Annotated in this window: 54 protein-coding genes and 1 pseudogene (1 of these 55 cut by a window edge); 26 read left to right on the top strand and 29 right to left on the bottom strand. The window is 59.0% G+C overall.

Annotation, left to right across the window (positions count from 1 at the left end; genetic code table 11):
• Positions 1 to 147, bottom strand: the 5' end (the start) of a protein-coding gene (locus SK54_RS20630; protein WP_032634092.1) for a hypothetical protein. 405 nt of this gene lie to the left of the window's left edge; 147 of the gene's 552 nt are visible here — the first part of the coding sequence; its start codon is at positions 145 to 147; its stop codon lies beyond the left edge, outside the window.
• A 186-nt stretch (positions 148 to 333) separates the two neighbouring features.
• Here SK54_RS20630 and fosA point away from each other — a divergent pair, with 186 nt between their 5' ends.
• Entirely contained in the window at positions 334 to 759 is a 426-nt protein-coding gene (fosA, locus tag SK54_RS20625) for a FosA/FosA2 family fosfomycin resistance glutathione transferase (RefSeq protein WP_048247864.1), read from the top strand.
• Here fosA and SK54_RS20620 read toward each other — a convergent pair.
• Positions 745 to 1752: a LacI family DNA-binding transcriptional regulator gene (locus SK54_RS20620; RefSeq protein WP_048247862.1), complete on the bottom strand. Its 1008-nt coding sequence runs from the start codon at positions 1750 to 1752 to the stop codon at positions 745 to 747. The two genes, fosA and SK54_RS20620, sit on opposite strands and share 15 nt — an antisense overlap.
• 185 nt (positions 1753 to 1937) lie before the next feature.
• Here SK54_RS20620 and SK54_RS20615 point away from each other — a divergent pair, with 185 nt between their 5' ends.
• Together SK54_RS20615 and SK54_RS20610 are read left to right on the top strand one after the other, a co-directional pair.
• On the top strand, positions 1938 to 3026 hold the full coding sequence (locus SK54_RS20615) for a cellulase family glycosylhydrolase (protein ID WP_048247860.1): 1089 nt from the start codon (positions 1938 to 1940) through the stop codon (positions 3024 to 3026).
• A gap of 45 nt (positions 3027 to 3071) precedes the next feature.
• Positions 3072 to 4466, top strand: a complete 1395-nt coding sequence (locus SK54_RS20610; protein WP_048247858.1) for an MFS transporter — start codon at positions 3072 to 3074, stop codon at positions 4464 to 4466.
• Between the two features lie 39 nt (positions 4467 to 4505).
• Here the strand turns inward: SK54_RS20610 and SK54_RS20605 are convergent, their stop codons facing one another.
• Genes SK54_RS20605 through SK54_RS20590 form a run of 4 tightly spaced genes read right to left on the bottom strand, consistent with a single transcriptional unit; the run spans position 4506 to position 9252 of the window.
• Positions 4506 to 5327, bottom strand: coding sequence for an alpha/beta fold hydrolase (locus SK54_RS20605; RefSeq protein WP_015572558.1), 822 nt, complete (start codon positions 5325 to 5327; stop codon positions 4506 to 4508).
• 30 nt (positions 5328 to 5357) lie between these two features.
• Positions 5358 to 6977 (bottom strand): MFS transporter, encoded by a 1620-nt coding sequence (locus SK54_RS20600; protein ID WP_023295859.1) that lies wholly within the window; start codon positions 6975 to 6977, stop codon positions 5358 to 5360.
• Positions 6974 to 7381: a DoxX family protein gene (locus SK54_RS20595; protein ID WP_048247855.1), complete on the bottom strand. Its 408-nt coding sequence runs from the start codon at positions 7379 to 7381 to the stop codon at positions 6974 to 6976. Before SK54_RS20595 ends, SK54_RS20600 begins: the two co-directional genes overlap by 4 nt.
• Positions 7381 to 9252 (bottom strand): amidohydrolase, encoded by a 1872-nt coding sequence (locus SK54_RS20590; RefSeq protein WP_047730971.1) that lies wholly within the window; start codon positions 9250 to 9252, stop codon positions 7381 to 7383. Before SK54_RS20590 ends, SK54_RS20595 begins: the two co-directional genes overlap by 1 nt.
• Positions 9253 to 9472: 220 nt before the next feature.
• Between SK54_RS20590 and SK54_RS20585 the strand changes: the two genes are divergently transcribed.
• The 5 genes from SK54_RS20585 (at position 9473) to SK54_RS20565 (ending at position 16698) form a co-directional block, all read left to right on the top strand.
• A complete protein-coding gene (locus SK54_RS20585) occupies positions 9473 to 10159 on the top strand; it encodes a hydrolase (protein WP_048247853.1) in 687 nt (228 codons plus the stop codon).
• A gap of 61 nt (positions 10160 to 10220) precedes the next feature.
• Positions 10221 to 10442: a DUF1427 family protein gene (locus tag SK54_RS20580; protein WP_022646923.1), complete on the top strand. Its 222-nt coding sequence runs from the start codon at positions 10221 to 10223 to the stop codon at positions 10440 to 10442.
• On the top strand, positions 10439 to 10699 hold the full coding sequence (locus SK54_RS20575) for a XapX domain-containing protein (protein WP_003863056.1): 261 nt from the start codon (positions 10439 to 10441) through the stop codon (positions 10697 to 10699). The genes SK54_RS20580 and SK54_RS20575 overlap by 4 nt, the downstream gene beginning before the upstream one ends.
• A gap of 23 nt (positions 10700 to 10722) precedes the next feature.
• Positions 10723 to 11103, top strand: a complete 381-nt coding sequence (locus SK54_RS20570) for a response regulator transcription factor (RefSeq protein ID WP_006810275.1) — start codon at positions 10723 to 10725, stop codon at positions 11101 to 11103.
• Positions 11104 to 11112: 9 nt separating this feature from the next.
• Positions 11113 to 16698 (top strand): trifunctional serine/threonine-protein kinase/ATP-binding protein/sensor histidine kinase, encoded by a 5586-nt coding sequence (locus tag SK54_RS20565; protein WP_048247851.1) that lies wholly within the window; start codon positions 11113 to 11115, stop codon positions 16696 to 16698.
• 3 nt (positions 16699 to 16701) lie between these two features.
• Here SK54_RS20565 and SK54_RS20560 read toward each other — a convergent pair whose 3' ends face one another.
• On the bottom strand, positions 16702 to 17319 hold the full coding sequence (locus SK54_RS20560; protein ID WP_048247849.1) for a response regulator transcription factor: 618 nt from the start codon (positions 17317 to 17319) through the stop codon (positions 16702 to 16704).
• Between the two features lie 179 nt (positions 17320 to 17498).
• Positions 17499 to 17885 (bottom strand): VOC family protein, encoded by a 387-nt coding sequence (locus SK54_RS20555; RefSeq protein WP_017383871.1) that lies wholly within the window; start codon positions 17883 to 17885, stop codon positions 17499 to 17501.
• An 85-nt stretch (positions 17886 to 17970) separates the two neighbouring features.
• On the opposite strand from SK54_RS20555, the pseudogene SK54_RS20550 reads away from it, so the two are divergent.
• A pseudogene (locus tag SK54_RS20550) lies at positions 17971 to 18576 on the top strand (ATP-dependent Clp protease proteolytic subunit); the annotation flags it as partial.
• Positions 18577 to 18710: 134 nt separating this feature from the next.
• A complete protein-coding gene (locus tag SK54_RS20545) occupies positions 18711 to 19832 on the top strand; it encodes a ribosomal protein uL16 3-hydroxylase (RefSeq protein ID WP_023303029.1) in 1122 nt (373 codons plus the stop codon).
• Positions 19833 to 19870: 38 nt separating this feature from the next.
• On the opposite strand, the gene SK54_RS20540 is transcribed toward SK54_RS20545, so the two are convergent.
• Complete coding sequence (locus SK54_RS20540; RefSeq protein ID WP_023295865.1) at positions 19871 to 20056, bottom strand: hypothetical protein; 186 nt, start codon at positions 20054 to 20056, stop codon at positions 19871 to 19873.
• A 219-nt stretch (positions 20057 to 20275) separates the two neighbouring features.
• Here SK54_RS20540 and SK54_RS20535 point away from each other — a divergent pair, with 219 nt between their 5' ends.
• The 3 genes from SK54_RS20535 to foxA all read left to right on the top strand — a co-directional run bounded on the left by SK54_RS20535 (position 20276) and on the right by foxA (position 23831).
• Positions 20276 to 20509, top strand: coding sequence for a DUF2171 domain-containing protein (locus SK54_RS20535; protein WP_048247847.1), 234 nt, complete (start codon positions 20276 to 20278; stop codon positions 20507 to 20509).
• 135 nt (positions 20510 to 20644) lie between these two features.
• Positions 20645 to 21601, top strand: a complete 957-nt coding sequence (locus SK54_RS20530) for a helix-turn-helix domain-containing protein (protein WP_048247845.1) — start codon at positions 20645 to 20647, stop codon at positions 21599 to 21601.
• Between the two features lie 121 nt (positions 21602 to 21722).
• Positions 21723 to 23831: a ferrioxamine B receptor FoxA gene (foxA, locus tag SK54_RS20525; RefSeq protein ID WP_103270103.1), complete on the top strand. Its 2109-nt coding sequence runs from the start codon at positions 21723 to 21725 to the stop codon at positions 23829 to 23831.
• A 76-nt stretch (positions 23832 to 23907) separates the two neighbouring features.
• On the opposite strand, the gene SK54_RS20520 is transcribed toward foxA, so the two are convergent.
• On the bottom strand, positions 23908 to 25323 hold the full coding sequence (locus SK54_RS20520) for an aminotransferase-like domain-containing protein (RefSeq protein WP_026080655.1): 1416 nt from the start codon (positions 25321 to 25323) through the stop codon (positions 23908 to 23910).
• 176 nt (positions 25324 to 25499) lie between these two features.
• On the opposite strand from SK54_RS20520, the gene SK54_RS20515 reads away from it, so the two are divergent.
• Positions 25500 to 25661 (top strand): DUF1127 domain-containing protein, encoded by a 162-nt coding sequence (locus SK54_RS20515; protein ID WP_003863073.1) that lies wholly within the window; start codon positions 25500 to 25502, stop codon positions 25659 to 25661.
• 85 nt (positions 25662 to 25746) lie between these two features.
• Here SK54_RS20515 and SK54_RS20510 read toward each other — a convergent pair whose 3' ends face one another.
• Complete coding sequence (locus SK54_RS20510) at positions 25747 to 27135, bottom strand: MocR-like pyridoxine biosynthesis transcription factor PdxR (RefSeq protein WP_017694575.1); 1389 nt, start codon at positions 27133 to 27135, stop codon at positions 25747 to 25749.
• Between the two features lie 102 nt (positions 27136 to 27237).
• Here SK54_RS20510 and SK54_RS20505 point away from each other — a divergent pair, with 102 nt between their 5' ends.
• From SK54_RS20505 to SK54_RS20480, 6 genes are all read left to right on the top strand, one after another.
• On the top strand, positions 27238 to 27717 hold the full coding sequence (locus tag SK54_RS20505) for a carboxymuconolactone decarboxylase family protein (protein WP_010427243.1): 480 nt from the start codon (positions 27238 to 27240) through the stop codon (positions 27715 to 27717).
• Between the two features lie 259 nt (positions 27718 to 27976).
• Positions 27977 to 28300 (top strand): antibiotic biosynthesis monooxygenase family protein, encoded by a 324-nt coding sequence (locus SK54_RS20500; RefSeq protein WP_017694574.1) that lies wholly within the window; start codon positions 27977 to 27979, stop codon positions 28298 to 28300.
• The gene (locus SK54_RS20495) at positions 28293 to 29012 is read left to right on the top strand and encodes an ArsR/SmtB family transcription factor (RefSeq protein WP_017694573.1); all 720 of its coding nucleotides are present in this window, start codon (positions 28293 to 28295) and stop codon (positions 29010 to 29012) included. The genes SK54_RS20500 and SK54_RS20495 overlap by 8 nt, the downstream gene beginning before the upstream one ends.
• A 149-nt stretch (positions 29013 to 29161) precedes the next feature.
• The gene (locus SK54_RS20490; protein ID WP_015572576.1) at positions 29162 to 29632 is read left to right on the top strand and encodes a MarR family winged helix-turn-helix transcriptional regulator; all 471 of its coding nucleotides are present in this window, start codon (positions 29162 to 29164) and stop codon (positions 29630 to 29632) included.
• A complete protein-coding gene (locus SK54_RS20485) occupies positions 29629 to 30696 on the top strand; it encodes an HlyD family secretion protein (protein ID WP_026094404.1) in 1068 nt (355 codons plus the stop codon). The genes SK54_RS20490 and SK54_RS20485 overlap by 4 nt, the downstream gene beginning before the upstream one ends.
• A complete protein-coding gene (locus tag SK54_RS20480) occupies positions 30686 to 31762 on the top strand; it encodes a DUF2955 domain-containing protein (RefSeq protein WP_015572578.1) in 1077 nt (358 codons plus the stop codon). Before SK54_RS20485 ends, SK54_RS20480 begins: the two co-directional genes overlap by 11 nt.
• Here the strand turns inward: SK54_RS20480 and SK54_RS20475 are convergent.
• The gene (locus SK54_RS20475) at positions 31759 to 33030 is read right to left on the bottom strand and encodes a DUF445 domain-containing protein (protein WP_017694571.1); all 1272 of its coding nucleotides are present in this window, start codon (positions 33028 to 33030) and stop codon (positions 31759 to 31761) included. The genes SK54_RS20480 and SK54_RS20475 overlap by 4 nt on opposite strands.
• Positions 33031 to 33204: 174 nt before the next feature.
• On the opposite strand from SK54_RS20475, the gene SK54_RS20470 reads away from it, so the two are divergent.
• Positions 33205 to 33492, top strand: a complete 288-nt coding sequence (locus SK54_RS20470) for a BrnT family toxin (RefSeq protein ID WP_015572580.1) — start codon at positions 33205 to 33207, stop codon at positions 33490 to 33492.
• Positions 33479 to 33781, top strand: coding sequence for a BrnA antitoxin family protein (locus SK54_RS20465; RefSeq protein WP_017694570.1), 303 nt, complete (start codon positions 33479 to 33481; stop codon positions 33779 to 33781). The genes SK54_RS20470 and SK54_RS20465 overlap by 14 nt, the downstream gene beginning before the upstream one ends.
• A gap of 28 nt (positions 33782 to 33809) precedes the next feature.
• On the opposite strand, the gene SK54_RS20460 is transcribed toward SK54_RS20465, so the two are convergent.
• A complete protein-coding gene (locus SK54_RS20460; RefSeq protein WP_017694569.1) occupies positions 33810 to 34448 on the bottom strand; it encodes a LysE family translocator in 639 nt (212 codons plus the stop codon).
• Between the two features lie 38 nt (positions 34449 to 34486).
• The gene (locus tag SK54_RS20455) at positions 34487 to 35239 is read right to left on the bottom strand and encodes an AraC family transcriptional regulator (protein ID WP_015572582.1); all 753 of its coding nucleotides are present in this window, start codon (positions 35237 to 35239) and stop codon (positions 34487 to 34489) included.
• 153 nt (positions 35240 to 35392) lie between these two features.
• On the opposite strand from SK54_RS20455, the gene SK54_RS20450 reads away from it, so the two are divergent.
• The gene (locus SK54_RS20450) at positions 35393 to 36763 is read left to right on the top strand and encodes an NAD-dependent succinate-semialdehyde dehydrogenase (RefSeq protein WP_017694568.1); all 1371 of its coding nucleotides are present in this window, start codon (positions 35393 to 35395) and stop codon (positions 36761 to 36763) included.
• A gap of 181 nt (positions 36764 to 36944) precedes the next feature.
• Here SK54_RS20450 and SK54_RS20445 read toward each other — a convergent pair whose 3' ends face one another.
• Positions 36945 to 37490 carry a YfaZ family outer membrane protein gene (locus tag SK54_RS20445; protein WP_006810254.1) on the bottom strand — a complete coding sequence of 182 codons (546 nt, stop codon included), beginning with the start codon at positions 37488 to 37490 and terminating at the stop codon, positions 36945 to 36947.
• Positions 37491 to 37901: 411 nt separating this feature from the next.
• On the opposite strand from SK54_RS20445, the gene SK54_RS20440 reads away from it, so the two are divergent.
• Positions 37902 to 39260, top strand: coding sequence for an esterase-like activity of phytase family protein (locus SK54_RS20440; protein WP_040117188.1), 1359 nt, complete (start codon positions 37902 to 37904; stop codon positions 39258 to 39260).
• A 55-nt stretch (positions 39261 to 39315) separates the two neighbouring features.
• Here SK54_RS20440 and yjiA read toward each other — a convergent pair whose 3' ends face one another.
• The 14 genes from yjiA to hpaG form a co-directional block, all read right to left on the bottom strand.
• Complete coding sequence (yjiA, locus tag SK54_RS20435) at positions 39316 to 40269, bottom strand: GTPase (protein WP_045341172.1); 954 nt, start codon at positions 40267 to 40269, stop codon at positions 39316 to 39318.
• A gap of 10 nt (positions 40270 to 40279) precedes the next feature.
• A complete protein-coding gene (locus tag SK54_RS20430) occupies positions 40280 to 40483 on the bottom strand; it encodes a YbdD/YjiX family protein (protein ID WP_003856610.1) in 204 nt (67 codons plus the stop codon).
• A 65-nt stretch (positions 40484 to 40548) separates the two neighbouring features.
• Positions 40549 to 42702, bottom strand: a complete 2154-nt coding sequence (locus tag SK54_RS20425; protein WP_003856608.1) for a carbon starvation CstA family protein — start codon at positions 42700 to 42702, stop codon at positions 40549 to 40551.
• Between the two features lie 219 nt (positions 42703 to 42921).
• A complete protein-coding gene (locus tag SK54_RS20420; RefSeq protein ID WP_015572587.1) occupies positions 42922 to 43179 on the bottom strand; it encodes an HTH domain-containing protein in 258 nt (85 codons plus the stop codon).
• A 120-nt stretch (positions 43180 to 43299) separates the two neighbouring features.
• Positions 43300 to 43809: a 4-hydroxyphenylacetate 3-monooxygenase reductase subunit gene (locus tag SK54_RS20415; protein WP_015572588.1), complete on the bottom strand. Its 510-nt coding sequence runs from the start codon at positions 43807 to 43809 to the stop codon at positions 43300 to 43302.
• Positions 43810 to 43826: 17 nt separating this feature from the next.
• A complete protein-coding gene (gene hpaB / locus SK54_RS20410) occupies positions 43827 to 45389 on the bottom strand; it encodes a 4-hydroxyphenylacetate 3-monooxygenase, oxygenase component (protein ID WP_023295873.1) in 1563 nt (520 codons plus the stop codon).
• Positions 45390 to 45584: 195 nt separating this feature from the next.
• On the bottom strand, positions 45585 to 46475 hold the full coding sequence (gene hpaA / locus SK54_RS20405; protein ID WP_017383853.1) for a 4-hydroxyphenylacetate catabolism regulatory protein HpaA: 891 nt from the start codon (positions 46473 to 46475) through the stop codon (positions 45585 to 45587).
• Positions 46447 to 47790, bottom strand: a complete 1344-nt coding sequence (gene hpaX, locus SK54_RS20400) for a 4-hydroxyphenylacetate permease (protein WP_039271790.1) — start codon at positions 47788 to 47790, stop codon at positions 46447 to 46449. The genes hpaA and hpaX overlap by 29 nt, the downstream gene beginning before the upstream one ends.
• A 21-nt stretch (positions 47791 to 47811) precedes the next feature.
• Entirely contained in the window at positions 47812 to 48606 is a 795-nt protein-coding gene (gene hpaI, locus SK54_RS20395) for a 4-hydroxy-2-oxoheptanedioate aldolase (RefSeq protein WP_039271788.1), read from the bottom strand.
• Positions 48607 to 48615: 9 nt separating this feature from the next.
• The gene (hpaH, locus tag SK54_RS20390) at positions 48616 to 49419 is read right to left on the bottom strand and encodes a 2-oxo-hept-4-ene-1,7-dioate hydratase (protein ID WP_017694562.1); all 804 of its coding nucleotides are present in this window, start codon (positions 49417 to 49419) and stop codon (positions 48616 to 48618) included.
• Positions 49420 to 49573: 154 nt separating this feature from the next.
• Positions 49574 to 49954 (bottom strand): 5-carboxymethyl-2-hydroxymuconate Delta-isomerase, encoded by a 381-nt coding sequence (locus SK54_RS20385; protein WP_015572594.1) that lies wholly within the window; start codon positions 49952 to 49954, stop codon positions 49574 to 49576.
• 9 nt (positions 49955 to 49963) lie between these two features.
• Complete coding sequence (gene hpaD, locus SK54_RS20380; RefSeq protein WP_024908288.1) at positions 49964 to 50815, bottom strand: 3,4-dihydroxyphenylacetate 2,3-dioxygenase; 852 nt, start codon at positions 50813 to 50815, stop codon at positions 49964 to 49966.
• A gap of 2 nt (positions 50816 to 50817) precedes the next feature.
• Positions 50818 to 52284 carry a 5-carboxymethyl-2-hydroxymuconate semialdehyde dehydrogenase gene (gene hpaE / locus SK54_RS20375; RefSeq protein WP_017383848.1) on the bottom strand — a complete coding sequence of 489 codons (1467 nt, stop codon included), beginning with the start codon at positions 52282 to 52284 and terminating at the stop codon, positions 50818 to 50820.
• Positions 52281 to 53558 carry a 4-hydroxyphenylacetate degradation bifunctional isomerase/decarboxylase gene (gene hpaG / locus SK54_RS20370; protein ID WP_015572597.1) on the bottom strand — a complete coding sequence of 426 codons (1278 nt, stop codon included), beginning with the start codon at positions 53556 to 53558 and terminating at the stop codon, positions 52281 to 52283. The genes hpaE and hpaG overlap by 4 nt, the downstream gene beginning before the upstream one ends.
• Before the next feature lie 268 nt (positions 53559 to 53826).
• Between hpaG and hpaR the strand changes: the two genes are divergently transcribed.
• Both hpaR and tsr read left to right on the top strand, forming a co-directional pair.
• Positions 53827 to 54267, top strand: coding sequence for a homoprotocatechuate degradation operon regulator HpaR (hpaR, locus tag SK54_RS20365; RefSeq protein WP_017383846.1), 441 nt, complete (start codon positions 53827 to 53829; stop codon positions 54265 to 54267).
• Between the two features lie 83 nt (positions 54268 to 54350).
• Positions 54351 to 56015 (top strand): methyl-accepting chemotaxis protein, encoded by a 1665-nt coding sequence (tsr, locus tag SK54_RS20360; protein ID WP_017383845.1) that lies wholly within the window; start codon positions 54351 to 54353, stop codon positions 56013 to 56015.
• Positions 56016 to 56154: the final 139 nt, after the last annotated feature.

Raw genomic sequence — 56154 nt, 5'->3', positions numbered from 1 at the left:
AAATGCTAAAAAAAGCCCACCCAACAAAAAAAGCCATGCGGTTTCAAGGCTGGTATACCGCGTTATACTACAACCGATAATTATTAAGAAAAAAGAAATTATGAATGTCTGAAGATTACTTAAACGGTATTTTATGATTTTTTTCATTTGGTTATATGTCCGAGGTATATGATAGCGAGTATCATATAACAAGATCCTCTGCATCTACTGCTGTCAATTATGGGGGGGGGCTAAATATGGAGTTCACTTAATGCAAATTACTCCGAAATGCTTTTGAAAAGGCTCTGTAGAGGTAAGATCAATTAACTAAATTTCAGTCATGCGGGGCACGTCATGCTGCAATCACTCAACCACCTGACCCTCGCGGTCAGCGACCTGCAAAAAAGCGTCACCTTCTGGCACGAGCTGCTGGGGTTGACGCTGCACGCCCGCTGGAATACCGGGGCCTATCTCACCTGCGGCGATCTGTGGGTCTGCCTGTCGTACGACGAGGCGCGCCAGTACGTGCCGCCGCAGGAGAGCGACTACACCCACTACGCGTTTACCGTGGCGGAAGAAGATTTTGAACCGTTCTCGCAAAGGCTCAAGCAGGCGGGCGTCACCGTCTGGAAGCAGAACAAAAGCGAGGGGGCATCGTTCTATTTTCTCGACCCGGACGGGCACAAGCTGGAGCTGCACGTCGGCAGCCTCGCCGCGCGGCTGGCGGCGTGTCGCGAGAAGCCCTACGCGGGCATGGTGTTTACCTCAGACGAGGCTTGAGGCGCGCACCTTCAGCCTGCCCGCCAGCGTCACGTGCGTGGCGGCATCTTCCTGATTGCACAGGTACTCCACCGCCAGCCGTCCCAGCTCGCTGTAGGGCAACTGGATGCTGGTCAGCGGCGGGGTGAGCTGCTCGGAAATCTTCTGGTCGTCGTAGCCCGCCAGCAGCATATCCTGCGGAATGCGCACGCCGTTCACCGCCAGCGCCTGGTAGCAGCCGATCGCCAGCCAGTCGCTGGCGCAGAAGATGGCGTCCGGGCGCTCGGCCAGTTCCAGTAGCGAAGCTGTCGCGGTAAAGGACTCGCTGAACTGCCAGTTGGTCTGGCGCACCAGACCGTCGTCGCACGCCAGTCCGGCCTGCTGTAATGCCGCCTGGTAGCCCGCCAGACGCTGGCGCGAGGCCTCCATCCAGCTCTCGCCGGTGATGTGGGCGATGCGCGTGGCGCCGCAGGCGATGAGGTGTTTAGTGACCTGGAAAGCGTTGGCGTAGTCGTCCGGAATAAACGACGGCAGCAGCGGCGAGCCGGGGTCGCGCTGGTTGAGCAGCACCAGCGGGATACGGGTGCAGTCCTGGAAGGCCGTCATATCGACGACGTTCGTGACCGGAGAGGCAAGGATAATCCCGATGCAGTTGCGCTTGTCCAGCTGGCGGATGATGTTCAGCGCCAGCTCGATGTCGTCGCCGTAGTCGTAGACGGTGAGCAGGGTCTCGTTGCGCCACGCCGCTTCCCGCGCCTGGCTGATGGCGTCGATAAACGGGTCGAAGCTCTGCATGGAGCTGACCAGCAGGGCGATCTCCTCCTGGTTGCGCGGGGCGTGAACGGCGGGGAGGCGGTCGTAGCCGAGCTCGGTGGCGACGCCAATCACCCGCTGGCGGGTGTCGTCGCTGAGCTTGATGTTGCGGGACTGGTTAAGCACCAGCGATACCGTCGCCTGCGACACCCCTGCCGCCCGCGCAATATCGTTCATCGTCACTTTTGTTTTTCGCTTCATCCGTCCTCTCCCTTTCGCGATTTCGCATCATACCCTAACCGCACGCTTTAGCGCCGTCGATCACGTTTCTCATCCATCGAAGCGTGAACTTTGTGAGAGGCGTCGCTTTTCTGAGCGCCACGATTTGCGCATTTATTCTGCGACTAATATTTATTAGCTAAATATTATCAGCAAGAGGATGCGTAATGAAAGAGCAGTGGAGCAGGGAGCAGGCACAGGCGTGGTATCAGCAGAAAGGCTGGCTGTGCGGGTTTAACTATCTGCCGTCGACGGCGGTGAACTGGACCGATATCTGGCAGGAAGAGACCTTCGATGCCGACACCATCGACCGCGAGCTGGGCTGGGCGGCGGACGCGGGCTATAACACCCTGCGCATCAACCTGCCGTTCATCGTCTGGGAGCACGACCGCGACGGGCTGATGGCGCGCATCGACCGCTTTTTGACGATTGCCGACGGTCACGGGTTCAGCACCATGCTGACCCTGATGGATGACTGCGGCTTCTCCGGCGACGAGCCGTACCTCGGCCCGCAAAAGCCGCCCGTACCGGGCAAGCACAACAGCCAGGCGGCAGCGAGCCCGGGACGCGATAAGGTGTGCGATCGCGACTGCTGGCCACAGATTGAGCGCTATATCCGCGACGTTGTGCGCCAGTTTCGCGAGGATAAGCGCGTATTGCTCTGGGATCTGTATAACGAGCCGGGCAACCGCGGCATTTTCGCGACCGGCACCGAAGAGGTGTTGTACGACGAGAAGCTGGAAACCTGCGCGCACGAGCTGATGAAGCAGGCGTTCCGCTGGGTGCGTGAGGAAGACCCGACCCAGCCGCTCACCGTCTGCGCGTGGCGCCTGCCCGCGGAAGAGGAGGGCGAGACGTTTTACCAGCACCCGCTGGACCAGACCGCGCTGGCGCTGTCAGATGTGGTGAGCTACCACGCCTACACCAATACCGGGCGCATGACGGCGATTATCCAGCAGCTTCAGGCGCTGGGCCGCCCAATCTTCTGCACCGAATGGCTGGCGCGTCACGTGGGCGGCACCATCGAAGAGCAGCTCCCGCTGATGTACATGGCGAAGGTCGCGCCGTATCAGTGGGGGCTGGTGCGCGGTAAAACCCAGACCTGGCTGCCGTGGCCGGTAGTGATGAAGGAGTCCACGGACTACTGCCGCCTGTGGTTCCACGACGTGTTTGAGGAGAACGGTATCCCGTTCTCACGCGTTGAAATCGCGCTGATGAAGAAGCTGCGCAAAATCGCCCCGAATCCGCAGGGCTGATAATAATGACCCGGCGCGCTGTCGCCGGGCAACCAGGTACGCACTATGGCAATGACAATGAAAATACCGTCTCGCGAGTTGTGGTCTTACTTTGGCTATGGTTTAGGTCAGTGTTTTAGCTTTGGTTTAGTGGGTTCGTTTATTAACTATTTTTACACCGACGTGCTGGGGATCTCGGCGCTGGCGGCAAGCACCATCTTCCTGATTGCCCGCGCGTGGGACGCGGTTCACGATCCGCTGTTTGCCAGCATTATGGACACCATTAACAGCCGGTTCGGCAAGTTTCGCCACTTTTTACTGATCGCCCCGCTGCTGATCACCGGGGTCACCCTGCTGGCGTTCTATAAAATCGAAGCGGACATGACCACCAAAATCCTCTACGCCGGGGTGACGTATATCCTGTGGGGGACGCTGTACGCCATCTCCGATATCCCGTTCTGGTCGATGTCATCGGTGATGACCAACGACTCCGGCCAGCGCACCCGCGCGGTGACGGCGGCGATGCTTGGAGTGAACGCCGGGATCGCCTGCGCCAACATCTTCTTCCCGAAGCTGGCGGCGTTCTTTGCCCAGTACAGCAACGATAAAGGCTACTTTATGGCGGCGCTGGTGATGATGCTGGTGGGCCTGCCGCTGATGCTCAACGGCTTTATGCAGATCAAAGAGCGCGTGCCGCCGAGCCCGGAAAAGGTGACGATGCGCGACACCTTCCACAACCTGCGCCAGAACAAGCCGCTGTTTATCGTCCTGCTGTCGTTTTTTTTCTGCGTGTTCCATAACGTGGCGGGCGGTCTCTATATCTACTTCTTTATCAACAATATGGGCGACGGCAGCCTGCAAATGGCAATTGGCGTGATGGGGATAGTGGCGGCGGTGCTGTGCCTGGTCGCCCCGCTGCTGACGCGCCGGATGCAGAAGCGGAAGCTGTTTATGATCCTCTGCGGGCTGGACGTGGCGGTGCGCGTGGTGATGTGGTTCACGGGCTATCAGCACACGGCGTTGCTGTTTATCCTGCTCGGCCTGAGCACGCTGTTCGTGATGATGACCAACATCCTCACCTCGTCGATGATTGCCGACACCATCGAGTATGCGGAGTATCACACCCACAAGCGCTGCGCGGCGATCACCTTCTCCGGGCAGACCTTTACCGGCAAGATGTCGGTGGCGGTGGGCGGCGGGCTCATCGGCGTGTTTCTGACGATGATCGACTATGTGCCGCAGGCGCAGTCACAGAGCGACAGCGTGCTGGCGGGGCTGTTCTTCGGCATTTGTTTGTTACCGGCGATAGGCTCGCTGATCCGAATGGGCTTTATGTCGCGCTTTAACTTTACCGAGGAGAAGCATGCGGAGATTTGTCGGCTGCTGGCGGAGCGGAATGCGTCTGCGAAAGCGCCGGGTGGCGGCTGCGCCTTACCCGGCCTACAGGACCAGCCCTTGTAGGCCTGATAAGCGAAGCGCCATCAGGCTTCGCGTAATGACTTACAGCGACTTCACAAACGCCAGCAGATCTTCGTTGAGCTGGTCCTGGTGGGTCAGCGCGAAGCCGTGCGGCGCGTTGTCGTACACTTTCAGCGTGGCGTTTTTGATCATCTCTGCCGCCAGCTTGCCGGTCGTTTCAAACGGCACGATCTGGTCGTTGCTGCCGTGGATCACCAGCGTCGGCACGTCGATTTTCGCCATATCCGGGCGGAAGTCGGTTTCGGCGAAGGCGGTTACGCAGTCGATGGTGCCCTTCAGGGACGCCAGCAGGGCGATGTTCAGCGTCTGCGTCAGGGCACCGGCAGAAACGGTCTGCCCGGCGTTGGTGCCGTAGAATGGGGTGGCGAAATCGCTGATGAACTGAGCGCGATCTTTACGCAGTCCGTCGCGAATCCCACTGAACACGCTCTGATCGACCCCTTCCGGGTAGCTTTCGGATTTGCCGAAAATGGGCGTTACCGCGCCCAGCAGGGCAAGACCGGCCACGCGCTCGCTGCCGTAGTTGTTGATGTAACGCGTCACGTCGCCGCCGCCCATGGAGAAGCCCACCAGCGTCACGTCGCGCAGATCCAGCGTGGTGATCAGGTCGTTAATGTCGGACGCAAAGGTATCGTAGTCATAGCCGTTCCACGGCTGATCCGAACGCCCAAACCCGCGACGGTCAAAGGCGATGGTGCGGTAGCCGCGCTCGGCCAGGAAGTTCAGCTGGCTGTCCCACATGTCCCCGTCCAGCGGCCAGCCGTGGCTGAAAAGAACCGGTTTGCCCGCGCCGCAGTCTTTGTAATAAATCTGCGTACCATCTTTTGCCTTAAACGTTGCCATAGTGTGTTCCTCTACAGGTGATTGTTATGTTCAGACCGGCGCGACCAGATAACGAATTGCCGGTGATGTTGTGCCCTGATGAAAAGCCAAAACGCGGCTCTGCAACAGGAGGTCATTCATGGTGTGGCGCTCCTGCTGGCGCAGATGCTCGATCCAGGAACCCATCAGGAAGGTTTCGATAAACAGACCCGGACGTTCAATATCTTCGTACACCGCCCAGCTCATCGCCCCGGCGCGGCGGCGCACCCGGCGTAGCTCGTGCACGGCCTGCAAAAACGCTTTCGCGTTCTGCGGGTCGATGATGTACTCATGCGAGACCAGCACCGGGCCACGCTCGTTCGGGAGTTCAATCTCCACCCCGTCCAGCGGCTGCCCGCTCAGGTCGAGATTTAAATCCGGATCTTTCTCCAGCTTCCAGCGGAACACCGTCAGGCTCGCCAGCACCATCCCCAGCGTGGCGACAACCAGCGAAGCCGGAGTGCCGAACTGCGAGGCGATCTGGCCCCAGACGGCGCTGCCTGCGGTCATCGAACCGAAAAAGACCGTCAGATACACCGCCAGCGCCCGGGCTTTTACCCAGCGTGCGGCGCTGCGCTGCGCGCCAAGGTTGAGGGTGGAGAGCACCGCAATCCACGCGAAGCCGGTAAAGAACTCAAACAAGTTTAGCAGCCAAAAGTGACGTACAAATGCCAGCGCCAGCATGGTGATCGCAAACGTCAGGCTGGCGGCCACCATCAGCCGATCGGCGTTCAGCCGCTGGCGCAGACGCGGCAGCAGGATGGCCCCGGCAATGGCGCCAAGGCCGATACACGCCAGCATCACGCCGTAGCCCGCCGGGCCTAAGCCCAGCTCGCGGCGCGCCACCAGCGGCAGCAATGCCCAGCCCGCGCTGCCGAAAACAAAAAAGGCCACGGTGCGCACCAGCACGTTGCGCAGCACCGGCGCGGCGTGCACGTAGCGAATCCCGGAGCGCACCGCAGAGAAGAAGTGCTCCGGTGGCAAACGCTGCACGGACGGTGCCGGACGCCAGCGCCACAGCACCCACGCCACGCCCATCACGGACAGCGCGTTCAGGGCAAACACCATCCACGGCCCGGCAAGCGACAGCAGAAAACCGCCCAGCGCAGGGCCAATTGCCCGGCTGATATTGACCCCGAGCGAGTTAAGCGCCACGGCGGAACCCAGCTCGGGCTTGCTCACCAGGTCAGGGACAATCGCCTGAAACGGCGGCGAACTCATGGCCGCACCCACGCTCAGCAGAAACGTCGCCGCCAGCAGAACGGTGGGGGTGACGTGTCCGGTAAAAGAGAGCAGCGTCAGCCCGGCGGCGGCAATGAACACCCACAGCTGGGAGAAGAGCAGGTATTTACGTCGATCAACGATGTCCGCCATCACCCCGGACGGCAGGGCGAAAAGGAACATCGGCAGGCTGCTCGCCGCCTGCACCAGCGCGATATCCAGCGGATCGGCGCTGAGCGTCAGCATGCTCCAGTTGATACCGACGTCGCTCATCCATGAGCCGACGTTAGAGACCACCGTGGCGATCCACAGCATGCGGAACACCGGCTGGCTCAGCGGCTGCCAGGGTGAAACCGCGGGGGCGGGCGTCGTCTCGACGTGTGCGTCGCGAACGTCGTTTACCTGGGTCATGCGAACCTCTCCGTTGTTTTACGCTGCACTCGCCACTGGCCCGGCCCGGTAAGGGCGAGGGTGGTGAAGATAATCAGCAGCAGCCAGCCAAACTGCCCCTCGGCAATCGACCAGTTCGGGTGGACCGCCAGCATCGCCACCAGCAGCACGGCGATAATCGGCAGGCACGCCAGGCGGGTGTACACGCCCGCAATGATAAACAGCGGGCAGATCACCTCGGCGACGATCGCCGGGATCAGGCTGGCGTAAGGCCCGAAGCCGAACGGATCTTCAATGCGCGTCAGCTCTTCGCTGAAGTGCAGCACCTTCGGCAGGCCGTGCACGTACAGCAGCACCAGGCTGCCGGTCAGGCGCAGAAAGAACAGCCCCGGATCGATCCGGGGCGAAGCGTCATTTTGTTTCATCAGAATGCAAAGCAGCTGCAACCCAGCGCACCCCAGAAAGCGTTATCGTCGGATACCGGCATCTCTGACGTGCGGGCAAAGTCATGCTGGTGGTTGTGAACCCCGCACGGGCCGCTACAGTGGTGAGTCACACTCATACCCACGCGTGCGGCCTGCGGCGGCGCGCTGCGGTAGTGGCCCGGCACCTTCACCACCGGGGACCACTCGGGCAGGACCGGAATGGCGGGCGGCGCGAGTGGGCCAAAAGCGCCTGCGGCATAGACGATATCGCCGTTCACCACGGTGAGGACGGACTCAATGCCCTTGATCTCCTCCTCCGGCACGCGGAAGTAATCTTTGCTGAGCACCGCCAGATCCGCGAGCTGGCCCGCTTTGATCTGCCCCTTCTGGTTCTGCTCGCTGGAGAACCACGCGCTGCCCTGGGTCCAGAGCATCAGGGCGGTATCGCGATCCAGACGGGCGCTGTGATCGTACATCTGCATCCCGCCAACGGTGCGGCCGGAGACCAGCCAGTAGAGCGCGGTCCATGGGTTATAGCTCGCCACGCGGGTGGCGTCCGTTCCCAGGCCCACCGGCACGCCGGTCTCGAGCATTTTCGCCACCGGCGGCGTGTGGCGGGTGGCTTCGATGCCGTAGCGCTCGGCAAAGTACTCGCCCTGGAAGGCCATGCGGTGCTGGACGGCAATGCCGCCGCCGAGTGCTTTGATGCGGTCAATGTTGGCCTGCGACACGGTTTCGGCGTGGTCGAAGAACCAGTGCAGCCCGTTGAACGGAATGTCACGGTTCACCTTCTCGAACACGTCCAGCATGCGGCTGATGGATTCGTTGTAAGTGGCGTGCAGGCGGAACGGCCAGCGGTGCTCCACCAGATGGCGCACTACGCGCTCCAGCTCGTCCTCCATGCCCGGTGCGAGATCCGGGCGCGGCTCGAGGAAGTCTTCAAAATCGGCGGCGGAGAAGACCAGCATCTCGCCCGCGCCGTTGTGGCGGAAGAAATCGCTGCCCTGGCCCGGCGTAAGCATATCGGTCCATTTTTCAAAGTCTTCCAGCTCGTGGCCCGGACGCTGGGTAAACAGGTTGTAGGCGATGCGGATGGTCATCTGCTTTTTCTCGTGCAGCTCGGCAATCACCTCGTAATCTTCCGGGTAGTTCTGGAAGCCGCCGCCCGCGTCGATGGCGCTGGTCAGCCCCAGACGGTTCAGCTCGCGCATGAACTGGCGCGTGGAGTTAATCTGCTGCTCCAGCGGCAGCTTCGGCCCTTTCGCCAGCGTGGCGTACAAAATCATGGCGTTCGGACGGGCAATAAGCATTCCGGTCGGGTTGCCGTTGGCGTCGCGCTGGATCTCCCCGCCCGGCGGGTTTGGCGTGTCTTTGGTGTAGCCGACCACCTTCAGCGCGGCGCGGTTGAGCAGGGCGCGGTCGTACAGGTGGAGGATAAACACCGGGGTGTCAGGCGCGGCGTCGTTAATTTCGTCGAGGGTCGGCATGCGGCGCTCGGCGAACTGGAACTCGCTCCAGCCGCCCACTACACGCACCCACTGGGGCGATGGCGTGCGCAGGGCCTGCTCTTTTAGCATCCGCAGGGCGTCGGCCAGGGACGGCACGCCTTCCCAGCGCAGCTCGAGGTTGTAGTTCAGGCCGCCGCGGATCAGGTGCAGGTGCGAGTCGTTCAGGCCGGGGATGGCGGTGTGGCCTTTTAAGTCGACCACCTTAGTGCCGTCGCAGTGGTGTTGCATCACCTCGGCGACGGTACCCACTTCCAGAAATTTTCCGTCGCGCACGGCAACGGCTTCCGCGACAGGATTCTCGCGATCGACGGTGTGAAACTGGCCGTTAACCAGAATGAGATCGGCTTTACCGAGGGTAACCATAATAGCTCCAGACTAAGAGGGGAATGGTCAGGATTATGGGAACCGGTTTCGGCAAAGATCCAGTTATACAATAGGATAGGTATACCAAAGTATAACTATACCTAAGGTTAACTATACGAAGAGATAATTACACCACAGCGCTGTGGGTCATAGGATGAACGCGATTTTATCGGCGTGCTGTTCGCGGCGATTTTAACCTTTAACCTCACTGGATAATCTTATGACCACTTCTAAGCTCGAAGTCTTAACCCCTGCCAACTGTCAGATCATCTTCATCGATCACCAGCCACAGATGGCGTTCGGCGTGCAGTCTATTGACCGCCAGGTGCTGAAAAACAACACCGTGGCGCTGGCGAAAGCGGCTAAGGTGTTCAGCATCCCAACCATCATCACCACCGTTGAGACCGAAAGCTTCTCCGGCAATACCTATCCGGAGCTGCTGGACGTGTTCCCGGGCCTGGACATTCTGGAGCGTACCTCCATGAACTCCTGGGACGACCAGAAGGTGCGCGACGTGCTGAAGACCAACGGCAAGAAGAAGGTGGTTGTCGCTGGCCTGTGGACCGAAGTGTGCAATAACAGCTTTGCCCTGTGCGCGATGCTGGAAGGCGACTACGAAATTTATATGGTGGCAGACGCCTCCGGCGGCACCTCCAAAGAAGCCCACGACTTCGCGATGCAGCGCATGATCCAGGCGGGCGTGATCCCGGTGACCTGGCAGCAGGTGATGCTGGAGTGGCAGCGTGACTGGGCGCGCAAAGAGACCTACACCGCGGTGATGGATATCGTGCGCGAGCACTCCGGTGCCTACGGAATGGGTGTGGATTACGCCTACACCATGGTGCACAAAGCGCCGTCTCGTCAGAAGAGCGAGCACCGCACCTTAGCGCCGGTTCCGGCACGCTAAGTCCCGCTGGCGGGCTGGTCCCTCATCCGGCTCGCCGCTGCCTTTTTCTCTGGAGTTCACAATGAGTACAGGGTTGATATCCCTCGCGGCAGGCGTGTTGATTGGCCTGATGTATGCCGTGCTGAAGGTGCGTTCCCCCGCGCCGCCCGCGCTGGCGCTGATTGGCCTGCTGGGGATGCTGGCGGGGGAACAGGCGATGCGTCATCTTTTATCCCGCGATAATCCCGCGGGCGTGCAGGTGACGGTTCCCCACGTTCAGCACCTGACCGGAGCGTCATCATGAAGGCCTGGATTATTTCGCTGGTGTGCGGGGTCGCGGCTGGGGTACTTTACGCCCTGCTCGACGTGCATTCCCCGGCGCCGCCGGTCGTCGCGCTGCTTGGCCTGTTCGGCATGCTGGTGGGTGAACAGCTGATCCCCATCGGACGGCGTCTGGTGAGCCGCGAACCGTTGACCCTGGCCTGGTTTCGTCATGAATGCGTACCGAAGATCAGCGGTACCGCGCCCCCAGCGCCCGCGAAGGAAAGCCGCGACGCGTAACGATTTGTTTGAGGAAAGACAGCATGACGCTGCCGTGGCGCATTGCCATCATTGATGACGAACGCTCTGTTCGCAGCGGGCTCAGTAACCTGCTGCAATCGGAAGGGTATGCTACCGATACCTTCGATTCGGCAGAGGTGTTTTTGAGCCACCCTCTCGCCCTGTCCGGCGCGTCGCTGGTGATCACCGACATCAAGCTACGCGGCATGAACGGCATCGAGCTGTTTGAGAAGCTGCGGTTGCTGGCCACGCCGCCACCGCCAATACTGTTTATCTCCGGTCATGCTGATGAAAATATGCAGCGGTATGCACTCAGTCTGGGCGCCGCTGCATTTTTGCGTAAGCCGATTAACATCGATATTCTGCTGGATCATATTCAGCGGGAGCTGACCCGCCGACAATAAGGATCGCGGATGAACGAACATACGTCGCCTGCATTTTGGCCCGCCCGGGGAAGTCTCCATGAAGGGCGGGCTTTTGTTCTGAAAGAGGATGTCATTTTTACCGTGCTGGCGCAGGAGGGCGGCATCGCCTGGATGAACGGGCGGCATCCCCAGTCCGGCGGTTCGTTTATTATTGCCACCGCGGTCAGCGATGAAGAAGAGGAGCGGGCCACCCGGCTGCTGAAAAACGAGTTTGCCCTGCGCGATCGGCTTCATGACGGCTGGGCTATCCGGCCCGTCGCTTCAACCCAGTACCGTGGACGTTTTGCGCTGGTCTACGCGCCGTTCTGCTTTGAACTGCTGGCGTGCCGGGCAGGTAAGGCGATTTCCGGGATCGCCCGCTTTATCGAAATGGCGATCCGCATCTGCGGTCCCCTGCGCCAGATGCATCTGCACAACCTGATCCACGGCGATATCAAACCCGGGGCGTTCTTCGTTCATCACGACGCCACCTGCCGTCTTTGCAGCTTCGGTCTTTCCTGCGGCACCTCCGACGCGTTCTCCCAGTCCCGGCTTGCCGCGTCTGGCGGCACGCCCGCCTACATGTCACCGGAACACACCACGCGTACCCGGCGCGCCGTCGACAGCCGGAGCGATCTCTACAGTCTGGGTATCGTGCTTTATGAACTTCTGACCGGGCGATTGCCGTTTGAACTGAGCGCTGATGACCAGACCAACTGGGCGCATTATCACATTGCCTCTGAGCCGCTTGCGCCGGGGCGGGTGCGCCCGGACGTACCCGGCATGCTGTCGACCATTATCCTTAAGCTGCTGGAGAAGAATCCGGAGAATCGCTATCAGACCGTCGACGGGCTGATTGCCGACCTCAGGCGCTGCCAGGCGACGCTGACCGCCGAAGGTGAGATCGTCGACTTTATTCCCGGCCAGCAGGATCGCTCTCCGGCGATCCATCTTGCCGATTCGCTTTTCTCTGCGCATCCGCAGGCCAGCGACGTCATCGCCGCGTTTGAGCGGGTCAGCCAGAGCGGTGCGCCGGAACTGGTGACGATTGGCGGTCCGTCGGGGATCGGCAAATCTTCCGTGATCGCCACCACGCTGAAATCGCTGCAACAGCGCAAGGTGCTGCTGGCGGTGGGCAAGGTCGATCAATATTCTCCCACGCTGCCCTACGGCGTGCTGAGTTCGGCGTTTCGGACGCTCACGCTGCACCTGCTCGGGCTGCCAGCCGGGGAGGTAGCGACGTGGAAAATCCGTCTGTCGCGCGCGCTGGAAGGCTTCGAGGAGCTGGCCGTTAGCCTGGTGCCGGAGCTGAATTTACTCCTTGAGAACAAACCGCGTTTCTCTGCGGATACCTTTTCCATCGACGCGCGGGCGCGCTTCAGCCATATGGTGCTGGCGCTGGTGAAAACCTTCGCCACCCAGGGCGCGCCGCTGGTGCTGCTGCTGGATAATGTGCAGTGGATCGACGCCGCCAGCCTGCAAACGCTCGATCACCTGCTGCGCGCCTGCGGCGCCATCCCGCTGCTGGTGGTGGTGGCGCACCGCGATCTCAGTTCGCTTTCTGAGCCCACCTTGCAGACCGCGCTGGCGAGCCTGCCGGAGGCGGCGCAGCACGCCACGACGATCGTGCCGCAGCCGCTGTCGGTGAAGGCCGTGGCGCGCTGGCTCGGGGGGATTTTTCATGCCCGCAGTACCGGTACCGCCGATCTTGCCACGCTGATCCATGAAAAAACCGGCGGCAACCCGCTGTTCGTGCAGGAATTTTTCCGCCGCATCGTCGATGACGGACTGGTGGTGCACAACAAATATCAGGGGAAATGGCATTACGATCTCCAGGCCATCCGCGCCCGGCACTACACCGAGAACGTGGTGACGCTGGTGCTTGAACAGCTCAAGGAGATGCCCGACGAGACGCGCCGCCTGCTGGGCAGCATCGCCTGCCTCGGCTGCACGGGCGAGCTGGAGATGCTGTGCCGCGTGGTGGGGCGGTCGGCGGCGGAAATCCGCTACGCGCTTCATCCGGCGGTGACCGCTCAGCTGATTGTGCTGACGGAGAAAGAGTACGCTTTTACCCACGATCGGGTGCAGGAAGCCGCCTTTGCCCTGCTGGATGAGGGCGAGAAAAGCCATCTGCACCTGACCACCGCCAGCCTGCTGGCGGATGCCGCGCGGCAGACGGCGGGCAACGAACTGCTGTTCCGCGCGGTTCACCACGTCAGCGCCGCGCTGGACTGCATCCAGCCTGCACCCCAGCGGCAGCGATTCCGGGAGCTGAGCCTTCAGGCCGCGCGGCGTGCGAAGCGTACCGGCGATTACCTTTCCGCCTTAAGCTATATCCAGACCGCCAGAGCGCTGGGGAATGCGGGCCCGGTCTCGGACTTTATGCTGGATATCGAAGAGGCGGGCTGTGAGTTTGCGCTCGGACACCTGGAGCGCACGCGTGCGCTGTGCGATGCGATCCTCGGTTCACCGGGCGGGCTGACGGAGAAAGCGCTGGCCGCCAACCTGCTGGCGGAAGTTTATATGCGCCAGTCGGAGATCCGCCTGGCGCTGGAGGCGTCGTTATGCTGGCTGGGCGTGTTCGGGATCCAGATCAGCCGCTACCCGGAAAATGCCGAATGTGACGAGGCCTGGCAGCAGTTCTGTCAACGCACCGCCGACGCGCCGCAGAACCCGTTTTCTCAGCTTAAGCTGATGGAGAACGCAGAGACCGAAGCGGTGATGAACCTGCTTTACAGCGCCAGTATTTTCGCCAGCTTTACCTGCCCGCGCCTGCACTTTTTACTCCTGTGCCGGATGATGCACCTCACGCTCGATCACGGCATAACCGGTGCTTCCACCACGGCGATGGCCTGGTTTGGCGTGCTGATTGGCCACCGCTACGCCGAATACCGTCTCGGGTTTGAGTACGGCACGCTGGCTCGTGAGCTGGTGAACCGCCACGGCTATGATGCCTATGAAGCCAAAACCCTGCTGCCGCTCGACCAGCTCAGCGTCTGGACCCAGCCGCTGTCGTACACTATCGAGTGCGCCAAGGCCTGCTTTACCTCAGCGGTGACCCACGGCGACATGACGATGGCCTGCTTCGCGGCCTGTCATCAGATCATTAACTTCCTCTCCCGGGGCGACCATCTGGATGGCGTGCTGACCAGCATCGATCGCGGTCTGGCCTTTGTGCGCAAAACGGATTACCAGGACATTGAAACCGTTCTGCACATTCAGCGCCGCTACGTGGAGTTTTTACGCACGCCGGTGACGGGCCCATGGAGCGCCGCCCAGGCGCTGCCTGACGATCTGCTGCCCGCGCCGCCGGAGCAGGCGCCCGAGCAGACCTCGACCATGCTCTTCTGGTACTGGCTCTATCGCGGGATGGCGCACTTTTCCTGCGGCGAATACGCCGACGCACAGGCGGATTTAGAAATGGCGGGCTGGTATTCGTGGTCCGCGCCGGGTCATATTCATCTGCTGGATTACCATTTTTACAGCGCGCTGGCGCTCTCCCGCCAGCTCACCCCGGAAACCTTTTCGGCGGATTATCGCCGCAGTATTCATCACCATTACGACAAAATAGCCCTCTGGGCGCGGATCAATCCGGGCACGTTTGCCGATAAAGAGGCGCTGATTTATGCCGAAATCGTCCGTCTGGACGGCATGAACAGCATCGCGCTGGAGCAGTATGAAAAAGCGGTGCGACTCTCGCGGGAGGGCGGGTTTAACCCGATCAATGCCCTGGCGCACGAGCTGGCCGGGCGTTTCTCGCTGGCCTGCGGCTACCCGACCGCCTCCGACGCCCATTTCCGCGGCGCAATTGCCGCCTGGGGCCGGGCGGGCGCGCAGGCCAAGGTGCGCCAGCTGGAGCAGGATTTCCCGCATCTGCTGGCCTCCGGGCAGAGCCGCGCGTATGACACGGCGGCGTTTGCCCAGAACGAGGTGATCCGCGATTTACAGAGCGTCATCAAAGCCTCACGCGCCTTGTCCGAAGAGATCAACCTTGAACGTTTAATCGAAAACCTGATGACGCTGCTGCTTGAGCGCGCCGGGGCGCAGCGTGGCCTGCTGCTGCGCGTCAGCGATAATCACATCCCGGAGATTGAAGCCAGCGCCTGGACCAGTACCGACGGGGTACGGGTGCGCATCCTGAAGGCGTCACCGATGGCGACGGACATGCCGCTGTCGGTGCTGGCCGCAGTGATCCGCACCGGGCAGGAGATCCGCACCGGCAAACCGGAGGAGTTTCACCCGTTCAGCCAGGATCCGTATCTGGTGACGTCCGGCGCCGCCGTGATGTGCGTGCCGATGTTCAAACAGGCGCGGCTGGTGGGGGTTCTGTATCTGGAAAACCGCCTGATGCCGGAAGTGTTTACCGCCGAACATTCGCGCGTGGTCAGCCTGCTGGGCGCGCAGGCGGCGGTTTCGCTGGAGACGGCGCGGCTCTACGCCGAGCTGCTGGCGGAAAACATCCAGCGCCGACGGGTGGAGAAAGAGCTGCGCGCCAGCCAGACCTCGCTGATGCTGGGCGAGCAGATCAGCCATACCGGCAGCTGGCGCTGGGAGCTGGTGCAGGATCTGATGTTTATGTCCGAAGAGTACGCCCGTATCCTTGGCCTGCCAGAGCAGCAAAAGATGATCTCAATGGCGGAGTTTTTGACCTTCGTGCATGAGGACGATTATGGCCGGATCAGCACCCTCGTTAACCAGAGCGTGCGTGACGGGCTGTCGATGCGCGCGGAGTTTCGCATCATCCGCACCGACGGCTCCGTTCGTTACCTCCTCGGGATTGGCGATCCGGTGGGCGTCGGCAGCGAGGTGAATGAGTATTACGGCATCATTACCGACATCACCAGCCAGCGGGCGGCGGAGGATGCGATGCGGGTGGCGCAGGCGGATCTGGCGCGGGTCTCACGGGCTACTACCGTCGGGCAACTGACCTCCTCGATCGCGCACGAGATCAACCAGCCGCTGATGTCGATTGTCTCGAACGCCGGCGCGAGCCTGCGCTGGCTCAACCGCGATCCGGCGCGGCTGGACAAAGTGCGCGAGGGGCTGGAGGAGATCGCCGCCGAGGGCGAGCGGGCAGGGGAGATCATCCGCAGCATTCAGTCTCTGACGCGCAAACAGGACCCCACGTTTACGCGAATCGATCTGCACTTCCTGATCCACCACATCATTATGCTTTCCCGCAGCGAACTTGAGCTGCGACACATAAGCGTTGATTATCTTCTGAACGCTGACGACAGCTTTATCATCGGCGACAGCGTGCAGATCCAGCAGGTGTTGCTTAACCTGGTGATGAATGCGATGGAAGCGATGGCGGAAGTGACGGATCGCCCGTGCAGCATCACGATCTCCACCGCGAACTGCGCCGAGGGGAAGGTGATCTTCGAGATCGCCGATACCGGCAGCGGCATTGAGCCGGAGCTCACCGAGCGGATCTTTGACTCGTTCTATTCGACCAAAGCGCAGGGAATGGGCATGGGGCTGACCATCAGCGCCAGCATCATTGAACGGCACCGGGGGAAACTGAGCGCGCGCCGCAGAGAGCCGTACGGCACGGTGTTTACCTTCGCGTTGCCGCTTGCCGGACAGGAGATGTAACGGTTATTCCGCTGGCTGATGTTTGGTCAGGCGCTCGACGGCCCTGACCAGTTCAGCCACGGAGCGGACCTGCATTTTCTCCATCACCCGGCGGCGGTGCACTTTCACCGTAATCTCACTGACGCCCAGCTCGGCGGCGATCTGCTTGTTGAGCTTGCCGCTGACGGCCAGCTCAAGCACCTCATGCTCGCGCGGCGTGAGGGACAGATGGCGCTGTTTCAGGGCGTAGTGCTCTTTGACGCGGGCGGCGTTGTGCTGTGCCAGCCTGAGCGCGGATTCGATGGAGCCGATGAGCGCGCTGGATTCAACGGGCTTAGTGAGAAATTCGTAGGCCCCGCCTTTGATCGCCCGGACGGACATAGGGATGGTGCCGTGGCCGGTGAGAAAGATGATCGGTATTTCCCGCCCGCTGTCTTTCAGCGCATCTGCGACATCAAACCCGGTTATCGTGGGCATTTGCATATCGAGGATCACGCAGGAGGGCAGAGCCTCAAAGGGATGGCTGAGAAAGGCTTCTGCTGAGGAAAAGCCAAGGGCATGTATATCCGCAGATTCCAGCAGCCTGACAACGGACTGCCTGACTGTGTCATCGTCATCAACCACATAAACAATGTGTTCCATTCACCGCCCCAGTGTTGATTTAAATGTCGAGGATGTAAACAGTCACTATGGCTACGTAAGAGACTGTTTATGCTGACTTTCATCTTAACACATTAAATATCATTATCATTTAGCAATATGATAACCATATGAAGTATAGCGAGCTGGAGCGGAGGCGATGAAGGAACGAAACGCTGTTTTTATGCACCGACAAGCTCAATACGGTTGCCGTCCGGGTCCGCAATCACCGCTTCATAGAAACCGTCCCCGGTCATACGCGGGGCGCTGAGCAGGGAGCCGCTTGCCTGCGCCTGCGCTGCCATACTGTCCACCTGCGCTTTGCTGCCGACGTTGATGGCGATATGCGCCCAGCCGACAAATTCCGGGTGCGAAGGTGCACTGGGCAGGCCCGGCAGCGTCATCAGCTCGATGGTCGGCCCGTCATCCAGGGTAATAAAGTGGGATTTAAACCCCGGACGATTTTTGCTGACGTAGCGGTCATTACTGCGGCCGCCAAACACCGTTTCCCAGAACTGAACTTGCGCGTCCAGGCTGCGGGTCCAGAGTGCGACATGTGCAATATTCATAAGATCCCTCGTTATTTGTCTGTGAGGACTTTCACCGGTAAAACAGGCTACACTCTGGTTTTGAGCGCGACAAGCTGAGGAAACAACAATGCACTACACACTGAAAGAAAGCGACAAGGAAAAAGCGGAAGGAACAAACGGCGCGGGCGCTCTACAGCAAAAACTGCTGGAATCCCGTTCGATTGTCATCTCCGGAGAGATTAACCAGGAGCTGGCCCAGAAGGTCATCACTCAGATGATCCTGCTGCAAAGCGTCAGCAACGATCCGATCAAGCTGTACATCAACAGTCAGGGCGGCCACGTAGAAGCGGGCGACACCATCCACGACTTCATTAAGTTTATCCGTCCGGAAGTGCATGTGATCGGCACCGGCTGGGTGGCGAGCGCCGGGATCACCATCTTCCTGGCGGCGAAAAAAGAGCACCGCTACGCTCTGCCGAATACCCGCTTTATGATCCACCAGCCGCTGGGCGGCGTGCGCGGTCAGGCAACGGATATCGAAATCGAAGCGCGCGAGATCATCCGCATGCTGGAGCGCGTGAACAAGCTGATTGCTGACGCCACCGGCCAGCCGCTGGAGAAAGTGAAGAAAGACACCGACCGTAACTTCTGGATGTCACCGGCGGAAGCGCTGGACTACGGCATCGTGGGTAAACTGATTACCCATTATGACGAGCTGAACCTGGATTAAGTTTAAGCCGGCGTGTGCGTCGGGTGACGGCTTCGCCTTACCCGACCTACGCGCGCTCGATTGACCCATGACAAGTTCCCCCCTCGCTGTCTCTTCTATAATCGCGCCTGTCTCCCCTCTCACTGGTGCTATCCATGGCGTATCAACTGAACCTGAACTGGCCGGAATTTCTTGAAAAATACTGGCAAAAACAACCCGTTGTGCTGAAAAATGCCTTCCCGAATTTTGTCGACCCCATTACCCCTGATGAACTGGCGGGTCTGGCGATGGAGCCGGAAGTTGATAGCCGCCTGGTAAGCCATGCTAACGGCAAGTGGCAGGCGAGCAATGGCCCGTTTGAGCATTTCGATAACCTCGGTGAAACCGGCTGGTCCCTGCTGGCGCAGGCGGTGAACCACTGGCATATGCCCGCGGCAGAGCTGGTGCGTCCGTTCCGCGTCCTGCCGGACTGGCGTCTCGATGACCTGATGATCTCCTTCTCCGTCCCGGGTGGCGGCGTTGGGCCGCATATCGATCAGTACGATGTGTTTATTATCCAGGGGATGGGCAGCCGCCGCTGGCGCGTGGGGGACAAGCTGCCGATGCGTCAGTTCTGTCCGCATCCGGCCCTGCTGCATGTCGATCCGTTTGAGCCGATCATCGACGAAGATCTGGCCCCGGGCGATATCCTCTACATTCCGCCTGGATTCCCGCATGACGGCTTCACCCATGAAACCGCGCTCAACTACTCTGTCGGTTTCCGCGGGCCGAACGGTCGCGATCTGATCAGCAGCTTTGCCGACTACGCGCTGGAGAACGATCTGGGCGGCGAACATTACAGCGATCCGGATCTGACCTGCCGCGAACACCCTGGCCGCGTGGAGCAGTACGAGCTCGATCGCATTCGCCAGATGATGATCGACATGATTAGCAAGCCAGATGATTTTACGAAATGGTTTGGCAGCTTCGTCTCCACGCCGCGTCACGAGCTGGATATTGCCGCCGCCGAGCCGCCGTATTCCGTAGAAGAGGTGCTCGACGCGCTGCAAGGGGGCGAAACGCTCTCCCGCCTGAGCGGGCTGCGCGTGCTGAACATCAACGGCAGCGTCTTTATCAACAGCGAACAGCTGGAAACGGCGGATGTGAACGGTGCGGATGCGCTGTGCCGCTTCACCGAGCTCGGCCAGGCTGAGCTGGGCGATGCGCTGAATAATCCGGCGTTTGTGGAAGAGCTGACCGGTTTGATTAATCAGGGCTACTGGTTCTTCGACGAGTAACAGCAGGCGGCGTTTAGTCAGGCTAAACGCCGCCAGGTTCAAACCAGCATATTACAGGCCTTCCAGTAGTTAAGAAGCCGCTCATCGTCGCGCTCTTTCTCCGCTTTGATTTTCATCGCCTGGGCGAGATTTTCTCGCGATACTTCATGGCCTTTTTGCACGATGTCTAAAACCGCTTCACCAAGAGCCAGTGAAATTTCTGCCCGATTATTGCGAATCGTCATAAATACCTCCTCGTTGGTTGCGATAATTTAATTATGAACGGGAAATAATCAGTCGGTAATAATTCATCTCATTCTTATTTTTTCATTTCGGCGTTAAGTAGACTTAATATTCGGTTCTGTCAATGATGTTTCAAAATGCTAATAAGACGTTTAAGCCTGAATTTATGCGCTACAGTTAATTTCGTGCAACAGGCAAATAACCGAAACAGGAGAATAATTATGGTAGATAAAAGCGCAATTAAGGATCACACTCAGGTTGTCGCCAGCTGCGGAACGCACGTCGGGGTTGTGGACCATCTTGATGGTGAGCGTATCAAGCTTGCGAAGAGCGATCCGGAATCGGGCGGCAAGCACCACTTTATTCCTCTCGGCTGGGTTGATAATGTCGAAGATAATAAAGTTGTCCTGACCAAAAACCATAAAGAGGTTTTTGCTGAGTGGCAGGAAGCATAAATATATTTCTCGCAAGGAAATATATGCCTTCGCTCCGGCTTCGTCCGGAGCGTAATAGTGTCTGCGCCCGGTGATTGCTGCCATTACAAATGGATGGTACTGTTTTGCCTGTCCTTTCCCCGATGCAGGCCCCAAATGATGCTCCAGAGTGAAAATAGATCAGCGAAACGCATATTTTTTGTTGAAGATTTTCAGGTATTCGGCGAGCGCTACGGCATCGACTACCGTTTCCCCCAGTTAAAAGAGGCGCAGGTCAGCTGTAGCCCCGTGTTGCAGGGGAATGTTGAAGAGATGATGCTCTCGTCCGGCATTTCGCTGACCCACTCCGACGTACGTGTACTACAGCCCTATGAAACCACCTCTCGCCACAGCAGCCCGCTCTATATGCTGGTGGTGCTGGAAGGGTGCGTGACGCTCACGCTCAATGGTATCAATTATCCCGTCCGCCCGGGCATGGCGTTCAGCTCACGTCTGAGTGAAGATCAGGTGATGAGCGCGCGTCACGATGCCGACAGCACGCTGAAAACGCTCTCGTTTGGCGTCTACCCGCACGATGCCGGACGTGAAGCCCTGCTTGAGTCATTGCTTCTGGAATGGCAAAGCCTGAATGCACCCGCGTTTGTCTGGCAGGTTCCCGAGTTTGTGATGTCAGGTATTCTGCATGCGCAGCGGCAGGGGGGAAGCGTGCTCTCACGCAAGCTGTTGCTGGAGGGGCTGATGTATCAGCTGCTCGGCCATGGCCTCAACCAGCGCCAGCAGCCTTGCCCAAGCCGCCCTGAGCACGCGCGTCTTGAACGCGTGCGGAGCCTGCTGGAACAGTCTCCTGAACGGGATCATACTCTCGCACAGCTGGCAGCCCTTGCCGCAATGAGCCCAAGCAGCCTGCGCAGCAAGTTCCGTCAGCGCTACGGCTGCACGCTCTTCGATTACCTTCGCGACTGTCGCCTTGCGCTGGCGCGCCGCTATCTGCTGGAAGGCCACAGCGTGCAGCAGGCGGCTTGGATGTGCGGGTATCAGCATGCCACCAACTTTGCCACCGCGTTTCGTCGTCATTACGGGATTTCACCGGGGGACGTGCGCAAACTCCGCTAACGTAATTTCTCCTGTCGCGCGAATGCATTTCGTGTGGTTTAGCATCGCGCATACGTAACCTGGCGGCACGCATAGCCGTTTGCACTCTCAAAAAGGTAATAATTCTTATTAACAATAAGAAATATCTCTGGAGAGGGTTATGTTTGCTAAATCGCGTCTGGCACTGCTGGTGGGATGGGTTACCGGTAGCGTCGCTTTTCCTTTACTGGCGCAGGATGCCCAAAAAACTGACACCGTGGTGGTGACCTCGCAGATGCAGTCTGCGGCCACCAAGCTTGAAACACCGGATATTGAAACCCCGCAGTCGGTCTCTATCGTCACTCGCGAGCAGTTCGAAGAGCAGGGCGCAACCAGCGTGCGTCAGGCCGTGAGCTACACGCCGGGGGTCTACAGCAACCAGATCGGGGCGTCAAACCGCTTTGACTACATGGTGCTGCGCGGTTTCTCGGACGGCAGCCTGGACAACGTCTACCTCGACGGCCTGAAGATGATGGGCGACACCAACTCCCACAGCTCGCTGGTGGTTGACCCGTGGTTCCTGGACAGTATCGAAGTCGTGCGCGGTCCGGCCTCCGTGCTCTATGGCCGCTCATCGCCGGGCGGGATTGTGGCGCTCACCTCCCGTAAGCCATCGTTCGATCCTGGCGGGGAGATCAAGCTCTTCGCCGGTAACAATAACCAGCGTGGGGCGATGTTCGACGTCACTGGCCCGGTTGATGATAACGACCGCGTGGCGGTGCGCCTCAGCGGGATGACCCGCTATGCCGATTCCCAGTTCGATCCGCTGAAGGAAGAGCGTTACGCCCTGATGCCGAGCCTGACCTGGCGTATCACCGACAACACCCGTCTGGATCTAATGGCCTACCTGCACCGCGATCCGGAAGGCGGCAGCCACTCCGGCCTGCCATATGAGGGCACCGTTGTACCGCACAGCGGTAAGAAAATCTCCAACACCTTCTTCGAGGGCGAGGACGATTACGACAAGTACGATCGTCGGGAAAACATGGTCGGCTATAACATCGAGCACCTGTTTGACAGCGGCTGGTCCGTGCGCCAGAAGCTGCGCTACCTGCACACCAAAGTCGAGCTGAACCAGGTGTATGCCGCAGGCTGGCTGAATGACACCGAGCTGAACCGCGGCTATTCCGGCTCCGACGAGAAGATGAACGCCATCACCCTGGATAACCAGGTCGACGGCAGCTTCGATACCGGGGCGGTAAACCACCGCGTGCTGATCGGCATGGACTACCAGGACCGCACCAACAACGTCACTGGCTACTACGGCGGCTTCCCGCCGATTGACGCTTTCCATCCTGTTTACGGCGCGAAGCCGGACTACATCACCCAGTACAGCAGGGAAAAACACAAGCTGCGCCAGACCGGCTACTACCTACAGGATCAGATGTCCATTGACCGCTGGCGCCTCACGCTGGGCGGGCGTTACGACCAGGTGAGCGTGTCGAACGTCGACAACTTCAACCACACCCGCAGCGATCTGGATAAAAATAACTTCAGCAGCCGCGCGGCGCTGCTGTATCTGTTTGATAACGGCGTCGCGCCGTACGTCAGCTACTCTACCGCCTTTACGCCGACCAGCTTTGCCGACGAGCAGGGCAACATTTTGGATCCGATGAAGGGCAAGCAGTGGGAAGCGGGTGTGAAGTATGAGCCGGAGGGGATGAACAGCCAGTTCAGCGCCTCGGTGTTCCGCATTAACCAGAAGAACATTGCCACTAAAGAGGAGCCGACCGATCCGTACCGTTCCATCGGTGAAATCGAATCCGAAGGCGTTGAACTGGAGGCGATTGGTCAGCTGACCGACAGCCTGCGTATGCAGGCGGCGTACACCTACACGGATATTCGCTACAAGAAGAGCAGCCCGGAAGAGGAGGGCAAGCGCGCCGTTTATGCCCCGCGTAACATGGCCAGCGCCTGGCTGAGCTACGACGTCAAAACCGGCCCTCTGGACGGCCTGACCGTCGGCTCCGGCGTGCGCTATGTCAACGGGATCGCCAGCGATCGCCAGAACACCCATACGCTTCCGTCGTACACGCTGGTGGATATGACCGTGGGGTATGACCTGTCGAAAGTGGGGCTCACGGGCGTGAGCGCGCAGTTGAACGTCAATAACCTGACGGACAGAAGCTACGTCGCGGCGTGTAACTCGCTCTCTTACTGCTACTTCGGTGCAGAACGCAGCATTGTGGGCAGCGTTTCGTGGAAGTTCTGAGTCGTTGACCATTGCCCGGTGGCGGTTTCCACCCTCTCCCTTTGGGAGAGGGTTGGGGTGAGGGCAACAGGCCGCACTACTCCTCCATCGCAATCACAATTGCCTCGCCCATCTTCCTCAGCGCTTCGCGGTTCTTCTCCGTCGGCGGCAACGCCACGTTGATCCGCAGGCAGTTGCGGTACTTCCCGGAGGCAGAAAACAGCGACCCGGCCGCAGCCTGGATCTTCAGACGGCACAGCTGCTTGCTGACGCACACCATATCGACCGTCTCCGGCAGCTCAACCCACAGCAGGAAGCTTCCCTGCGGGCGGGTGACGCATATCTCTGCCGGAAAATACTGCCGCACCCAGCAGGTATAGGTTTCCATATTCTGCTGATAAATCTGACGCATACGGCGCACGTGGCGATGGTAATGGCCGTCGCGAATAAACGCCGCCACCGCCATCTGCGTGCCCGGCACGTTAAACCCGCCCGCGGCGTACTTCATGTGCATCACCCGGTCGTAATAGCGCCCCGGCACGATCCAGCCGACCCGCAGGCCCGGCGCCACGGTTTTGGTAAACGAGCTGCATAAGAGCACGCGGCCATCTATGTCCATAGAATGAATGGTGCGCGGACGCGGGTACTCCGCCGCCAGCTCGCCGTAAATGTCATCCTCAACAATCACGATATCGTGCCGCTGTGCCAGGGCTAAGACCTGCTTCTTGCGAGACTCCGGCATGATAAACCCGAGCGGGTTATTGCAGTTCGGCACCAGGATCACCGCCTTGATCGGCCATTGCTCCAGCGCCAGCTCTAACGCCTCGATGCTGATCCCGGTCTCGGGATCGGTGGGAATTTCAATGGCCTTGATGTCAAAGCCGCGCAGCATCTGCATGGTGCCGTGAAACGATGGTGACTCGACTGCCACGATGTCACCCGGCTTGCACACCGAGAGCAGGGCGATCGACAGCGCGCCGTGGCAGCCGTTGGTGATGACAATCTCGTTTGCCGCCACGGTGGAGCCGCCATCCAGCATCAGACGGGCGATTTGCTCGCGTAGCTCCAGGCGCCCGTCGAGCACGTCATAGCTCAGCATTTCGCCCGGATTATGCTGCGCAATGCGGCTCATCTCACGCCACAGCGGCTTCAGGCTCGGTTGGTTAATGTCCGGTGAGCCGCCGCCAAAGGAGATCATCTCTTTGTCGGCGCGGGCGTCCAGCAGCATCATCACTTCGTCCCACTGGGTGACGTCCACGGGGCGCTGCACCGGGCGCGTCATCGCCGGGACGGGCGGCTGGGCTTTGCGTTTCGAGACAAAATAGCCGGAGCGCGGCTGAGGCGTAATCAGCTGGCGGTTTTCGAGGATCTGGTAGGCTTGCTGTATGGTGCTGATGCTCACGCCGTGCTCCTGGCTCAGCGTGCGTACCGACGGCAGACGTTCACCGCTGCGATACAGCCCTTGTTCGATACGTTCCGCCAGGAGGTTGGCCAGATGTTGATAGCGCGTCATGCTGTATCCTTTTTTTTCACCATACAGAGCATTAAACCAGTACAGATTGATGGGTAAACCACCATGCAGATACCGTTTTAGCGGATCTGTATGGTAAACAAAAGCAGTTTTTGACTCTGTATTGTACTGGCCGTTTTCCATGATGATAACTCCACTGGCACAGCGAGGAGAGCATCATGGAATTCTACGAGAATCGTTCAAAACGTCCGTTTATCGCGTTTGTCTGGGTAGCGAAAACGCTGCGTAACTGGTATCGCATCAACCGTACCCGCCGTATTCTGAGCCAGATGAGCGACGAGCAGCTCAAGGACGTCGGGTTATCGCGATATGATGTGTGAGCATAGGGTTGCCCGGTGGCGCTACGCTTACCGGGCCTACAGGAGACCGTAGGCCGGGTAAGGCGCAGCCGCCACCTGGCGGTTTTCAGCTCAACAGCGCAAGCGTCTGCCGTTTCGGCCTTTCCAGCAGCTCAACCGCCTCCTGATATGACCGCACGTTGTTATAGCCCATCACCAGCCCGTAGCGTTTGCCCGACCCGCGATACCACGCCGAAAGCGCATTGACCTGCAATTGCTGTTCCTGCCAGCAGCGGGCGATCTCCCGGTCAGCGCTTCCCTTTGCGAGGAACGCGACAATATGCATTCCACCGTCGTTTTGCTCGGTGAAGAACAGATCACCATAGACCTCACGCAGGGCGGCAATCATCCAGTCGCGGCGGGTTTGATAGAGCGCGCGCATCTTTTTCAGATGACGGAAAAAATGCCCCTCGTTGAGAAAGGCTGTGAGGATCTTTTGCGTCAGCACCGGCTGGCCGCTGGTGAGGATGTCCGCGCTGTCGGTAAACGCGCCGACGGTGCTGGCGGGCATCACCACGTAGCCCATGCGCAGTGAAGGCATGATGGTTTTGCTGAAGGTGCCCATAAAGATCACCCTGTCATGCTGGTCGAGGCTTTTCAACGACGGCAGCACTTTGCGGGTGTAGTGAAATTCGCCGTCATAATCATCTTCGATAATCCATGCCTCGTTTTGTGACGCCCAGTCGAGCAGCTGCTGCTTGCGCGGCAGGGAGAGCGTCACCGCCAGCGGACTCTGGTGCGACGGGGTAACGATGGCGAAGCGGGCATCGTGGTGATTACGCAGCAGGTAGTCCGTATCCATCCCTGCGCGATCGACCGGCACGGTGTGCAGGCGGGGCACAATGCGCTTGAGCAACTGCTGGCCCATAAAGTAGCCCGGATCCTCAAATACCACCTTATCGCTGCGGCTGGCGAGCGTGTCGAGGATCAGGCGCAGGCTGCCGCTGTAGCCGCTGGTGATCAGCACCTGTTCTGCGGTGCAGGACAACCCGCGCGAGATATTGAGATAGCGGGCAATTGCCTCGCGCAGCGGATACCAGCCCAGCACCGGCGGGTTGAGCATTTCATCCTGACGCATGGCGCGCGTCGCCTGGCCTGCCAGCAGCAGCCATTTTTTATAGGGGAAGCTGTCGAGCGCGGGAATGCCGGGGCGCAGAAAACCGGCCCGTTCGCGCTGGCTAATCAACGACGCCGGCAGCGTGCCGGTCGCTTGTTCTGCCGGGGCGTTTTGCGCGGGCAGCAGAAGATCCGGATTCACCCGCGTGCCGCGCGCGCCCTGGCTTACCAGATATCCTTCCCCCGTCAGAATGGCATAGGCTGTTTCAACGGTTTTTCGCGCGACCTTAAGCTCTTCAGCCAGCACGCGGATGGCAGGCACTTTGTCGCCGGGCTTCAGTACGCCGCGTGTGATGTTATCGCGATAGCGGGTATAAATGTCGTGATAGCCCGGCTTCATGTCCTACCTCATTTCAGGTTTTTTGTGTCTTTTTAATATGTCATTAACGGCGTAGATTTGCCTCATCGCATGATAAAAACCGCACAAAAAAGAGGAAAGACAATGAGCACCCGCGTAAACCACCACAAAGCCACACCTGCACTCGCCAACGCGCTTTCCGCCCTGAGCATGGAAGTGGCGAAAACCTCCATTGATCCGGCGCTGAAGCACCTGATCGACATTCGCGTCTCGCAGCTGAACGGCTGTACCTTCTGCCTGGATATGCATTCGAAAGAGGCCAAAATTGCCGGCGAGCGCGAGCTGCGCCTGTACCATCTGGCGGCATGGCGCGAGTCGCCGCTGTTCAGCGCCCGCGAGAAAGCCGCGCTGGCCTTCACCGAAGCGCTGACCCAGATTGGCGTTCACGGCGTGAGCGACGCGCTGTACCGCAGCGTGGCGGAGCACTTCTCGGACGTGGAGATTTCAGAGCTGAACTTCGCCATCGTAGCGATCAACGCCTGGAACCGCCTGGGCATTACCTCCCGCATGGAGCCGGGCTCGCTGGATGCGGCATATGGGCTGAACAAGGCTAACCTGGAGTAATCCCGCGCTCGCGGATTATCGCCACCAGCGCCCGTAAGCCTGGCGGGACGTGACGATGGCGAGTGGGGGATTCGGGCGTTTATGGAGCCGAGGTCGATTGTGGGTTAAACCCTGCCCGGTGGCGCTACGCTTACCGGGCCTACAAAACACCGTAGGCCGGATAAGCGCAGCGCCATCCGGCAAACACTTCGCTCCATACCGAAGCATTGTATCTCTTCATTCTGCATTCTCTCCCCAACATCACAACGGAGAGAAAACCATGATCGCAGTCCTTTTCGAAGCCAAAGCCGAACCCGCTTATCAGGCGCGCTATCTGCAACTGGCCGCAGAGCTTAAGCCTTTACTGGCCGACATCGACGGCTTTATTGATATCGAACGGTTCCAGAGCCTGACGACCGACGGCAAAATCCTGTCCCTTTCCTGGTGGCGGGATGAAGAGGCCGTCCGCCGCTGGAAGCAGAATGTCTTCCATCAGGCCGCGCAGGCCGAAGGCCGGGCGTCGATTTTTTCTTTCTACCGTATTCGCGTGGCGCAGCTGATGCGGGAGTACAGCTCCGAAACGGGAGGGCACGCGGATGTATGACGTTCATGTGATTTTCGACAACAGGCCCGGCGAGCTGGGTGAAATTGCGGCGGCGCTGGAACAGGCCATTGCCGCTGTAGCGGCTACAATGGCCGATCCGTCGCGCGTGAAGATGCTCTGTGCTCTGATGGACGGGCGGGCGTGGACGGCTACAGAGCTGAGCGTGGCGGCAGACGTTGCGCCGTCGACCGCCAGTGGGCATCTCGCGCGGCTGGTGGAGGGAAAGTTGATTACCTGCCTGTCTCAGGGGCGGCATCGCTACTATCGCCTGGCGGGACACGACGTGGCGGCGCTTGTCGAGCAGATGATGGGGCTCTCCTGGAGCCGCATCACGCCGCCGGAAACCTCCGCGCCAAAAGCCCTGCGCGAAGCACGAACCTGCTACGACCATCTTGCCGGAACGGTGGCGGTGCATATCTATGAATTCATGCAGGCGGAAGGCTGGCTTGAGGCAGACGGTTCAGCGCTCACGCTACATGGCCGCGAGCAGTTTCTGAAGCTTGGTATTCCGTTAAATCCCAATACCCGTCGCAAGGCGTGCTGCGCCTGCCTGGACTGGAGCGAGCGGCGGTTTCATCTGGGGGGAGAGGCCGGCGCGGCGCTGCTCATCCACATGGAAAGCAAAGGTTGGATCCAGCGGGTGGCGGGGTACAGGGAGGTGGTGGTGACGGCTTCGGGGAAAAGTGCCGTCAGGAAGCATTTTAGCCGCTAAACGCCGTTGCGGGCTGATGCCCTCACCCCGACCCTCTCCCACAGGGAGAGGGAGAACATCGTTTCGCAATTCCTGCGCTTTAACTTCTCGTTTCTTGATACTTACCCTGATAACTATTATCGTAATGGCGTACTACGAGAGGATTCCCCATGAGTGAAGAAGATCTGTTTAGCCGCAGGCCGATGGGCATGCGGATGGCGATGATCGTGCGTCAGTGGCGCGCAGTCATCGACGACGCCATTCTCGACACCGGGTTAACCCAGTCGAGCTGGACGGTGATGATGCAGCTTCATCAACTCGGGGATAACGTCTCGGTCAGCGAGCTGGCGGAAGTGCAGGGGATTGAACTGCCTCCGCTAATGCGTACGCTGACACAGCTGGAAAAGCAGGGCTATCTGCTGCGCACCGTCTCGCCGTATGACAAGCGTATCCGGCTGCTGACGCTGACGCCTGAGGGAAAAGCCATTCTTGAAAGGCTCTCTCAGGTGATTGAGACGTATCAGGCGCGCGTATCGCAAAACATCGCGCCGGAACATCTCGATATTTTCAGCGCCACACTCAATCAAATCGCCTGCAATTTGCGGACAATCCGCGAAGAAGATAATAAGACCGAAAAATAATGACTCCTGAACAAAAGTTTGCCCGCTGGGTAAGGGTGAGTATTGCCTCTTTCCTGCTGATGTTTGTCTACTTTATCGTCGCGGATATCTGGATCCCGCTGACGCCGGACTCCACCGTGATGCGCGTGGTGACCCCGGTGTCTGCACGCGTCTCCGGGTATGTGGCGGCGGTACATGTCCACAACAATAGCCAGGTTAAGAGAGGCGATCTGCTGTTTGAGCTCGACGCCACGCCGTTTCGCAATAAGGTCGAAGCGGCGCAGATTGCGCTGGAACAGGCGCGTCTGTCTAACGATCAGCTGGACGCGCAGATTGCCGCGGCGCAGGCCAGCCTGAAAACCGCGGTGCTGACGGCGCGTAATGACAAAGTGACCTTCGACCGCTACCAGAAACTGAGTACCTTGCAGAACGTGTCGCAGGCGGATCTGGATAAGGTCCGTACCACCTGGCAGAGCAGCGAGCAGTCCGTCAGCTCGATTCAGGCGAATATTCATAACCTGCGCATTCAGCGCGGCGAGCGGGATGAGCACCGCAACGTGACGCTGCAAAAATACCGTAACGCGCTGGATGAAGCGGAGCTGAATCTTGGCTGGACGAAGGTCTACGCCGAGGCGGACGGCACGGTCAGTAACCTGCAATTAAGCCCCGGTTTTTACGCCTCGTCCGGTTCGGCTGCGCTGGCGCTGGTGAACACCCGGATCGATATCGTGGCGGATTTCCGCGAGAAGAGCCTGCGGCATACCCACCAGGGGACCGACGCCGCCGTGGTGTTCGACGCCTTCCCGGGGCAAGTTTTCCGTGCCCACGTCACCAGCAGCGACGCGGGGATCCTCGCCGGACAGGAGGCCGTAAACGGTCAACTTTCTGAACCGGAAACCTCCAACCGCTGGGTGCGTGATGCCCAGCGTATGCGCATTCACGTGGCGCTGGACGAAGCCTTACCGAAGTCGCTGCCGACCGGCGCGCGCGCCACCGTGCAGCTCTACAATAGCGAAGGGCCGTTTGCGCGATTCTTCTCCGGGATGCAAATCCATCTGGTGAGCCTGCTTCACTATGTCTATTAGCACCCTGGCGCGGGTATTTACCCCGCACGGCAACATCGTCTATACGGCAAACGACTTCCGCCAGACCCTGCGTATCGTCTTTGCCGGGATGATTGCGCTCAGTATTTCGAGTTTCTACAACACCAGCTACGGCGTGTTTTTTGTGGTCTATCCGATCATGCTGCTCTCGCTGGTGCCGGTGTTTAACCGCCACGTGGCGAAGCAGTTTATCTTCAGCGCCTCGCTGAACTGCATCGAAATGGTGTTTATCATCGGCTATCTGTCCCAGTGGCCGGTCATTATGACGCTGGTGGTGTTTGCCCTGTACGTGATGCGTTTTCGCTTTATGAGTAAGGGGCCGCTGTTCCTGTTCGGCTCGATGGGCGTGGTTTGCCAGAGCGTGATGCTCAACTTTATGAGCTACCCCACCACCAACTGGCACACGCTTTTATTCTCTAACATCGAAGCGAGCGTGATGGCGGTGTGCCTGAGCGCGTTGATGAACTACCTGCTGCCGGACGTGGAGCCGCGTAAGCCGCCGCCGCTGATCGAGAAAGATGACGCCCGCGTGCGCCACGAGTCTCTGCTCTCGGGCACCGTGGCGACGCTGATTTTCGTGGTGTTCCAGATGAGCGACTTAAGCGATTCGCTTTCGGCGCTGATGGCGGGCATTCTGATCCTGTTCCCGATGCACTATCGCGGCTCGGTTATCAGCTCCATCTGGCGCGTAGTCGGCGTGGTGCTGGGGTGTCTTTATATCCTTGTCGTCCAGCTTATCCTCTACGATCACAGCAGCCATATGCTGCTAATGATGCCGCTGATTGGCCTTGGACTGGCGTTTGGCGCGCGTCTGCACGTAATGGAGAAGGTCGGCGCCGGGGTAGGCTTCGCCAGTATCACCACCATCGGCATTATGTTCGGGCAGAACATGCACCCGGACAGCGACCTGGTGTTCAGCGATCTGTACCGCATCACCTCCGTCACCTTCGCGCTGGTGGTCACGCTGACGATGGTCTTTCTGGTGCACCTGATCCTGAACCGCTTCGAGGCGACGCGCTACGTTATCGCGCCGCCAAAAGCGGATTAATGCCCCAGCACGGCGGGCAGTTGCGAGAGCAGAAACAGGATCAGGCCAATTGTTCCGCCCACCAGGGTACCGTTAACGCGAATGAACTGAAGATCTTTACCGATATTGAGTTCTATCTGGCGTGACATGTCTTTGGCATCCCAGCTTTTCACCGTGTCGCTGATATGGCGCGTCAGGAACGCGGCGAAATCCGGCGCCACGCGGTGCGCGGCCTGCTCCAGATGCTCATTCAGCGACGCCCGCAGGCTGGCGTCGTTGGTCAGCGTTTCGCCAAACCACAGCCCGGCGTTGGCGATACGCTGCTTCACGCGGGAATCATCGCTTTGCATGTCATTTTTCAGCCACTGGCGCAGGTCAGCCCACATTTCCCCCAGATAGCGGTTAAAGGCTTCGTCATTCTTCAGGTAGTGTTTGATATTCTCGGCTTTTGCCGTCATCTCCGGATCGTTTTTCAGATTGTCGATGAACTTGATCGTGGCGCGGTCAAACGCCTGACGGATCTGGTGCGTGCGGTCGTGGCTGATATCGTCCAGCAGCGTGTTCACCGCGTTCGACACCATCTCCGCGCTTTGATCGCCCAGCCACTCGGTGGGCAGCACCATCGCCTTGCGCGGATGCTCGGTCTTAAGCCAGTGGACGATCTGGTCGGCAATAAATTCCCGCGTGCTTTCCCGCTGAATCAGGGTAATCAGGCGGTTGATGATGGCGTCCAGCAGCACCTGGTGACGGTTGTTTTTGGTCATGCTTTCCAGCATGACGGCGCTGGTCTCGGTTAGATCGACCTTGTCGATAGCCTTGTGGACGGCGCGTTTGAGCAGGCGCTGAATGCGTCCATCGTCGGTAAGTTCCAGAAAACCGCTCATCACCTGCACCAGATGCTGCCCCACGCGCCGGGCGTTATCGGGCTGGCTGAACCAGGCCCCAATCATCTGTGCGGGCTCGTAGCGACGGATAAGATCGACAAGGGATTGCGTATCGAGAAACTTTTCCTGCACGAACTGGCCGAGATTGTCGCCGATGCGGTCTTTATTGCGCGGGATAATCGCCGTATGGCGCGAGATAAAGGGAATTGGCACCCGGCGGAACAGCGCGACAACGGCAAACCAGTCCGCCAGCGCGCCGACCATCGCCGCTTCGGCAATGGCCTTTACGCCGCGCACCCAGAAGGTTTGCGGCAGGAACAGAGTGGTGATAAACGCTGCGACGGCAATCAGCAGCAGCGACAGCGCGAGAAGCTTGGCGCGTTTGAGTTCGGTATGTTTTTCCATGGGTTAAGGATAGAGGGATACGGGGGAAAAGTGCAAAGCTGGACGAGGCCAGTCATCTCACTTTCTGGAATGCTCCTTCAGAAATCAAATCAAATCAAAACATTGTCTTTTTCGTTCAAATACTGCTCTGTTTGTATATGCTTTTTTGTATATACAATCAGGGAAGGGTACACTATGCCTATAGAGTATGAATGGGATAGCAATAAGGCGAAAAGCAATCTGCAAAAACACGCCATTCGTTTTGAAGATGCAGTTCTGGTTTTTGACGATCCCTGCCATTTGTCTGTTCAGGATCGTTATGAAAACGGGGAGTTTCGCTGGCAAACCATTGGTCTTGTACAGGGCGTTATTGTCATTCTGGTCGCGCACACGGTACGTTTTGAAAGCGGGGATGAAATCATACGTATCATCAGTGCGCGTAAAGCGGATCGTAAAGAGAGGAGGCGTTATGAGCATCGTTAAACATAAACGCGGTAGTGCACCGGAAGTGAGTGCGCGCCGGGAGGCTGAACTCAAAGCGCTGGCGGATAAACCCGACAGGGAAATTGATTACAGCGATATACCGGCCACGGAGGATGATCGCTGGGCCGGTGCCGTGCGGGGAAAATTCTATCGACCGCTCAAAACTCAGGCATCAGTACGCATTGACGCCGACGTGATGGAGTGGCTTAAACGGCCAGGGAAAGGTTACCAGACGCGGCTTAATGCCATTTTGCGCGAGGCGATGCTGCGCGATCAGAACAAAAAATAACACAGGCAGCGCCAGGCTGCCTTTTCTCTCAGAGGATATTTGCCACTACCCGCCACAGCACCCACCCACCAAACCCCATCAACACCACCCCTGCCGTGCGCTCTATCAGCCAGAGCGAACGGCTGAGCTTTCGCTGAACCGCCGGTAACCCCATCAGCGATATCAGCGCCAGATCCCATACCAGCACCACCATCACCATCCAGACGCCGCAGGTCGCCTGCTGAAGCAGTGTGACGTCCGGCCCGAGTAACGCTGTCATTAGCGCCAGGTAGAACAACGCGTTTTTGGGATTTAACAGCGCCGAACCCAGCCCCAGCAGGATTTGCTTACGCAGAGAAGGGCAGCGCTGGCGGGTTTCTTCCAGCGCCAGCGGCTGCGGGCGGCTGCGCACAAGATGCGAGCCAATCCACAGCAGGTACAGCGCGCCGGACAGTTCGATAAGCGTAAACAGCCACCCAAACTGGCGCAGCGCGCTCCAGCCGATAATCACCAGTAATATATACAACCCGTTACCTGCTGCGATGCCGAGACACAATCCGGCGCTGCCGCGCAGCCGGTAGCGGGCGGCGTAGCCTACCAGCAGGAAGAAATCCGGGCCCGGGCTTAACAGGGCAACAAAATGCGCCAGCGCCAGGGCAAGAAAGGCGGAGGGAAATAACAGTTCCATAGCGACCTCAGTGACAAATCTGAGGTCACATTACGACGTTACGTATCCTGATTATTGTCTGATATTGATCGGCCCGTGGCGTACTGGCGCGGCGTGGCAGCGGTATAATTCACGAAGGTCTTATGAAAATGACTCTGGTCGGCAAACCCGCTCTGGTAGCCCACGTCGGCGATATCATCCCCCGCGCGCAGCCGCGCTTTGGCGTACTCCACGCGCGAAATGTTGAGGAAACTGCCCGGCGTCAGGCCGGTATCCTGCCTGAAAGTGCGGATCAGCGTCTCCTTGCGCAGTGAGAATCGTTGGGCGAGTTCGTCAAGGGAAGGCGGTGCGGCAAGGTCGGAGAGTAACGCCTGCTGAACCTGCTGGCTGGTTGAGCGAGGTGCATTCATCTCACCCGCGCAACGGGGAAGGGCAGAAAGCAGGGTCTCCACGGATGCGGAGGACATCGTCCCGACAACGGCAAGAAAGTGCTTAAAGAGCGTGGGATCGCGAATAACCTGTAGCGCCAGGGGAAGATCGGTGTCGATATAGAGCATATGGTAACTGCGCGGCTTCCCGACAACGGGGTTGCAGCTGTGCGGGGCATAAGCCGGGATCACGATAAGATCACCGGGATCAAGAACGTACGCATTGCCATGACTTACGCAGCAGGTCTGGCCTTCCACAATCGCGCCGATGGAGAGCTGTGGATGGCAATGACGTTTGTATGCCCGGGTGCTTTGCCACGTACTGCGCAGCTCAAGGCCTGCTGCGCGGTTAAAGGTCTGGCGGATGTGGCGGGTATCGGTCATAGGAACTCCATTGATGAGCATTTTTTATACCATGTCTGCGCATCGCCTGGCAGCGTCTTGTTAAGAACCTTCCGTATATACCCAACTTTACCTTCAAAGCCAGTCAGATTGACTACCCTTAATACCCTAAGCGGTAAAACAAGGAGATTCGATATGGCTTACCAGACAGTAAATCCTGCCACGAACCAGCTCATCAAAGAATATCCCTCTCACACTGACGCAGACGTTGAAGCGGCGCTGAAGGCAGCCGATGCGCTCTATCACTCCGACTGGGCGAAAGGCGACATAAGCCAGCGCCTGCCGGTGCTGCATAAGCTGGCGGACCTGATCGACGAACGCGTGGAGGATCTGGCGAAAATCGCCAGTCAGGAGATGGGTAAGCTCATCGAACAAAGCCGTGGCGAAGTGAAGCTGTGCGCGCAAATCGCCCGCTACTATGCGGACAACGCGAAGCAGTTCCTGGCCCCGGTGAAGTATGACTCTGAACTCGGGGAAGCATGGGTTGAACATCACCCCATCGGCGTGCTGATGGCCGTCGAGCCATGGAACTTCCCGTACTATCAGCTGATGCGCGTTCTGGCGCCAAACCTGGCAGCGGGCAACCCGGTGATCGCCAAGCACGCCAGCATCGTGCCGCACTGTGCAGAGACCTTTGCACAACTGGTACGTGAAGCGGGCGCGCCGGAAGGGGCGTGGACCAACCTGTTTATCTCGTCCGAACAGGTGGCGAACATCATCGCCGACGATCGCGTACAGGGGGCGGCGCTGACCGGTTCAGAAAAAGCGGGTAGCGTGGTTGCGGCACAGGCTGCGAAGCACCTCAAAAAATCGACCCTGGAACTGGGCGGGAACGATGTCTTCGTGGTGCTGGACGATGCGGATCTGGATAAAGCCGTGAAGATCGGCGTTAACGCGCGGCTGAACAATGCCGGGCAGGTCTGTACCGCGGCGAAGCGCTTTATCCTGCATGAAAAGATTGCAGACGCCTTCCTGAGCAAATTCACCGAGGCGTTTAAGCAGGTGAAAATTGGCGATCCGCTGGACGAAAGCACCACGCTGGGGCCTTTGTCATCCAAAGACGCGCTGGAGACGCTAACTAAACAGGTTAACGAGGCGGTGAAAAATGGCGCGAAGCTGCACCATGGCGGCAAGCCGGTTCAGCGTGACGGAAGCTTCTTTGAGCCGACCATCCTGACGCATATCTCGCGTGATAACCCGGCGTACTTCGAGGAGTTCTTCGGTCCGGTAGCGCAGGTTTACGTGGTGAAAAGCGACGACGAAGCGGTCGCACTGGCTAACGATTCCCACTACGGTCTGGGCGGCGCGGTGTTCAGCCAGAACATCGAGCGCGCGAAGAAAATGGCGTCGCGCATTGAGACCGGGATGGTATACATCAACTGGCTCACCGACACTGCGGCAGAGCTGCCGTTCGGCGGCGTAAAACGTTCGGGTTACGGACGCGAGCTGTCGGACCTGGGGATCAAAGAGTTTGTGAACCAGAAGCTGGTGGTCGTTCGCAAGTAATGCGGTAATAAAAAAAACCTGCCATCCGGCAGGTTTTTTATTAACGGTCGCATCGCCTTTCTTGCCGGGTGGCGCTGCGCTTACCCGGCCTACAATCAATGTGCAATAATTTTAATACATTGCACCCTTCATTGTAGGCCCGTGCAAGCGTAGCGCCGCCGGGCGAAACGCGCAAACAGGCTTAGAAGGACACTCCACCGCCTACATATGCACCGTCGATCAGCGTGTGGTTTGGACGACCGTCTTTACCGTCTACGCTCACGTGGCGATAACCCACTTTCAGCGTGACAGGTTTGACTGGCGTCCAGCTTACGCCGCCGTTAGCTTCAACATAGTTCTTCACGCTGTTGTTCAGGCCGTCTGGCGCCACATAACCTTCACCAAACACGTGAATGCTGTCCGTAAGCGCAACGTTAACGCCGCCGCCAATCGGGAATGCCACGCCGTTATCGCCTTTTTTCGGGCCGATGTAGATGGCTTTCGCGCCAGCATTCAGCATCACCGGACCCACTTCCAGGTTGTAGCCTGCCCCAACGCCGCCGGTCTGGGTGCCGTCATCGGTGTTTTTCAGCCAGTTGCTCTCCGCATACAGGCCGGATGAGGATTTCCCCATTTCCAGATTGAGGTTAGTAAAGTTTTTACCCTGCTCAATGCTGCCACCCATGGCCAGTGCGGAGCCCGATACGGCGGTCAGAGCAGAAAGGATCAGGATGTTAAGTTTTTTCATGAGTGTTTCCTCGTCATTAAATTAATCTGAGGGCACCTTAACAAGCGATGTTTATGACTGCAAATGTGATATGTCTCGCATTTATATGCTGTTTATGTTGGGTTTTTGAATGGTAAATGTTGATTAATTGTTTATATGGCAAATCGTCAATGTCCAATACATTCGCGTTTAGGGACAGTTTACATTCCTGGCTAAACGTAAAATGAACGAGGCGCAAATAGTCCTTCGCCATGAATTAATTGGGTTTCTAATAATTTCCAAAAGTATTTCAGCTGACACAGATAAAGACAGAGGTTTACATTTCTGGTGATTGATATACGTCCGTACGCGCCGCTTCGTTGCCATTACATGTCATTTTTCTGACACGTTTCTTCATTACGTTGTTGGCTTCACTTACTGGATGCTAACAATATGAAAAGAAAAATTATTCCTGTGCTAGTCGGTTGTGCGCTCTCTTTCTCTGGCCTGGCGGCACAGCCAACCGCGGAGCGCTACGTCGTCAGCTTTCCCGAAGGCGCGCATGTCAAATACAGCGGTGCGTTTGCCAGCGCATTCCCGAACGGGCTCCCGGTGGGGATTGGTTCGGGTTTGTTATTCACGGGCAAGCAGGGCGATGCGCTGACGTTTGCGACCGTGACCGATCGCGGTCCTAACGCGGATTCGCCAAAAATGGGGAAAAACGATGCCAAAATCTTTGTTACCCCGGATTTCGCCCCGCTGCTGATGACGATCCGTGTGCTAAACGGCAAAGCGGAAGCCGTGGACGCGCGACCGCTGCATGACGATAAAGGCGAGATCAACGGCCTGCCGCTGCAAAGCGGCGTGATTGGATCTACCAATGAAGTCGCGCTAAGCGACACCTTAAAAGTGCTGAAAGGCGATAACCGCGGGCTGGATACGGAAGGCATCACGCCGGACGGGAAGGGCGGCTACTGGCTGTGCGATGAGTATGGCCCGTTCCTGATTAACGTCGACAGTAAAGGGAAAATCCTCGCGATCCACGGTCCGCAGGCGACGGAAGGGGAGAAATCCATCGCGGGCGGTCTGCCAAACGTTATCAAATGGCGTCAGGCAAACCGGGGCTTTGAAGGGCTGACCCGCATGCCGGACGGACGCATTATCGCCGCCGTGCAAAGCACGCTGGATATCGACGGGAAGAGCAAAAAACAGGCGCTGTTTACGCGTCTGGTGAGCTTCGATCCGGCGACCGGGAAAACCGCGATGTACGGCTACCCTGTCGACAGCGCGGCCTACAGCAAAAACAGCGACGCTAAAATCGGCGACATAGTGGCGCTGGATAACCACACCATCCTGCTGATTGAACAGGGCGAGGATAAAAATGACGCAATGCGTAACCTCATCTACAGGGTTGATCTGAGCAAGGCGAGCGATCTGGCGGCCTTCGACAAGCCGGGCGAATACCCGGAGTTTGATGATGAGAAAACGCTGGCGCAGCGCGGCATCACGCTTGCGGAAAAAACGCAGGTGGTCGACCTGCGTGCGCTGGGCTGGCAGCAGGAAAAGGCCGAAGGGCTGGCGCTGATTGACAGCAAAACGCTGGCAGTGGCGAACGATAATGACTTTGGCGTGAAGGTGGCGATGCAGAAGCCAGTCGAAGGCAAGAAGCTCAAGGATTATCGGGTGAACGCGCAGGGGGCGCTGACGCTGGATGACAAACCGGTTGAAACCACCCTCAGCGTGAAGCCGCTGAAGAAACCGGAGTCCGACAGCGAACTGTGGATTGTGACGCTGCCGGAGGCGTTGAAATAAGTTTCCCCCTCACCCTAACCCTCTCCCCGCGGGGGAGAGGGGATAATCGGTGCGGTTATTTCTTCAGCCCCGCAAACGCTGCCCGAATTTCCTCTTCCGGCAGCTGTATTCCAATAAACACCATCACGCTGTGCGGCACTTCATCGTCCCACGGGCGATCCCAGTCGGCGCTGTACAGGCGCTGCACGCCCTGGAACAGCAGGCGGTTCGGCTCGCCGTCGATCCACAGCATCCCTTTATAGCGCAGCAGCTTGTCGGCAAATGACAGTAGCAGGTTCTCCATCACGCGGGAGACCTCGCTGATGTCAACCGGGTAGTCCAGCTCAACCACAATCGACGTCACGTCGTTTTGCTTGTCGGACATAAAGTGGAAGCGCGGTTTCGCGGTGACGTTCTCTTCCAGCATAAAGCCGTTGGTGTTGAACAGCTGAGCGAGATCGATATCGCCATGCGTCACCGTGTAAATGGGCGCACGCGAGTTGATGCGCGTCAGGCGCTCGCGCAGTTTTTCACTTTCACCCGCCACGTCGGTTTTGGTCAGCAGGATGCGGTCGGCGTAGCCAACCTGAGACTGGGCGATGGTGAACTGGTTCATCTGCTCGTCGGCGTGTACCGCATCCACCAGAGCGATGACGCCGTCCAGCAGGTAGCGCTGGCAGAGGATCTCATGGGAGAAAAAGGTCTGAATAATCGGGCCGGGGTCGGCCATGCCGGTGCACTCGATCACCAGTCGGTCGAAGTCGATGTCACCGCGATCGCGGCTGTCGAGCAGGTCCAGCAGGGCGTCTTCTAATTCGTTAGAGCGGGTGCAGCAGATGCAGCCGTTGGTCAGGGTTTTGATCTGGGTGGCGCGGTCGCCAATCAGCTGATCGTCAACGGAGACTTCGCCAAATTCGTTTTCGATGACGGCGATTTTGAAGCCGTGCTGCTCGTTCAGAATGTGGCGCAGCAGGGTGGTTTTACCGGCGCCGAGGAAACCGGTCAGCAGGGTAACGGCAATCGGGGTCATGGTTTCTCCTTTAGCAGCAGCGGACGCCGCCTTCTCCACTTCCGCCGTAGCGCGCTTCCTGACGCTCGCGGAAGAATTCAGTGTAGGTCATGTACGGCTTATCCGGATGGTTGGTCTTCATATGCTCAACGTAGTTGTCATAATCCGGAATGCCAATCAGCATTTTCGCCGCCTGACCGAGGTATTTTTTTGCTTCGCCTAAGTTACCAAACATTGAGGGTTCCAGATAGAAGAAGCCCGGTGGCGCTACGCTTACCGGGCCTACAGTAACATGCTTAATTAATGGTGTGAGGAGGTCTTCACGCCGCCTTCCGGCACCGGTACGTACGGGGTCTCTTTGTCCGTACGGCCCTCAACGTTACGCACTTTCATCCAGGTTTTGATGCCGTAGAAGATAATGCTGTACACCACCACCAGGAACAGAATGCTCAGACCCGCGTTGGTGTAGTTGTTCACCACGATATGGTTCATGTTGGCAATCTGCTGCGCGGTCAGATCCGCGCCGCCTGCGGCAATCTTCTCTTTGTACTGGTTAGCCATGAAGAAGAAGCCTTCCAGCTGCGGGTTGGTGCTGAACAGTTTCAGACCCAGCGCCCAGGTAGTGCAGAGCAGCAGCCACAGCGCAGGCACCACGGTGACCCAGATGTATTTGGTGCGTTTCATCTTCACGAGGACAACGGTACCCAGCACCAGGGCCACAGCCGCCAGCATCTGGTTAGAGATACCGAACAGCGGCCACAGGCTCTTCACGCCGCCCAGCGGGTCAACAACGCCCTGATACAGCAGATAACCCCACAGGCCTACGCAGCCCGCAGTGCCCAGAACGCCGGCCACCAGCGAGTCGGTTTTCTTCAGGAATGGCACGAAGTTACCCAGCAGATCCTGCAACATGAAGCGGCCTGCACGCGTACCGGCATCCAGCGCGGTGAGGATGAACAGCGCTTCAAACAGAATGCCGAAGTGGTACCAGAAGCCCATGTCCGCCCACGGCAGCACTTTGTGGAACACGTGTGCGATACCCACCGCCAGCGTTGGCGCGCCACCTGCGCGGTTCAGCACGGACGGTTCGCCGATGTCTTTCGCTGTCTGCATGATCTGCTCGGGCGAAATCACGAAGCCCCAGGAGCTGACGGTCGCCGCCGCATGCGCGCTGGCGTCTTTCAGCTGTGCCAGGATCAGCGCGGTATTTTCGCCGCCCATCTCATGCAGGTTTGGCATGGTAATGCCGAGACCCGCCGGCGGGGTGTTCATCGCAAAGTACAGGCCAGGCTCGATAATCGACGCCGCAACCAGCGCCATGATCGCCACGAAGGATTCCATCAGCATCGCGCCGTAACCGATGAAGCGCGCGTCGGTTTCGTTGGCCATCAGCTTCGGCGTGGTGCCGGAGGCGATCAGCGCGTGGAAGCCAGACACGGCACCGCAGGCAATGGTGATAAACAGGAACGGGAACAGGGCGCCTTTCCACAGCGGACCGGTACCGTCAATGTACTGCGTCACCGCCGGCATTTTCAGCTCCGGGTTGATGATCACAATACCAATGGCCAGCCCGACGATAACGCCGATTTTCAGGAAGGTTGCCAGGTAGTCACGCGGAGCCAGAATCAGCCACACCGGCAGCAGCGCTGAGATGAATGCGTAGCCGATCAGCGCGAAGGTGATGGTGGTGTCTTTAAAGGTCAGCGCTGGACCCCAGTACGGGTCGTGTGCAATCACGCCGCCGAAGTAGATGGAGGCGACCAGCAGCACGATACCGATGACCGACACCTCGCCAACGCGGCCAGGGCGCAGGAAGCGCATGTAGATGCCCATGAACAGCGCAATCGGTACGGTAGAGCAGACGGTGAAGACGCCCCACGGACTTTCGGCCAGCGCTTTCACCACGATCAGGGCCAGCACCGCCAGGATGATGATCATGATCAGGAAGCAGCCGAACAGGGCGATCGTGCCTGGCACGCGGCCCATCTCCTCTTTGATCATCTCGCCCAGCGACGAACCGTTACGGCGCGAGGAGATAAACAGCACCATAAAGTCCTGCACCGCCCCCGCCAGCACCACGCCCGCCAGCAGCCAGAGCGTACCCGGCAGGTAGCCCATCTGCGCGGCCAGCACCGGGCCGACCAGCGGGCCTGCACCGGCGATAGCGGCAAAGTGGTGACCAAACAGCACGTAACGGTTGGTTGGCACGTAGTTCAGGCCGTCGTTGTTAATAACCGCCGGGGTGGCGCGCGTCGGGTCGAGCTTCATAACCTTCTGCGCGATGTACAAGCTGTAGTAGCGATAAGCCACAAGGTAGACGGAAACCGACGCGACCACGATCCACAGGGCGCTGACGTGCTCGCCCCGGCGTAATGCGACAACCGCCAGACAGAAAGCACCGATGATCCCGAGGATGGCCCAGGGCACGTGCTTAAGTAGTTTTTTAGTATCCATAATAAGACCTGGTTTTTTATGTAAAGAAAAAAGGGTCAGGGTTCGTTGTGAGGAGGTATTGATTAATGCTGGAGCGATCGTGCCAGATCCTCGCGCGTGTAAAGCACGGTAAATGGGTGAGTGGTTGAAAGCGATGCGTGAGCGGTCAAAAGCGAGGGTGAGTGGTTAAGGCTCACCCCCGGTGGGAGAAAATATGTGATTGAGATCACTGAGAATAATCTAGCCCTGTGGACTTTTGTCGTTCGCTTCAGGGTAGTGTACGCAGCGGCAGGGCTGATACGCGGGCAGCAGCTGATAGCGCCCTTTGCCGTCGTGTTCAATAATCGGGGAAAGCGCCTGTAAATCGCGGTACACCGTGCGTTCGGTAATGCCAAATTTTTGCATCAGATCGCGGCGATTAACGCTTCCGTTGCGGTGCAGGGCAATAATGATTTCAACCAGACGTTCAGCCGAGCGGCTTCGGGGTGAAGGGGCCATAAGACTTTCCAGCGTTAAGGGGGCGGCTGACGACGTTGCCAGCCGCCCCGGAAAATTTATCTTATGGATAGTTAACGGCGCACCTTTGCGGAAACCTTAGCGTTTTTTTGTGCAACGGGATCAAATCGCGGCTTCCATCTCCATCATCACCGGGTGGAAACGGCGTTTGAAGTAGATCAGGCCGTGCCCCTCGCTGCTGAGGATGATGTTCTTAATCTCTACAAGGTAGACCAGATGGGTGCCGATGGTTTGCACCTGGGATATCTCACCTTCCAGGCTTGCCAGAGCGCCTTTCAGCACCGGCTGCGCCAGCGGTCCTTTCTGCCAGCAGGAGAGAGCAAAGCGCTCCTCCATTGCCATGCCGGTCATCCCGGCAAAGTGGCGGGCCATGATCTCCTGCTCGTGGTTCAGCACGTTGACGCACAGTCTGCCGTTGCCCTGGAAGACCGGGTTCATGGCGCTGTTGGCGTTGATGCAGACCATGACCGAGGGCGGGGTGTCCGTGACCGAACAGACGGCGGTGGCGGTAATGCCGCAGCGACCCGCATCGCCCTCGGTAGTGACCACATTCACCGCCGCCGACAGGCTGGCCATCGCGTCGCGAAAACGCAGGCGTTCTTCAGATTGCATTGAAACCTCCCGCTGCGTTATTTCAGCAGCTTATCCAGCATGTTGATATCAGTGTTGTTGTGCAGGTGCGGTACGGTCCAGCCGTGCTGGTCGTACTCGGACATGCAGCGGTCAACCATCGCCATCATCTTGTCCATGTTGCCGGAGCTTTGCGCCTGACGCAGGCATTGCAGGCGGACCTCATCCTGGCTACCGGAGTAGTTGATTTCGTACAGCTCGTGACGTCCGCCAAACTCGCTGCCGATGGCATCCCACATCAGTTTCAGAATCTTGATGCGTTCGACATGATCCATCCCGTTGGAGCCGCGCACGTACTTCGCCAGGTACTGGTCGATCTGCGGGTTGTTCAGGTCCCGCGCGCTGGACGGCAGGTAGATCAGCCCCGAGGTCACGTTACGTTCGATGATGTTCTTGATCTTCGCATAGGCCATTGGCGCCATCACGCGGTAGGTCTGTAACGCCGCGTGGTCAGGCAGATACGCGCCGTTTACCCACGGCGTGGCTTCGGAGCACATGGAGTCGCTCAGCGCCCAGAACATGTTGCGCCATGCCACCACTTCGCCGAGATCCGCCTGCACGCCGCGGAACTCGAGGGTGCCGGTACACTCCAGCGACTTCTTCAGCAGAGCGGTGATGAAGTCGAGCTTCACTGCCAGACGCACGCAGGCCTGAAGCGGGTACATGCGGGCGAAGCCACCTTCCATCGTCCAGCGACGGCAGCGGTCGAAATCACGGTAGATCAGCACGTTTTCCCACGGGATCAGCACATGATCCATTACCAGAATGGCGTCGTTCTCGTCAAAGCGGCTGGAGAGCGGGTAGTCGTACGGAGAGCCTGTCGCCCCTGCCACCATCTCGTATGAGGCGCGGGAGATCAGCTTCACCCCTTCGGCATCCATCGGCGCGACGAACATCAGCGCGAAGTCCGGGTTTTCGCCCATCACCTGCGCAGAACCAAAACCGATCATGTTGTAGTGGGTCAATGCCGAGTTGGTGGCCACCACTTTCGCGCCGCTGACGATGATCCCGGCGTCGGTCTCTTTCTCCAGCTTGATGTAAACGTCTTTCACCTCGTCCGCCGGTTTATGGCGATCGATCGGCGGGTTGACGATGGCGTGGTTAAAGTACAGGCCGGTTTCCTGAATACGGGTGTACCAGTTGCGGGCGTTCTGCTCGAACTGACCGTAGAAGGCAGGGTTAGCGCCGAGCGCGCAGCCGAACGCGGCTTTGTAGTCCGGCGTACGCCCCATCCAGCCGTAGCTCAGGCGCGACCACTCGGCGATGGCGTCACGCTGCTGGCGCAGATCGTCGGCACTTTTCGCCACGCGGAAGAATTTATGGGTGTAGCCGCCGCTGCCGGTGTCGGTACCCCAGCAGAGGGTATCCTGCATGTCTGGCTTGTGCAGGGCATCGTACATCTGGGCGATGGACGCCGCCGCATTGCGAAATGCCGGGTGGGTAGTGACGTCCTTAACGCGCTCGCCGTAGATATAAATCTCACGGCCATCTTGCAGGCTTTTTAAATACTCTTCACCGGTTAACGGACGTTTGGCATCAGCGCGGAAATCTTCAGGCTTCATAGGGACCTCGTATCGGAAGATGGTTGTTAAATTTATGTTTTGTTTTTGTTGTTTAATTGAAGCTTGAGACGGGCGGAACGTGAAGGGACGATTGGGACAACGGCAGGTACTTTTCGGGTGAGAGGTGGTTTTGTGATCTGTGCGGCTTTTCGGCGGGTGGCGCTGCGCTTACCCGCCCTACGAACCGTTATGCGTTCAGGAAACCGGTACTTTCTGCGCCCGGTATGCGCTGGGTGAGCACCCCGTCAGTCGGTTAAAAAAACGGGCGAAATAGGCCGGATCTTTAAACCCCAGCTGCCAGGCAATTTCGCTCACTGTGCTGTCGGAAAACAGCAGCAAACGCCTGGCTTCCCGCAGCTGGCGGTCGAAGATCAGCCGTTTCGGCGAGCGGTTGGCGAAGCGGCGACAGATATCGGTCAGGCGAGATTCGGTGAGATGCAATTCGCTGGCATACTCCGGCACCGTCCAGTGCTCGTGGTAATGAGCATCTGTCAGCTGGTTAAAGCGCTGAAAAAGCTTCAGCTCACCGCGCATGCCGCCTGACGCGTGGTCGTCGAGCTTCGCGTTGCGCAGCAGCAGGGTAAAAACGGCCTGGGCCAGCAGGACCAGCGTATGCTCGCGACCGGGCAGTTGTTCCGTGGATTCCCGGGCAATCAGCTGCCAGTAGTGCTTCAGCGCCGCCAGCTCGTCAGGCCTGTCGGCAAGCGACAGGCAGATCCCCGGCAGGCCGAACGCTTCCCGCGTACCGGGGTAGAGCACTTCTAACAGCGGCCAGATGAGATCCTCGCGCACCGTCAGCACGTGGCCGTCGCTGTCGGATTCGGTAATAAACGCGTGCGGCACCGACGGTGGCGTTAGCACGAACAGCGGCGCCTGCACCGAGTAACGGTGGTCGTCGAGCTGGAGCTCAATCTGCCCGGTGTCGAGAAAATGCATCTGAAAATACTGGTCGTGGCGGTGCGCCTGCATGTCGCGGCCAAAAAAGGCCGCCATGCGGGCGAACGACTGGTAGTGCACATCGTCGGTGCCCAGACTTTCGTCGTAATCCTTGCTGATATCAATGTTGGCGATGGGGCTCTGGCACATGATCGTTCCTCTGTTGATCCCGCTGCGTCATCGGAATGCGCGTCAGCACCAGCGCGCCCACCACCAGCAGACCCGCCACGAACCACAGTCCCGAGCTGAAGCTGCCGGTCGCGTCGCGCAAAATACCTATCAGCAATGGGCTGACGGCAGACCCGACGTTGCCGATGGCGTTGATCACCGCCAGCGCCACCGCGCGGGATTGCAGGCTAATAACCTGATCCGGCGTGGTCCAGAATATCGCCATGGCGGTAAACGATCCGGTTGAGGCCATGATGATGCCAAGCAGCTGGATCAGGCTGTGATCGGTCGCCGAGGCCAGCATCCATCCCGCCGCTGCAAAAAGATACGGCAGGATGGTGTGCTTTTTTCGCTCTTTCAGCCTGTCGGAGCGGCGGCTCCACCAGATCATCCCGAGGATGGTGCAAAACTGCGGGATCGCCGCCAGCAGGCCAATCACGATATTGCTGCTGCCGGTGTTGAAGCTTTGCAGGATCTGCGGCGTCCAGATGTTGATCGCGCTCAGCGTATTCGTCAGGCAGAAGTAGGCCAGCGTGTAGAGCAGCACGGCGGGCGTCAGCACCTCGCGCAGCGTCGAGCGCGGCGTGGCGGTATGCGCAATGGCCAGCTCCTGCTCGCGGGCGATCATCGTTTTGAGTGCCTGCTTTTCGTCATCATCCAGCCAGGTGGCCTGCTCCGGGGTGTCGTTAAGGTAGAACCAGGTCACCACGCCGAGCACCACCGATGGCAGCCCCTCCAGCAGGAACAGCCACTGCCAGCCCTTCAGGTTCCACAGCCCGTCCATCGCCAGAATGTACCCGGAGAGGATCGAGCCGAGCATCATGGTCACCGGCATGGCGATCATAAACAGCGCGTTGGCGCGGGCGCGGTGATACGCCGGGAACCACCAGGTGAGATAGACCAGAATGCCTGGCAGGAAACCGGCTTCGGCAATGCCCACCAGCATGCGCAGGACATAAAGCGTTTCGGGGCTGGTGGCGAACATGGTGCAGGTAGAGGCGATGCCCCACACCACCATGATCCCGGCGATCCAGCGGCGGGCGCCGACCTTCGCCAGCATGATGTTGCTGGGGATACCGCACAGCACGTAGGTCACGTAAAACAGCGTCGCGGCCAGGCCAAACATGGTTGACGTGAGGCCCAGATCTTTGCCCATCGTCAGCCCGGCAAAGCCGATGTTGATGCGATCGAGAAACGAGAAAACAAACAGGATAAAAAGAAACACGATCAAACGACGGAACAGCTTATTAATAACGCGATGTTCAACAGCTTTATTATGCAGGGTTGAGGTCGTCATGTTGCGCTCCACATCGTACGTTTAGTAGACGGATTTATTGTTATCAACTGCTGTGGTGACGTCGGTAAAGCGGGCCGCCAGCGCTTCGGCGCTGCGGGCGAGCAGGGTGGTATCCACGCCGACCGCGACAAACAACGCGCCGAGGCTGAGATAGCGTTTTGCCAGCTGTTCATTCGCCATCAGGATGCCGGGCGCTTTGCCCGCGCTGAGGATCTGCGCGATCGCCTGTTCAATGGCGGCCTGCACCTCCGGGTGCAGCGGATTACCGGCGAAGCCCATGTCGGCGCTCAGATCCGCCGGGCCGATAAACACGCCGTCCACCCCTTCCACGTCCAGGATCTGCGGCAGGTTTTTCAGCGCCTCGCGAGTTTCGATTTGCACCAGCACGCACATGGCGTCGTTAGCCTGATGCAGATACTCCGGGATGCGGTTCCAGCGCGACGCCCGCGCCAGCGCGCTGCCGACGCCGCGAATGCCGGCAGGCGGATAGCGGGTGGCGCTGACCGCCAGACGGGCTTCGTCGGCGTTTTGCACCATCGGCACCAGCAGGGTTTGCGCCCCCACGTCCAGCAACTGCTTGATCTGCACCGGATCGTTCCACGACGGGCGCACCACCGGCTGGCTGGGATAAGGGGCGATGGCCTGTAGCTGAGTCAGGATGGTTTGCACGCTGTTCGGCGCGTGCTCTCCGTCGATCAGCAACCAGTCAAAACCGGCCCCGGCCAGTAGCTCAGCGCTGTAGCTGCTGGTCAGCCCCAGCCACAGGCCGATTTGTGGCTTTCCGGCTTTCAGCGCGGTCTTAAATGCGTTTTCCATGGTGCACTCCTACACAAAGCGGCAACTGATGGAGCCCATGTTGCCGTAGTCGACGTGGAAGGTGTCGCCTCTGCTGGCGGCAACCGGGCGGGTAAACGAGCCGCCGAGGATGATCTGGCCTGGCTCAAGCTGCACGTCGTATGGCGCGAGTTTGTTCGCCAGCCACGCCACGCCGTTTGCCGGGTGGTTAAGCACGCCTGCGGCGACCCCGGTCTCTTCGATCACGCCGTTGCGGTAGAGCAGGGCGGAGATCCAGCGCAGATCCAGCTCGTCGGGTTTAATCGGGCGGCCGCCGAGGATCACGCCCGCGTTGGCGGCGTTATCGGAGATGGTGTCGAACACCTTGCGCGGGCGCTGGGTTTCCGGGTCAACGTTATGGCAGCGGGCGTCGATCAGCTCCAGGGCGGGGATGACGTAATCCGTGGCGTTGTAGACGTCGAAGATCGTGCAGTTCGGGCCGCGCAGCGGTTTTGCCAGCACGAAGGCCAGCTCCACTTCGATGCGCGGGACGATAAAGCGAGCCACGGGGATGTCGCTGCCGTCGTGGAAGAACATATCGTCCAGCAGCGCGCCGTAGTCCGGCTCGCTGATCTGCGAGCTGGCCTGCATCGCTTTGGAGGTGAGGCCGATCTTGTGGCCTTTCAGCACGCGGCCTTCGGCGATTTTCAGGCTCACCCATTCGCGCTGGACGGCGTAGGCGTCTTCAATGGTGATCTCCGGGTACTCCAGCGAGATCGCGCGGATCTGCTCCCGGGATTGTTCCGCCTGATGCAGGCGGTGGGCGATCAGGGTATGGGTGTGTTTGTCGAGCATGGCGTATCCTTTGTGCGGCTGTTGCCGGGTGGCGCTTCGCTTACCCGGCCTACGGTTCGGTGCTGCTGTTGCCGGGTGGCGCTGCGCTTACCCGGCCTACGGTTTGGGGCCGTTGTAGGCCCGGTAAGCGCAGCGCCACCGGGCGAGCAAACGGCTACTTAAACAACGCGTGCACGTTGTTCTGCTTGTAATTAAGCGTCGGGTGCAGCTCGTCGAGCTCGAACGACAGCGCCAGATAGCGGGCGGCCATCAGCTCTGCAAAATGCGTTTTGATCAGCGCAAACAGCATTTCACCGACCTCTTTCCGGCTTTCCAGGCTGCGCCCCGCGCCGATCTTCAGCGTCATATGCACAAAGGCGTAATCGTGCTTACCGTCTGCCATCTGCCAGGTGTCCAGCCAGTGGGCGCGGCTGCGGATACCGCCGATGGGGAAGATGCCCGTGGCGGCGAGCGCCTCGTTCACTTTGGCGAACAGCCCTGGCAGGTCGGCCTGCTCGCGGATGTTGTCGGTACATTCAGCAATAAAGTGCGGCATGGTGGCTCCTTACGCGGGCAGCGGGAAAACGGCGTTGACCTGGCCGGTGCCGGAGCTGGCGAACAGCTCGGTGAGAAACTCCACCTTACCGTCGTATTTGTCCCAGCCGAGCATCCCCAGCAGCATCACCGTGTCGTGCATATTGCCCTCGCCGTAGCAGTAGTCGGCGTACTCCGGCAGCATGCTGCAAAACTCCTTGAACTGACCCTCGCGCCACAGCTTCACCACGCGCTCGTCCATCTGACGGTCAAACTCGCGGGTGTAGCTGTTCATCCCTTCCTCCGCGCGCTGGTCGTCGATAAAGCGGTGCGACAGCGAGCCGCTGGCGAGCACCGCCACGGTGCCGTCATATTTTTCGATGGCGCTGACGATGGCCTCGCCCAGCCTGCGGCTGTCGGCGAAATCGTGAACCGTGCAGAACGCCGAGATGGAGACCACTTTGAAGTGCTTATCCGCGTTCATGTAGCGCATCGGCACCAGCGTGCCGTACTCCAGCTTCAGGCTCGGGATGTTGTGCGCCTTGGCGCGAACGCCAAGCTTCACCGCTTCGTCGGCAATCAGCTGGCCGAGTTCCGGGTTGCCGTCGTAGTCGTAGGTCATGTCGCGAATAAAATGCGGCAGCTCGTTGCTGGTGTAGACGCCCGAAAAATGGTCCGCGCAGTTGATGTGATACGCGCTATTCACCAGCCAGTGGGTGTCGAAGACGATAATGGTGTCCACGCCCAGCTCGCGGCAGCGCTTGCTGATCTCTTTATGCCCGTCGATGGCCGACTGGCGGCAGCCGTGGTTTTTGCCCGGCAGTTCAGAGAGATACATTGACGGAACGTGTGTGATTTTTGCTGCTAAGGCTAATTTTCCCATGATCAGATCCCCCACTTTGGAATCGGATGGTCGCCCATGGAGATACAGACGTTCTTCATCTCCGCGAAGACCTCGAAGCTGTACTCGCCGCCCTCACGCCCGGTGCCGGAGGCCTTCACGCCGCCAAACGGCTGGCGCAGGTCGCGCACGTTCTGGGTGTTGACGAACACCATGCCCGCTTCGATGCTGCGCGCCAGACGCAGCACTTTGCTGACGTCCTGGGTCCAGATGTAAGATGCCAGGCCGTACTCCACGTCGTTCGCCAGGCGCAGGCCTTCCGCTTCATCCTTAAACGGCAGCAGGCAGGCCACTGGCCCGAAGATCTCCTCCTGCGCCACGCGCATGCGGTTATCGACATCCGCCAGCACGGTTGGTCGCAGGAAGTTGCCGCCCTTCAGGTGCGCAGGTAGATCGGTCGGTTTGTCCGGGCCGCCCGCCAGCAGGGTTGCCCCCTCTTCAATGCCGAGGCGGATATAGCCGGAGACTTTTTCCCAGTGCTGCTGGCTGATGAGCGCGCCAATCTGGGTGTTCGGATCGGTCGGGTCGCCCACGCGCAGGCGGTTGGCGCGCTCGGCAAAGCGTTTGACGAACTCCGGGTAGATGCTCTGCTGGATGAAGATGCGCGAGCCGGCGGTGCAGCGTTCGCCGTTGATGGAGAAAATGGTGAACAGGGCGGCGTCCAGCGCGCGCTCGATGTCTGCGTCTTCGAAAATCAGCACCGGCGATTTGCCGCCCAGCTCCATGGAATACTTCTTCAGCCCGGCGTTTTTCATGATGTTGCGCCCGGTGGCGGTGCCGCCGGTGAAGGAGACGGCGCGCACGTCGTGATGACGCACCAGCGCGTCGCCCGCCGTGGCGCCATAGCCCTGCACCACGTTGAGCACGCCCGCCGGAATGCCCGCCTCCAGCGCCAGCTCGCCCAGACGGTCAGCGGTCAGCGGGGAGAGTTCAGACATCTTCAGCACCGCGGTATTCCCTAAGGCCAGGCACGGCGCGACCTTCCAGGTGGCGGTCATAAACGGCACGTTCCACGGCGACACCAGCGCGCAGACACCCACCGGCTGCACCAGGGTGTAGTTGAGCATCTTGTCGTCGACCGGGTAGGTTTTGCCGTTCATCTGCTGGCACACCTCGGCGAAGAACTCGAAGTTGTGCGAGGCGCGCGGAATGAGCACGTTTTTGGTCTGGTGGATCGGCAGGCCGGTGTCGGCGGTTTCCATCGCGGCAATGTCCGGCACGTTCTGGTCAATCAGATCCCCCAGGCGACGCATCAGGCGCGCGCGCTCCTTCATCGGCAGGTTGGCCCATTTCGGAAACGCCTCTTTGGCGGCGGCAACGGCCTGATGGATTTCGGCTTCGCCGCCGGAGGCCACTTCTGCCAGCACCTCGCCGGAGGCCGGGTTAGTGGTTTGGAAGTACTCACTTCCGGCGACGTTTTTACCGTTGATCCAGTGGTTAATCTTTTTCATTTTGCAGTCTCCTCACTGACAATTCGGTTTACCAGACGGCCTACGCCTTCCACTTCCACCACCACCTCATCGCCCGGCACCACGTCGGACAGCCCCTTCGGCGTGCCGGTGGCAATCATGTCGCCCGGTTGCAGGGTCATAAAATCGCTCAGATACGCAATCAAGTAGGGGATGCTGAAGATCAGGTCTGCCGTGGTGCCTTCCTGACGCAGTTCACCGTTGACGTAGGTGCGAAGACGAAGGTTGTGCGGGTCAGGAATGGCTTCTTTTGGCACTACGTTCGGGCTGATTGGGGTCAGCCCGTCGCGGCTTTTCACCCGCAGGTTCGGGCGATAGTAGTTTTCGAGATAATCGCGGATGGCGTAGTCGTTGCACACCGTGTAGCCCGCAACATACTCCATCGCCTCGGCTTCACTGACCTTGCGCGCGGTTTTGCCGATGACCACCACCAGCTCGGCTTCGTAATGCATGTACTCGATATTGTTCGGGCGCACCGACGTCTGGTTGTCGCCGTTAAAGGTATTCGGCGCTTTGATAAACACCAGCGGCTCGGTGGGTGGCTTGAAGTCCAGCTCGCTGGCGTGGTCGGCATAGTTCAGACCGAGGGCAAACAGCGTGGCGTGCGGCGGCGTGCGCGAAGCGATGGCAACGTCGCGTTCCTCCACCACCGGGTTTTCCAGCGGCGGAAATCCTTCTGCCAGAATACGTACCCGATCGCCCGGGCGAACTTCGACGCGGCTTTGCGGAGTGCCGAGCAATATCGCATCGCCGGGGTTCAGGGTGGCAAATTCGCTCAGGGCGCTCAGCAGTTCGGCGGCGTTGCGGTGCAGATCGGCCGTGTTCCAGTGGTCCGCTTCGCGGCCGTTGATCTCGGTGATGATGGTCAGATTATCCACGTTATCAACGGCGACAGGTTCGCCGAGCGGGCAAAATCCATCCCGGCATTTGGCCTTGATCGCCGGACGGTAGAAGCTCTCTTCCGGCAGGCTGATTTCGTTAGCCAGCGCGTAGCCGGCGATGTACGCCGCCGCCTCTTCAACGCGTACTTTGCTGGCGGTTTTGCCCACCACCAGCGCCACCGTCGCGCCGCTTAACACGGTTTCTCCCTGCGGGAAGGGAATCGGTTCGCCTGCGCGGATAACAGTGTTATGTGGCTTGATAAACCACACCGCCGTTTTTGGCGGCGCGTTATAGGGGGCTTTTTCAAACGCCTCAGCCCAGGCCACACGCTGGCTTTGGTGGTTTAGCGCTACGGCAAAAACAGTACCTTTCATTCCCATACTCCTCAAACCGGCTGTCCGGTTTTGATTTCATTAATATGTTAATGATCTGGTTTTATGCTTTTGCTGTTCGTTTCGCAATCAGAAGTGAATAATTTGTGATGCAAATAACAATAAATTTACATAAAAGGGTGGGTTGATATTTAAATCAATAAGTTAAAAAAATAGCTTTGTTTCTGTTAGACTTTTTGGGTTAAAACGTGTTGTCTATAAAAGCATCTGTTTTTAATTGTTTATTTGTTAATGATGTAAGGGGTAGATGATGCATGACTCATTAACCATCGCGCTGTTGCAGGCGCGTGAAGCGGCGATGGGCTACTTCCGCCCGATAGTGAAGCGGCATAATCTGACCGAGCAGCAGTGGCGTATCGTCCGCGTGCTGGCCGAGCATCCCTCCATGGATTTTCACGATCTGGCGTTCCGCACCTGTATTTTGCGCCCAAGCCTGACCGGCATTCTGACGCGGATGGAGCGCGACGGTCTGGTGCTGCGCTTAAAACCGGTGACTGACCAGCGCAAGCTGTACGTGTCGCTGACGAAAGAAGGCAACGCGCTGTACCAGCGTGCTCAGGCTCAGGTGGAAGAGGCGTACCAGCAGATAGAGGCGGAATATACGCCTGAGAAGATGAAGCAGCTCACGGCGCTGCTGGAAGAGTTTATTGAACTTGGAAACCGACATATCGCCGCGAGGGACGAAGCGTAAAAACCCTAAATTCCAGGATGATTTTCGTAAAGTTTTCTCATGCCAGGCCGAATATTCTGTATCTGCCTGAGGAAAGAGAAAACATGTTAAACCGAATCAAGATTGTCACCAGCTTACTGCTGGTTTTAGCGATATTTGGCCTTTTACAACTCACGTCTGGTGGTCTTTTCTTCAATGCCCTGAAGCATGACAAAGAGAATTTCACCATCCTGCAAACCATTCGCCAGCAACAATCCACCCTGAACGGTAGCTGGGTGGCGCTGCTGCAAACCCGTAACACCCTGAACCGCGCGGGTATCCGCTATATGATGGATCAGAACAATATCGGCAGCGGCTCAACCGTCGCCGAGCTGATGCAGATTGCCTCTGCGTCTCTGAAACAGGCGGAAAAAAACTGGGCGGATTACGAAGCGCTGCCGCGCGACCCGCGTCAGAGCGACGCTGCGGCACTGGAAATCAAACGTAATTACGATATTTACCATGGCGCGCTGGCTGAGCTGATCCAGCTGCTGGGGGCGGGCAAAATCAATGAGTTCTTCGACCAGCCGACCCAGAGCTATCAGGATGGCTTTGAGAAGCAGTACGTCAACTACCTGCAACAGAACGACGCGCTGTATCAGACCGCGGTTGAAGACAGCAACAGCTCTTACCGCCAGGCTATCTGGGTGCTGATTAGCGTGCTGGCTGCGGTGCTGGTGGTGATTGTTGCCGTCTGGCTGGGTATTCGTCAGGCGCTGATTTCGCCGCTGAACCGTCTGATTGACAGCATTCGTCATATCGCCAGCGGCGACCTGGTGAAGCGCATCGACGTGGAAGGCTCCAACGAGATGGGTGTACTGGCTGACTCCCTGCGCCATATGCAGGGCGAGCTGGTGCGTACCGTGGGTGACGTGCGTAACGGCGCCAACGCCATTTACAGTGGTGCGAGCGAAATCTCGATGGGCAATAACGATCTCTCATCCCGTACCGAACAGCAGGCTGCCTCTCTGGAAGAGACCGCCGCCAGCATGGAACAGCTGACTGCCACCGTGAAGCAGAACGCCGAGAACGCCCGTCAGGCGAGCAACCTGGCGCTGAGCGCGTCTGAAACCGCGCAGAAAGGCGGCAAGGTGGTGGATAACGTGGTGCAGACCATGCGTGACATCGCCGGCAGTTCGCAGAAAATCGCCGATATCATCAGCGTGATCGACGGGATTGCCTTCCAGACCAATATTCTGGCGCTGAACGCGGCGGTAGAAGCGGCGCGTGCGGGCGAGCAGGGGCGTGGTTTTGCGGTGGTTGCAGGTGAAGTCCGAAACCTGGCGCAGCGCAGCGCCCAGGCGGCTCGCGAGATCAAGAGCCTGATTGAAGACTCCGTGGGGCGCGTGGAAATTGGTTCAACGCTTGTTGAAAGCGCGGGTGAAACCATGGGTGAGATCGTGAATGCGGTAACGCGCGTGACGGATATCATGGGCGAAATCGCGTCTGCGTCTGACGAGCAGAGCCGCGGTATCGACCAGGTTGGGCTGGCGGTGGCTGAGATGGATCGCGTGACCCAGCAGAACGCCTCGCTGGTGGAAGAGTCTGCGGCGGCGGCCGCGGCACTGGAAGAGCAGGCGAGCCGTCTGACGCAGGCCGTTGCGGTGTTCCGTATTCAGCAGGAACAGATGAAGGCGCGCGAGTTCGCCTCGGCGAAAAGCGTTGCCGCACCGGTAGTGGCGCGTAAACCGGCGACCGCAGACGCGGGCGATAACTGGGAAACGTTCTGACGCTGTGCGTTTCGCCGGGTGGCGGCTACGCCTTACCCGGCCTGCGGATTGTGCGTTTTGCCGGGTGGCGGCTGCGCCTGACCCGGCCTACGGATTGTGCGTTTTGCCGGGTGGCGGCTGCGCCTGACCCGGCCTACGG

The organism is Enterobacter sp. MGH120, from assembly GCF_001037725.1.
GTDB lineage: Bacteria > Pseudomonadota > Gammaproteobacteria > Enterobacterales > Enterobacteriaceae > Enterobacter > Enterobacter hormaechei_C.
Note: the sequence above shows the minus strand (reverse complement) of the source record. Positions and strands in the feature narration are given on the sequence as shown.

Excerpts from the sequence above, each read along its gene's own strand:
- tsr (WP_017383845.1), top strand. The coding sequence starts at position 54,351 with ATGTTAAACCGAATCAAGATTGTCACCAGCTTACTGCTGGTTTTAGCG.
- fosA (WP_048247864.1), top strand. The coding sequence starts at position 334 with ATGCTGCAATCACTCAACCACCTGACCCTCGCGGTCAGCGACCTGCAA.
- SK54_RS20440 (WP_040117188.1), top strand. The coding sequence starts at position 37,902 with ATGAAAAGAAAAATTATTCCTGTGCTAGTCGGTTGTGCGCTCTCTTTC.
- SK54_RS20520 (WP_026080655.1), bottom strand. The coding sequence starts at position 25,323 with ATGACGCGCTATCAACATCTGGCCAACCTCCTGGCGGAACGTATCGAA.
- SK54_RS20470 (WP_015572580.1), top strand. The coding sequence starts at position 33,205 with ATGCCTATAGAGTATGAATGGGATAGCAATAAGGCGAAAAGCAATCTG.
- SK54_RS20530 (WP_048247845.1), top strand. The coding sequence starts at position 20,645 with ATGATGCTCCAGAGTGAAAATAGATCAGCGAAACGCATATTTTTTGTT.
- SK54_RS20425 (WP_003856608.1), bottom strand. The coding sequence starts at position 42,702 with ATGGATACTAAAAAACTACTTAAGCACGTGCCCTGGGCCATCCTCGGG.
- SK54_RS20615 (WP_048247860.1), top strand. The coding sequence starts at position 1,938 with ATGAAAGAGCAGTGGAGCAGGGAGCAGGCACAGGCGTGGTATCAGCAG.
- SK54_RS20605 (WP_015572558.1), bottom strand. The coding sequence starts at position 5,327 with ATGGCAACGTTTAAGGCAAAAGATGGTACGCAGATTTATTACAAAGAC.
- SK54_RS20505 (WP_010427243.1), top strand. The coding sequence starts at position 27,238 with ATGAGCACCCGCGTAAACCACCACAAAGCCACACCTGCACTCGCCAAC.
- SK54_RS20515 (WP_003863073.1), top strand. The coding sequence starts at position 25,500 with ATGGAATTCTACGAGAATCGTTCAAAACGTCCGTTTATCGCGTTTGTC.
- SK54_RS20535 (WP_048247847.1), top strand. The coding sequence starts at position 20,276 with ATGGTAGATAAAAGCGCAATTAAGGATCACACTCAGGTTGTCGCCAGC.
- hpaG (WP_015572597.1), bottom strand. The coding sequence starts at position 53,558 with ATGAAAGGTACTGTTTTTGCCGTAGCGCTAAACCACCAAAGCCAGCGT.
- SK54_RS20465 (WP_017694570.1), top strand. The coding sequence starts at position 33,479 with ATGAGCATCGTTAAACATAAACGCGGTAGTGCACCGGAAGTGAGTGCG.
- SK54_RS20495 (WP_017694573.1), top strand. The coding sequence starts at position 28,293 with ATGTATGACGTTCATGTGATTTTCGACAACAGGCCCGGCGAGCTGGGT.
- SK54_RS20570 (WP_006810275.1), top strand. The coding sequence starts at position 10,723 with ATGACGCTGCCGTGGCGCATTGCCATCATTGATGACGAACGCTCTGTT.
- SK54_RS20540 (WP_023295865.1), bottom strand. The coding sequence starts at position 20,056 with ATGACGATTCGCAATAATCGGGCAGAAATTTCACTGGCTCTTGGTGAA.
- hpaR (WP_017383846.1), top strand. The coding sequence starts at position 53,827 with ATGCATGACTCATTAACCATCGCGCTGTTGCAGGCGCGTGAAGCGGCG.
- SK54_RS20560 (WP_048247849.1), bottom strand. The coding sequence starts at position 17,319 with ATGGAACACATTGTTTATGTGGTTGATGACGATGACACAGTCAGGCAG.
- hpaA (WP_017383853.1), bottom strand. The coding sequence starts at position 46,475 with ATGTGCCAGAGCCCCATCGCCAACATTGATATCAGCAAGGATTACGAC.
- SK54_RS20510 (WP_017694575.1), bottom strand. The coding sequence starts at position 27,135 with ATGAAGCCGGGCTATCACGACATTTATACCCGCTATCGCGATAACATC.
- hpaI (WP_039271788.1), bottom strand. The coding sequence starts at position 48,606 with ATGGAAAACGCATTTAAGACCGCGCTGAAAGCCGGAAAGCCACAAATC.
- SK54_RS20585 (WP_048247853.1), top strand. The coding sequence starts at position 9,473 with ATGACCACTTCTAAGCTCGAAGTCTTAACCCCTGCCAACTGTCAGATC.
- SK54_RS20575 (WP_003863056.1), top strand. The coding sequence starts at position 10,439 with ATGAAGGCCTGGATTATTTCGCTGGTGTGCGGGGTCGCGGCTGGGGTA.
- hpaE (WP_017383848.1), bottom strand. The coding sequence starts at position 52,284 with ATGAAAAAGATTAACCACTGGATCAACGGTAAAAACGTCGCCGGAAGT.
- SK54_RS20610 (WP_048247858.1), top strand. The coding sequence starts at position 3,072 with ATGGCAATGACAATGAAAATACCGTCTCGCGAGTTGTGGTCTTACTTT.
- SK54_RS20555 (WP_017383871.1), bottom strand. The coding sequence starts at position 17,885 with ATGAATATTGCACATGTCGCACTCTGGACCCGCAGCCTGGACGCGCAA.
- SK54_RS20460 (WP_017694569.1), bottom strand. The coding sequence starts at position 34,448 with ATGGAACTGTTATTTCCCTCCGCCTTTCTTGCCCTGGCGCTGGCGCAT.
- SK54_RS20445 (WP_006810254.1), bottom strand. The coding sequence starts at position 37,490 with ATGAAAAAACTTAACATCCTGATCCTTTCTGCTCTGACCGCCGTATCG.
- SK54_RS20565 (WP_048247851.1), top strand. The coding sequence starts at position 11,113 with ATGAACGAACATACGTCGCCTGCATTTTGGCCCGCCCGGGGAAGTCTC.
- SK54_RS20450 (WP_017694568.1), top strand. The coding sequence starts at position 35,393 with ATGGCTTACCAGACAGTAAATCCTGCCACGAACCAGCTCATCAAAGAA.
- SK54_RS20620 (WP_048247862.1), bottom strand. The coding sequence starts at position 1,752 with ATGAAGCGAAAAACAAAAGTGACGATGAACGATATTGCGCGGGCGGCA.
- SK54_RS20475 (WP_017694571.1), bottom strand. The coding sequence starts at position 33,030 with ATGGAAAAACATACCGAACTCAAACGCGCCAAGCTTCTCGCGCTGTCG.
- hpaD (WP_024908288.1), bottom strand. The coding sequence starts at position 50,815 with ATGGGAAAATTAGCCTTAGCAGCAAAAATCACACACGTTCCGTCAATG.
- SK54_RS20595 (WP_048247855.1), bottom strand. The coding sequence starts at position 7,381 with ATGAAACAAAATGACGCTTCGCCCCGGATCGATCCGGGGCTGTTCTTT.
- SK54_RS20600 (WP_023295859.1), bottom strand. The coding sequence starts at position 6,977 with ATGACCCAGGTAAACGACGTTCGCGACGCACACGTCGAGACGACGCCC.
- SK54_RS20480 (WP_015572578.1), top strand. The coding sequence starts at position 30,686 with ATGTCTATTAGCACCCTGGCGCGGGTATTTACCCCGCACGGCAACATC.
- SK54_RS20545 (WP_023303029.1), top strand. The coding sequence starts at position 18,711 with ATGGCGTATCAACTGAACCTGAACTGGCCGGAATTTCTTGAAAAATAC.
- SK54_RS20490 (WP_015572576.1), top strand. The coding sequence starts at position 29,162 with ATGAGTGAAGAAGATCTGTTTAGCCGCAGGCCGATGGGCATGCGGATG.
- hpaH (WP_017694562.1), bottom strand. The coding sequence starts at position 49,419 with ATGCTCGACAAACACACCCATACCCTGATCGCCCACCGCCTGCATCAG.
- yjiA (WP_045341172.1), bottom strand. The coding sequence starts at position 40,269 with ATGACCCCGATTGCCGTTACCCTGCTGACCGGTTTCCTCGGCGCCGGT.
- SK54_RS20415 (WP_015572588.1), bottom strand. The coding sequence starts at position 43,809 with ATGCAATCTGAAGAACGCCTGCGTTTTCGCGACGCGATGGCCAGCCTG.
- hpaB (WP_023295873.1), bottom strand. The coding sequence starts at position 45,389 with ATGAAGCCTGAAGATTTCCGCGCTGATGCCAAACGTCCGTTAACCGGT.
- SK54_RS20500 (WP_017694574.1), top strand. The coding sequence starts at position 27,977 with ATGATCGCAGTCCTTTTCGAAGCCAAAGCCGAACCCGCTTATCAGGCG.
- SK54_RS20455 (WP_015572582.1), bottom strand. The coding sequence starts at position 35,239 with ATGACCGATACCCGCCACATCCGCCAGACCTTTAACCGCGCAGCAGGC.
- SK54_RS20385 (WP_015572594.1), bottom strand. The coding sequence starts at position 49,954 with ATGCCGCACTTTATTGCTGAATGTACCGACAACATCCGCGAGCAGGCC.
- hpaX (WP_039271790.1), bottom strand. The coding sequence starts at position 47,790 with ATGACGACCTCAACCCTGCATAATAAAGCTGTTGAACATCGCGTTATT.
- SK54_RS20590 (WP_047730971.1), bottom strand. The coding sequence starts at position 9,252 with ATGGTTACCCTCGGTAAAGCCGATCTCATTCTGGTTAACGGCCAGTTT.
- SK54_RS20420 (WP_015572587.1), bottom strand. The coding sequence starts at position 43,179 with ATGGCCCCTTCACCCCGAAGCCGCTCGGCTGAACGTCTGGTTGAAATC.
- SK54_RS20580 (WP_022646923.1), top strand. The coding sequence starts at position 10,221 with ATGAGTACAGGGTTGATATCCCTCGCGGCAGGCGTGTTGATTGGCCTG.
- SK54_RS20430 (WP_003856610.1), bottom strand. The coding sequence starts at position 40,483 with ATGTTTGGTAACTTAGGCGAAGCAAAAAAATACCTCGGTCAGGCGGCG.